General features: G+C 65.0%; 49 protein-coding genes and 1 pseudogene. 30 read left to right on the forward strand and 20 right to left on the reverse strand.

The features are described from left to right. On the forward strand, nucleotides 1–1,370 hold a 1,370-nt coding region (gene pgi, locus AC2VNO_RS11100; RefSeq protein WP_486934184.1), incomplete at its 5' end, for a glucose-6-phosphate isomerase. 21 nt (nucleotides 1,371–1,391) lie between these two features. On the opposite strand, the gene crcB is transcribed toward pgi, so the two are convergent. Together crcB and AC2VNO_RS11110 are read right to left on the reverse strand one after the other, a co-directional pair. Beyond that, nucleotides 1,392–1,784 (reverse strand): fluoride efflux transporter CrcB, encoded by a 393-nt coding sequence (crcB, locus tag AC2VNO_RS11105; RefSeq protein WP_486934185.1) that lies wholly within the window; start codon nucleotides 1,782–1,784, stop codon nucleotides 1,392–1,394. Next, nucleotides 1,781–2,161 (reverse strand): CrcB family protein, encoded by a 381-nt coding sequence (locus AC2VNO_RS11110; protein ID WP_486934186.1) that lies wholly within the window; start codon nucleotides 2,159–2,161, stop codon nucleotides 1,781–1,783. Before AC2VNO_RS11110 ends, crcB begins: the two co-directional genes overlap by 4 nt. 373 nt (nucleotides 2,162–2,534) lie before the next feature. Between AC2VNO_RS11110 and AC2VNO_RS11115 the strand changes: the two genes are divergently transcribed. Beyond that, nucleotides 2,535–4,778, forward strand: a complete 2,244-nt coding sequence (locus AC2VNO_RS11115; RefSeq protein WP_486934224.1) for a mechanosensitive ion channel domain-containing protein — start codon at nucleotides 2,535–2,537, stop codon at nucleotides 4,776–4,778. A 58-nt stretch (nucleotides 4,779–4,836) separates the two neighbouring features. Here AC2VNO_RS11115 and AC2VNO_RS11120 read toward each other — a convergent pair whose 3' ends face one another. The 5 genes from AC2VNO_RS11120 to hemC all read right to left on the reverse strand — a co-directional run bounded on the left by AC2VNO_RS11120 (nucleotide 4,837) and on the right by hemC (nucleotide 10,618). Beyond that, nucleotides 4,837–5,904 (reverse strand): AI-2E family transporter, encoded by a 1,068-nt coding sequence (locus AC2VNO_RS11120; protein ID WP_486934187.1) that lies wholly within the window; start codon nucleotides 5,902–5,904, stop codon nucleotides 4,837–4,839. A 77-nt stretch (nucleotides 5,905–5,981) separates the two neighbouring features. Continuing rightward, a complete protein-coding gene (locus AC2VNO_RS11125) occupies nucleotides 5,982–7,250 on the reverse strand; it encodes a heme biosynthesis HemY N-terminal domain-containing protein (protein ID WP_486934188.1) in 1,269 nt (422 codons plus the stop codon). Beyond that, nucleotides 7,247–8,875, reverse strand: coding sequence for a uroporphyrinogen-III C-methyltransferase (locus tag AC2VNO_RS11130; protein ID WP_486934189.1), 1,629 nt, complete (start codon nucleotides 8,873–8,875; stop codon nucleotides 7,247–7,249). The genes AC2VNO_RS11125 and AC2VNO_RS11130 overlap by 4 nt, the downstream gene beginning before the upstream one ends. A 6-nt stretch (nucleotides 8,876–8,881) precedes the next feature. Continuing rightward, the gene (locus AC2VNO_RS11135) at nucleotides 8,882–9,679 is read right to left on the reverse strand and encodes a uroporphyrinogen-III synthase (protein ID WP_486934190.1); all 798 of its coding nucleotides are present in this window, start codon (nucleotides 9,677–9,679) and stop codon (nucleotides 8,882–8,884) included. Further along, nucleotides 9,680–10,618 (reverse strand): hydroxymethylbilane synthase, encoded by a 939-nt coding sequence (gene hemC / locus AC2VNO_RS11140; protein ID WP_486934191.1) that lies wholly within the window; start codon nucleotides 10,616–10,618, stop codon nucleotides 9,680–9,682. It lies immediately after the preceding gene. Nucleotides 10,619–10,872: 254 nt separating this feature from the next. Here hemC and argH point away from each other — a divergent pair, with 254 nt between their 5' ends. The 7 genes from argH to AC2VNO_RS11175 are packed head-to-tail and all read left to right on the forward strand — an operon-like array spanning nucleotide 10,873 to nucleotide 17,029. Beyond that, on the forward strand, nucleotides 10,873–12,294 hold the full coding sequence (gene argH / locus AC2VNO_RS11145) for an argininosuccinate lyase (protein ID WP_486934192.1): 1,422 nt from the start codon (nucleotides 10,873–10,875) through the stop codon (nucleotides 12,292–12,294). Next, nucleotides 12,291–12,467 carry an LPS translocon maturation chaperone LptM gene (gene lptM, locus AC2VNO_RS11150; protein WP_486934193.1) on the forward strand — a complete coding sequence of 59 codons (177 nt, stop codon included), beginning with the start codon at nucleotides 12,291–12,293 and terminating at the stop codon, nucleotides 12,465–12,467. Before argH ends, lptM begins: the two co-directional genes overlap by 4 nt. Nucleotides 12,468–12,470: 3 nt before the next feature. Next, the gene (gene lysA / locus AC2VNO_RS11155) at nucleotides 12,471–13,757 is read left to right on the forward strand and encodes a diaminopimelate decarboxylase (RefSeq protein ID WP_486934194.1); all 1,287 of its coding nucleotides are present in this window, start codon (nucleotides 12,471–12,473) and stop codon (nucleotides 13,755–13,757) included. Continuing rightward, nucleotides 13,757–14,590 (forward strand): diaminopimelate epimerase, encoded by an 834-nt coding sequence (gene dapF / locus AC2VNO_RS11160; protein ID WP_486934195.1) that lies wholly within the window; start codon nucleotides 13,757–13,759, stop codon nucleotides 14,588–14,590. The genes lysA and dapF overlap by 1 nt, the downstream gene beginning before the upstream one ends. Nucleotides 14,591–14,623: 33 nt before the next feature. After that, on the forward strand, nucleotides 14,624–15,361 hold the full coding sequence (locus AC2VNO_RS11165) for a DUF484 family protein (protein ID WP_486934196.1): 738 nt from the start codon (nucleotides 14,624–14,626) through the stop codon (nucleotides 15,359–15,361). Next, nucleotides 15,354–16,268: a tyrosine recombinase XerC gene (locus AC2VNO_RS11170; RefSeq protein ID WP_486934197.1), complete on the forward strand. Its 915-nt coding sequence runs from the start codon at nucleotides 15,354–15,356 to the stop codon at nucleotides 16,266–16,268. The genes AC2VNO_RS11165 and AC2VNO_RS11170 overlap by 8 nt, the downstream gene beginning before the upstream one ends. Further along, nucleotides 16,265–17,029 (forward strand): HAD family hydrolase, encoded by a 765-nt coding sequence (locus tag AC2VNO_RS11175; protein ID WP_486934198.1) that lies wholly within the window; start codon nucleotides 16,265–16,267, stop codon nucleotides 17,027–17,029. The genes AC2VNO_RS11170 and AC2VNO_RS11175 overlap by 4 nt, the downstream gene beginning before the upstream one ends. 7 nt (nucleotides 17,030–17,036) lie before the next feature. On the opposite strand, the gene yihA is transcribed toward AC2VNO_RS11175, so the two are convergent. Further along, the gene (gene yihA, locus AC2VNO_RS11180; protein ID WP_228575056.1) at nucleotides 17,037–17,654 is read right to left on the reverse strand and encodes a ribosome biogenesis GTP-binding protein YihA/YsxC; all 618 of its coding nucleotides are present in this window, start codon (nucleotides 17,652–17,654) and stop codon (nucleotides 17,037–17,039) included. A 258-nt stretch (nucleotides 17,655–17,912) separates the two neighbouring features. On the opposite strand from yihA, the gene AC2VNO_RS11185 reads away from it, so the two are divergent. The 5 genes from AC2VNO_RS11185 (at nucleotide 17,913) to AC2VNO_RS11205 (ending at nucleotide 22,275) form a co-directional block, all read left to right on the forward strand. After that, on the forward strand, nucleotides 17,913–18,533 hold the full coding sequence (locus AC2VNO_RS11185; RefSeq protein WP_486934199.1) for a c-type cytochrome: 621 nt from the start codon (nucleotides 17,913–17,915) through the stop codon (nucleotides 18,531–18,533). 188 nt (nucleotides 18,534–18,721) lie between these two features. Further along, nucleotides 18,722–19,369, forward strand: coding sequence for a thiol:disulfide interchange protein DsbA/DsbL (locus AC2VNO_RS11190; RefSeq protein WP_486934200.1), 648 nt, complete (start codon nucleotides 18,722–18,724; stop codon nucleotides 19,367–19,369). A gap of 83 nt (nucleotides 19,370–19,452) precedes the next feature. Then, the gene (locus AC2VNO_RS11195) at nucleotides 19,453–20,208 is read left to right on the forward strand and encodes an endonuclease/exonuclease/phosphatase family protein (protein ID WP_486934225.1); all 756 of its coding nucleotides are present in this window, start codon (nucleotides 19,453–19,455) and stop codon (nucleotides 20,206–20,208) included. A gap of 101 nt (nucleotides 20,209–20,309) precedes the next feature. Beyond that, a complete protein-coding gene (locus tag AC2VNO_RS11200; RefSeq protein WP_228575062.1) occupies nucleotides 20,310–20,858 on the forward strand; it encodes a TRAP transporter small permease subunit in 549 nt (182 codons plus the stop codon). A gap of 10 nt (nucleotides 20,859–20,868) precedes the next feature. Then, nucleotides 20,869–22,275 (forward strand): TRAP transporter large permease, encoded by a 1,407-nt coding sequence (locus tag AC2VNO_RS11205; protein ID WP_486934226.1) that lies wholly within the window; start codon nucleotides 20,869–20,871, stop codon nucleotides 22,273–22,275. 27 nt (nucleotides 22,276–22,302) lie between these two features. Here AC2VNO_RS11205 and AC2VNO_RS11210 read toward each other — a convergent pair whose 3' ends face one another. Then, complete coding sequence (locus AC2VNO_RS11210; protein ID WP_486934201.1) at nucleotides 22,303–22,734, reverse strand: YqaA family protein; 432 nt, start codon at nucleotides 22,732–22,734, stop codon at nucleotides 22,303–22,305. Nucleotides 22,735–22,773: 39 nt separating this feature from the next. Here AC2VNO_RS11210 and thiD point away from each other — a divergent pair, with 39 nt between their 5' ends. The 3 genes from thiD to dtd all read left to right on the forward strand — a co-directional run bounded on the left by thiD (nucleotide 22,774) and on the right by dtd (nucleotide 25,009). Continuing rightward, nucleotides 22,774–23,586 (forward strand): bifunctional hydroxymethylpyrimidine kinase/phosphomethylpyrimidine kinase, encoded by an 813-nt coding sequence (gene thiD, locus AC2VNO_RS11215; RefSeq protein WP_486934202.1) that lies wholly within the window; start codon nucleotides 22,774–22,776, stop codon nucleotides 23,584–23,586. Between the two features lie 79 nt (nucleotides 23,587–23,665). Further along, nucleotides 23,666–24,511, forward strand: a complete 846-nt coding sequence (locus AC2VNO_RS11220; RefSeq protein ID WP_486934203.1) for a universal stress protein — start codon at nucleotides 23,666–23,668, stop codon at nucleotides 24,509–24,511. 60 nt (nucleotides 24,512–24,571) lie between these two features. Continuing rightward, nucleotides 24,572–25,009 carry a D-aminoacyl-tRNA deacylase gene (dtd, locus tag AC2VNO_RS11225; RefSeq protein ID WP_486934204.1) on the forward strand — a complete coding sequence of 146 codons (438 nt, stop codon included), beginning with the start codon at nucleotides 24,572–24,574 and terminating at the stop codon, nucleotides 25,007–25,009. A gap of 50 nt (nucleotides 25,010–25,059) precedes the next feature. Here the strand turns inward: dtd and AC2VNO_RS11230 are convergent, their stop codons facing one another. Beyond that, complete coding sequence (locus AC2VNO_RS11230) at nucleotides 25,060–27,012, reverse strand: ABC-F family ATP-binding cassette domain-containing protein (RefSeq protein WP_486934205.1); 1,953 nt, start codon at nucleotides 27,010–27,012, stop codon at nucleotides 25,060–25,062. Nucleotides 27,013–27,090: 78 nt separating this feature from the next. On the opposite strand from AC2VNO_RS11230, the gene AC2VNO_RS11235 reads away from it, so the two are divergent. The 7 genes from AC2VNO_RS11235 to AC2VNO_RS11265 all read left to right on the forward strand — a co-directional run bounded on the left by AC2VNO_RS11235 (nucleotide 27,091) and on the right by AC2VNO_RS11265 (nucleotide 33,160). Next, on the forward strand, nucleotides 27,091–27,615 hold the full coding sequence (locus AC2VNO_RS11235) for a TIGR02444 family protein (RefSeq protein WP_486934206.1): 525 nt from the start codon (nucleotides 27,091–27,093) through the stop codon (nucleotides 27,613–27,615). Nucleotides 27,616–27,716: 101 nt separating this feature from the next. Continuing rightward, nucleotides 27,717–28,736 carry a TRAP transporter substrate-binding protein gene (locus AC2VNO_RS11240; RefSeq protein WP_228575075.1) on the forward strand — a complete coding sequence of 340 codons (1,020 nt, stop codon included), beginning with the start codon at nucleotides 27,717–27,719 and terminating at the stop codon, nucleotides 28,734–28,736. 200 nt (nucleotides 28,737–28,936) lie between these two features. Beyond that, nucleotides 28,937–29,524: a TRAP transporter small permease gene (locus tag AC2VNO_RS11245; protein WP_228575077.1), complete on the forward strand. Its 588-nt coding sequence runs from the start codon at nucleotides 28,937–28,939 to the stop codon at nucleotides 29,522–29,524. Between the two features lie 23 nt (nucleotides 29,525–29,547). Further along, on the forward strand, nucleotides 29,548–30,831 hold the full coding sequence (locus AC2VNO_RS11250) for a TRAP transporter large permease (protein WP_486934207.1): 1,284 nt from the start codon (nucleotides 29,548–29,550) through the stop codon (nucleotides 30,829–30,831). 31 nt (nucleotides 30,832–30,862) lie between these two features. Continuing rightward, a complete protein-coding gene (locus AC2VNO_RS11255; protein WP_228575081.1) occupies nucleotides 30,863–31,306 on the forward strand; it encodes a universal stress protein in 444 nt (147 codons plus the stop codon). Nucleotides 31,307–31,431: 125 nt separating this feature from the next. Beyond that, nucleotides 31,432–32,115 (forward strand): BamJ family beta-barrel-assembly machinery protein, encoded by a 684-nt coding sequence (gene bamJ / locus AC2VNO_RS11260; RefSeq protein ID WP_228575083.1) that lies wholly within the window; start codon nucleotides 31,432–31,434, stop codon nucleotides 32,113–32,115. Next, entirely contained in the window at nucleotides 32,102–33,160 is a 1,059-nt protein-coding gene (locus AC2VNO_RS11265; RefSeq protein ID WP_486934208.1) for an alpha/beta fold hydrolase, read from the forward strand. The genes bamJ and AC2VNO_RS11265 overlap by 14 nt, the downstream gene beginning before the upstream one ends. A gap of 49 nt (nucleotides 33,161–33,209) precedes the next feature. On the opposite strand, the gene AC2VNO_RS11270 is transcribed toward AC2VNO_RS11265, so the two are convergent. Together AC2VNO_RS11270 and AC2VNO_RS11275 are read right to left on the reverse strand one after the other, a co-directional pair. After that, a complete protein-coding gene (locus AC2VNO_RS11270) occupies nucleotides 33,210–33,803 on the reverse strand; it encodes an SCO family protein (RefSeq protein WP_486934209.1) in 594 nt (197 codons plus the stop codon). Continuing rightward, entirely contained in the window at nucleotides 33,800–34,312 is a 513-nt protein-coding gene (locus tag AC2VNO_RS11275) for a hypothetical protein (RefSeq protein WP_486934210.1), read from the reverse strand. The genes AC2VNO_RS11270 and AC2VNO_RS11275 overlap by 4 nt, the downstream gene beginning before the upstream one ends. 134 nt (nucleotides 34,313–34,446) lie before the next feature. On the opposite strand from AC2VNO_RS11275, the gene AC2VNO_RS11280 reads away from it, so the two are divergent. After that, entirely contained in the window at nucleotides 34,447–35,364 is a 918-nt protein-coding gene (locus AC2VNO_RS11280; protein WP_486934211.1) for an AEC family transporter, read from the forward strand. A gap of 321 nt (nucleotides 35,365–35,685) precedes the next feature. Here AC2VNO_RS11280 and AC2VNO_RS11285 read toward each other — a convergent pair whose 3' ends face one another. Beyond that, nucleotides 35,686–36,594: a LysR family transcriptional regulator gene (locus AC2VNO_RS11285; protein ID WP_486934212.1), complete on the reverse strand. Its 909-nt coding sequence runs from the start codon at nucleotides 36,592–36,594 to the stop codon at nucleotides 35,686–35,688. An 85-nt stretch (nucleotides 36,595–36,679) separates the two neighbouring features. Here AC2VNO_RS11285 and AC2VNO_RS11290 point away from each other — a divergent pair. Further along, nucleotides 36,680–37,534 (forward strand): annotated as a pseudogene (locus AC2VNO_RS11290) (DMT family transporter); the annotation flags it as partial. Nucleotides 37,535–37,544: 10 nt separating this feature from the next. Here AC2VNO_RS11290 and trmB read toward each other — a convergent pair. The 3 genes from trmB to thiS are packed head-to-tail and all read right to left on the reverse strand — an operon-like array spanning nucleotide 37,545 to nucleotide 39,369. Further along, nucleotides 37,545–38,288, reverse strand: coding sequence for a tRNA (guanosine(46)-N7)-methyltransferase TrmB (gene trmB / locus AC2VNO_RS11295; protein WP_486934213.1), 744 nt, complete (start codon nucleotides 38,286–38,288; stop codon nucleotides 37,545–37,547). Nucleotides 38,289–38,312: 24 nt separating this feature from the next. Further along, nucleotides 38,313–39,110: a thiazole synthase gene (locus tag AC2VNO_RS11300; protein WP_486934214.1), complete on the reverse strand. Its 798-nt coding sequence runs from the start codon at nucleotides 39,108–39,110 to the stop codon at nucleotides 38,313–38,315. A 58-nt stretch (nucleotides 39,111–39,168) separates the two neighbouring features. Beyond that, nucleotides 39,169–39,369, reverse strand: a complete 201-nt coding sequence (gene thiS, locus AC2VNO_RS11305) for a sulfur carrier protein ThiS (RefSeq protein WP_486934215.1) — start codon at nucleotides 39,367–39,369, stop codon at nucleotides 39,169–39,171. Nucleotides 39,370–39,471: 102 nt separating this feature from the next. Here thiS and AC2VNO_RS11310 point away from each other — a divergent pair, with 102 nt between their 5' ends. Further along, nucleotides 39,472–39,876, forward strand: a complete 405-nt coding sequence (locus AC2VNO_RS11310; protein WP_486934216.1) for a DUF423 domain-containing protein — start codon at nucleotides 39,472–39,474, stop codon at nucleotides 39,874–39,876. Here AC2VNO_RS11310 and AC2VNO_RS11315 read toward each other — a convergent pair. Together AC2VNO_RS11315 and AC2VNO_RS11320 are read right to left on the reverse strand one after the other, a co-directional pair. Next, nucleotides 39,852–40,265, reverse strand: a complete 414-nt coding sequence (locus AC2VNO_RS11315; protein WP_486934217.1) for a PaaI family thioesterase — start codon at nucleotides 40,263–40,265, stop codon at nucleotides 39,852–39,854. The two genes, AC2VNO_RS11310 and AC2VNO_RS11315, sit on opposite strands and share 25 nt — an antisense overlap. A 123-nt stretch (nucleotides 40,266–40,388) precedes the next feature. Continuing rightward, nucleotides 40,389–42,563 (reverse strand): malate synthase G, encoded by a 2,175-nt coding sequence (locus AC2VNO_RS11320; RefSeq protein WP_486934218.1) that lies wholly within the window; start codon nucleotides 42,561–42,563, stop codon nucleotides 40,389–40,391. Nucleotides 42,564–42,863: 300 nt separating this feature from the next. Between AC2VNO_RS11320 and AC2VNO_RS11325 the strand changes: the two genes are divergently transcribed. Both AC2VNO_RS11325 and AC2VNO_RS11330 read left to right on the forward strand, forming a co-directional pair. Continuing rightward, complete coding sequence (locus AC2VNO_RS11325; protein ID WP_486934219.1) at nucleotides 42,864–43,844, forward strand: alpha/beta hydrolase; 981 nt, start codon at nucleotides 42,864–42,866, stop codon at nucleotides 43,842–43,844. Further along, complete coding sequence (locus tag AC2VNO_RS11330) at nucleotides 43,838–44,317, forward strand: hypothetical protein (protein WP_486934220.1); 480 nt, start codon at nucleotides 43,838–43,840, stop codon at nucleotides 44,315–44,317. Before AC2VNO_RS11325 ends, AC2VNO_RS11330 begins: the two co-directional genes overlap by 7 nt. Nucleotides 44,318–44,322: 5 nt before the next feature. On the opposite strand, the gene AC2VNO_RS11335 is transcribed toward AC2VNO_RS11330, so the two are convergent. Both AC2VNO_RS11335 and AC2VNO_RS11340 read right to left on the reverse strand, forming a co-directional pair. Further along, the gene (locus AC2VNO_RS11335; protein WP_486934221.1) at nucleotides 44,323–45,828 is read right to left on the reverse strand and encodes a YifB family Mg chelatase-like AAA ATPase; all 1,506 of its coding nucleotides are present in this window, start codon (nucleotides 45,826–45,828) and stop codon (nucleotides 44,323–44,325) included. A 75-nt stretch (nucleotides 45,829–45,903) separates the two neighbouring features. Continuing rightward, nucleotides 45,904–46,233, reverse strand: coding sequence for an accessory factor UbiK family protein (locus AC2VNO_RS11340; protein WP_486934222.1), 330 nt, complete (start codon nucleotides 46,231–46,233; stop codon nucleotides 45,904–45,906). A gap of 289 nt (nucleotides 46,234–46,522) precedes the next feature. Between AC2VNO_RS11340 and AC2VNO_RS11345 the strand changes: the two genes are divergently transcribed. Beyond that, nucleotides 46,523–46,707 (forward strand): P-II family nitrogen regulator (locus AC2VNO_RS11345; protein ID WP_486934223.1); only part of this gene is annotated, 185 nt, incomplete at its 3' end.

Here is a 46,707-nt window from a genome sequence, read left to right on the forward strand (position 1 = left end):
CGCTGCGCAACATGGGCGACGCCCCGGTAATGGTCGACGGCAAGGACGTGATGCCCGAAATCCGCCGCTCCCGTGAGCAGCTGCGCCAGTTCGCCGAGGCCGTACGCAGCGGCGAGTGGAAGGGCTACAGCGGCAAACGCATCCGCGATGTGGTCAATATCGGTATCGGCGGCTCCGACCTCGGCCCCAACATGGCCTGCCGGGCGCTGCTCAAGCACCGCCATCCCGAACTCAACTTCCACTTCGTCTCCAACGTCGACGGCGCCCATATCCAGAAGGTGCTGGCCCGCCTCGACCCGGCCGCCACGCTGTTCATCGTCTCGACCAAGACCTTCTCCACCCAGGAGACCCTGCTCAACGCCAAGACGGCTCGACGCTGGTTTCTCGACAATGCCGGCGAAGAGGCCGACATCGGCGCCCACTTCGTCGCCGCCTCCACCAACAAGAAGGCCGCCATGGCCTTCGGCGTGCGCGAGGAGAACGTGTTCGAGTTCTGGGCCTGGGTAGGCGGGCGCTATTCGATGTGGTCCTCCATCGGCCTGCCCATCGCCCTGGCGGTGGGCTTCGACGGTTTCATGGAGATGCTCCAGGGCGCCTACGAGATGGACCAGCACTTCCTCGCCGCGCCCTTCCGCGAGAACATGCCGGTGCTGATGGCCCTGATCGGCATCTGGCACATCAACTTCATGGGCGCCGAAACCCAGGCCATCGTGCCCTACGACCAGGCGCTGCATCAGCTGCCCTCGTTCCTGCAGCAGCTCGACATGGAGTCCAACGGCAAGTCGGTGGATATCTTCGGCCATCCGGTGGACTACAAGACCGGCCCCATCGTCTGGGGCCAGACCGGCTCCAACGGCCAGCACGCCTTCTTCCAGTTGCTGCACCAGGGCACCCGCTTCGTGCCGATCGACTTCATCGCCTCGCTCGAGCCGGAGCCGGGCATGGAGGAGCACCACTTCGCCCTGCTCACCAACATGCTGGCTCAGGCCAACGCCTTCATGGAAGGCAGCCAGCGCGGCAGCCGTCTCGACCCCTACAGCTGCCCCGGCAACCGCCCTTCCAGCGTACTGCTGCTCGACGAGCTTACGCCGAAGAACCTCGGCGCGCTTATCGCGCTCTACGAGCACAAGGTGTTCGTCCAGGGGGTGGTCTGGAACATCAACTCCTTCGACCAGTGGGGCGTGGAGCTGGGCAAGCGCATCGCCGGAGAGATCAGCGAACGTATCGACGAGCATAGCCAGGACTTCGACGCCTCGACCCAGGGGCTGCTGGCACTCGTGCGCGAACGGTTTCGCGGCGAGGCCAATACTCCGGGGCCGGCCAAGACGGGCAAGCCCGCCAGGAAAAGACCCGAGAAGACCAAGCGCTGAGTACGGCCTGGCAGCGGGCCGTCAGCCGTGGCGAGCCCGCACGAATCGATCGCCCAACCAGGCGGCGGCCAGCCACAGCGGCACGCTCAGCAAGACGTAGAGGAGCGCCAGGCCGGGCCGGCCGTTTTCGAGCAGATGCAGCGTTTCCAGGCTGAACAGCGAGAAGGTGGTAAAGCCGCCGCAGAAGCCGGCCGCCAGGAAGGGCTGCCAGCGAGCGGCCCTTCCCCCACTGCGTAAGGATGCTCGCGCGGCAAAGGCAGCGATAAGCCATGAACCCAGCAGGTTGACGATCAGCGTGCCCCAGGGAAAGGCGGGGCCAAGTACGGCCAGGGAGCCCACCGATACCAGGTAGCGCAGCGACGTACCCAAGGCGCTGCCCAACCCCACCGCCGCATAGCTGCGCCAGCCGCTCATGCCAGCCGCCCCACCAGCCACCAGCCGAGGGCAGCCAGGGCCAGCCCGGCGACCAGGGTGCAGGACAAGTTGACGAGTGCGGCGGGCCGACGGCCACTCTGCCAAAGCGCCAGGCTCTGCAGGCTCAACGAGGAGACGGTGGTATAGCCGCCCAGCACCCCTACCACCAGTAGCAACCACCCGCGCGGCAGGCCCATCTCTTGGGACAAGCCAAACCAACCGGCCAGTCCGCCCGCGAGCAGGGCGCCGCTGAGATTGACCGCGAGCGTTCCCCAGGGAAACGTCGATCCCATCCGCCTGGCGAACAGGTCGGCAACTGCCAGGCGCGCCATGCCCCCGAGCGCCCCCCCCGCTGCCATCATCAGCAGTAACCCCATGCTCACACGTGTCCCACCCTTTCGCTGCACCGAAGGACGATGCTAGCCGAGTCGAAGCATGGGAACAAAAAAAGAAGCCATCCGGGGCGGATGGCAATAAAGGGGGATGTCGAACTTGTTGCAGGGAATCGCGCCAAGGGATGACGCAAAGTAAATATTACACAAGTGGAATTATTTGTACACCATCTGCACAATAAGCTGCGTAATGTCCCTAATCATTCGTTCCCGGCCACATGAACACGTATGATTACCGTTACGCAGCACGATTTCCCTGCCGACACGCCCGAGATGGAGGTCACGCGTGATAGCACAACGGATCCTTGCCTTGCTGGTTGCCTGGCTCTCGATCACCTTACTGGTCGCAGCACCGGCAATGGCCCAACCCGCCGACAATGACGCCGCCCCCGCACCCGAGGTACTCGCCGAACTGCTCGAAAACGAGCAGACCCGACAGCAACTGATCGAGCACCTGCGCCGTCAAGCCGCTACCGACCCGACGCTTGCCGCCGATACCGCCCGGGCGGATGACCCGATATCGCTGCCCAGGCAGCTGGCCGAAATCACCAGCCGCGTCGTCAGCGATATCGGCGGCGAGGTACGCAATGTGGTCGAGGTGGTGGTGGGCCTGTTCACCGCCGATGCCGACGCCGTCTTCGACTGGGGGGAGTTCGTCACCGCAGCGATCAACCTGGGCCTGGTCATCGCCGCCACCTTCGCGCTGTTCCTGCTATTTCGGCGCTTGTCACGACCGCTGTTCTCCCGGCTGAGCCTATGGTCGCAGCGGGAGAGCGCGCTCAATCCCATTATCCGTCTGGTACTGTGCGTTGCCGTCGCCGCGCTGATCGATGCGCTGGTAGTGGCGCTCGCCTACGTGGGCGGCAACCTGATCGCCACTTTCGCCATTGGCGAGGCCGGCGAGCTCTCGACCCGCGCTTCGCTGTTCCTCAACGCCTTCTTGATCATCGAGCTCATCAAGGCGGCCATTCGCATGTTGTTCGCATCGCGCTACGAGGGACTGCGGCTGCTGCCCATATCGGCCACCGAGGCATCTTACTGGAATCGCTGGCTCGCCCGGCTTATCGGACTGGTGGGCTATGGCCTGCTAGTGGTGGCGCCGCTGATCAGCGTTTACACGACGCCGACGATGGGGCAGGCCGTGGGCGCCCTGATCATGTTCGGCGCCTTCTTCTACGCCGTGGCGGTAGTGCTCAGGAACCGTCTGCGCATTCGCCAAGAGCTCGATGCCATGGCGGCCCGATCCGATTTTACGGCCAGCCGGATCTCGCTGCGGCTGTTCGCGCGCACCTGGCACCTGTTCGCCCTCGCCTACTTCCTGATGGTTCTGGTACTGACCCTGACGCGCCCGGCGGACGCGCTACCCTTCGTGCTGATAGCAACGGTCAAGACCGTGGTCGTAGTGGTGGTGGGCATGCTGCTGTCGAGCCTGTTGACTCACATCATTGGGCGTCGCATCCGTCTTTCCGATGACATGCGGCGCAAGCTGCCACTGCTTGAGCCGCGGCTGAACAGCTATGTACCCAACGCCCTGCGGTTCATCCGCACGATCATTCTCATTGCCGTGGTGCTAATGGTGCTGGACGCCTGGGGTGCCTTCGACCTGGCCGGCTGGTACGCCTCCGAGCGCGGTCGTGGACTGGTCGGTACGCTGGTCAGCGTGGCGGTGATCCTGCTGCTCGCCATTGCCGTATGGCTGGGGCTGGCCAGCCTGATCGAACACAAGCTCAACCCCGAGACCGGCACCGGTGAGCCCGATGCCCGCGCCAAGACACTGCTGTCCCTGTTTCGTAATGCCTTGGCCATCGCCCTGATCACCATGACCGGGATGATCATCCTGGCCGAAATCGGTATCAATATCGGCCCGCTGATCGCCGGTGCCGGTGTGCTCGGCCTGGCCATCGGCTTCGGCGCGCAGAAGCTGGTACAGGACATCATCACCGGCATCTTCATTCAGGTGGAAAACGCCATGAATACCGGCGATGTGGTCTCGGTAGGCGGCATCACCGGCACCGCCGAGCGGCTCAGCATACGCTCGGTAGGTATCCGCGACCTCTTCGGCACCTACCACATCGTGCCCTTCTCCAGCGTCGACACGGTGTCCAACTTCATGCGCGAGTTCGGCTATCACGTCGGCGAGTACGGCATCGCCTATCGCGAGAGCATCGACGAGGCGATCGTCGTCCTGCGTGAAGCCTTCGACGAGCTGGCCGCCGACGAGACTCACAAGATGAGCATCGTCGCGCCGCTGGAGGTAGCTGGCGTCACGGGGCTCGGCGATAGCTCGATCAATATTCGCGTGCGCATCAAAACGACCCCGGGCACCCAGTGGGGCGTGGGGCGCGCCTACAACCGCCTGGTCAAGTTGCACTTCGACGCCAAGGGTATCGAAATCCCCTTCCCGCACACCACGCTCTACTTCGGCGTGGGCAAGGAGGGCGAAGCACCGCCGGCCAACGTGCGCCTGATGCAGCAGAACTTCGACATCGACGGCCGCCCCGGCGGCCAGCCCCGCTCCGGCGAAAGCAGCCGCGAAAGCGAGGACGACCCGCGCTCGAAGCCGAACCCCGTGTTCAAGGGCGATTACGAGGAGAAAGACTAGACCTTAAAGCTGCACGATCGCGGGGGCTGCCATGGCAGCCCCCTTTTTTTGCGCTTCGCTAGGTGAGCCGACTCTCCTGCCGTGGCCAGGCCAGCAGCAGGGCCTTCACCAGCGTGGCGAGGGGAATCGAAAAGAACAGCCCCCAGAAGCCCCAGATTCCGCCGAAGAAGAGTACCGCCACGATGATCGATACCGGGTGCAGGTTCACCGCTTCGGCGAACAGCAGCGGGGCCAGAACGTTGCCATCCAGGGCCTGGATCACACCGTAGGCAACGACCACGTAGAGGAAGGGCTGAGTAAGACCGAAGTGAAAACCCGCCACTGCGGCAACGGGTAGCGTGATCACCGCCGCCCCGATATAGGGGATCAATGTCGAGAGCCCCACCAGCATGCCCAGCAGCAGCGCATAGGGAAGCCCGAAAAGCGCAAAGGTGGCGTAACTGACGGCGCTGACGATCAGGATCTCGACCACTTTCCCTCTCACGTAATTGCTCAGCTGACTCTCCATTTCCACCCAGATTTCGCTCATCAAAGTGCGCTTCTCAGGCAGCAGAGGGAGGAGAAAGCCGAGCAGCAACACACGATCCTTCAGCAGAAAGAGCACCAGAATGGGTACCAGGATCAGGTAGATGATCAAGGTCATCACATTACCGAGCGAGGCGATGGACAGCGCCAGGAGTCGCTGACCAAGCTGGGTGGCCTCGCGGCCCGCCATCGCAGTCCACGCCTGAATCTGCTCGGGACTCACCAGGTTGGGGAAGCGGGCTTCGAGAAGTTCCAGCAGCTCATGCCCCTGATTGACGATGTAGGGTATCTCCTGCAGCAGACCGGTAAGCTGGGTCCAGGCCAGCGGGATCAGTAGCAGCACCACCGCCAGCAGCAGGCCGATGAAGACGAGGAATACCGCAATGACGGCGACCAGATGAGGGATGCCCCGCCGAGTGAGCCGCGACACCAACCCCTGGAGCAGAAAGGCAATCACCAAGGCCGTCAGAAAGGGCGCCAGCATGCGTCCCAACCACAGCACCGCCGTGAAGCCAACGACGAGCAAGATCAGCAGGATCACTGCCTGCTCATCGGAGAAGTAGCGCGACGTCCAGCGCTGCCAGACCTGCTTCAGTGCCACGTTGTCCTCCTGCGACACGAGAAAGGGGCGCCATTGCGCCCCCTGAATTGCCTTCGACGTTTCGATGCGCTACAGGCTCAACTCGCCTTGGGTTGCTCTTGAGCTGCTGCCTTTGAGTCGACCGGCTCGACCGGCTCGGCCGGTTGCGGCAGAGAGGGCAACGACTTGTCGAGCAGCTCGACGCTCTGGCGATAGTAGAGCTGGCTCTTGTTATGCTCGCCCAGGTTGGCGTAGAGCCGAGCCAGCTCGGCACAGACCAGGCCGCTGGGGCGCTGCCGCTGGCTGGCCTCGAAGTACTCCTGGGCCTTGCCCCAGTATGCATTGCGCAGCGACAGGCGACCGAGAGTCAGCAGCAGGTCGGGGTCGTTGGGCCTCTCCTGCAGCCACTTCTCGGCATGCACCAGCTGCCGCTTGGGATCGACATTGAGCAGGCCGTAGCGCAACACGAGACGGCTGTCCCAATGCTCCTTGAGCGAGTGGCGCAGCAGCCGCTCGGCAATACCCTCTTCGTTGCCGCGCACCAGGGCTTCGGTATAGAGCACCACGAGCTCGACATTGCCACGCAGTGGATCCGGCATGTCGGCCCACAGGCTGCGGATGCGCTCCACGTTGTCCGGATCGCGCGCCTCGTGAACCAGCAGCTCCTTGTAAGCTCGCAGCTCCAGCTGGTTACGCTCCTGGGGCGAGATCAGCTGGCGCGACGCCAGGCGCGGCATAAGACGGCGCAGCCCCTCCCAGTCGTTGACGCTGAGATAGGCCTGCTTGAGCTGCTTCAGCACCTGGGGATGGTTGGGCATCTGGCGATCGAGACGGGTCAGGATGGCCAGCGCCTCCTCGTACTGCTGGCGATCCAGCATCAGTTGGACCTGCATGAGTCCCACCGCACTGTCGGCCCCCTCGGTGGAGAGATGAGCACGCTTGAGCAGCGTGTCGGCCTGTTCGTAGCGCCCCTGGTAGTGTGCCGCCAGGGCGGCGGAGAGATAGTTGACCAGCGGGGTGCTGGAGTCGTCAGCAGCCTTGACCAGCGATTTCTCGGCGCGCTTCCAACGCCCTTCGGCCAGCGCCACCAACCCCCTCACGGTACGCTTCATGGCGTTGCGGTGCCGGGTCCGGCGGTTCCATACCTTGAGCCGGCTGACGGGGTAGCTCATGCGTGTCAGCAGGCGCAGCACGAAGTGCACGACCAGGAACAGCGCCATCAACAATACCAGGCCGAACCAGAACGAGGTCTGATAGGAGGTGTCGCCCACCCGCACCAACCAATAGCCGGGCACCGAGACCATCAGCTGACCAAGCAGTGCCCCCAGCGCGAGGCCGAAGAGAACGATCAGCAGCAGCTTTCTCATGCATCATCTCCCCGGTCGCTACGCGAGCCGAAACGACGTTCGATGAATTCGGCCAGAGCCTGCTGGGAACCGCTGATGTCGGGCAGCGCAGGCTGGATGTTCTCGCCCTGGAGTTCCTGGAGCTGCTCGATGACGGCCTGTACCTCGCTGCGCTCGGTATCGTAGTAGCTTTCTATCAGGGCCAGTGCCTTGTCCAGGCTGGCCTCGTAGAGCTCCTGTTCCTCCTTGAGCAGCGCCAGTTGAGCCTGTTCGAGAACAAGGCGCGCGCTCTGACGCAGGTAGGACTCCTGCTCCGGTGTCACCAAGGTCTCGAATTCTTCATCGTGATGACGAATCACCACCAGATCCCTGAGCTCCTGGCCGAAACGGGAGAGCTGGTCCTGCCAGCCTCCGGCCGGGGCCTCCTGCATGCCTGAGCGAGCCGGAATCTCTTCGAGCTCACGCGACAGCGGCAGCTGTGCCAGACGCTGCTGTTGGGCATCGAGTGCCAGATAGAGCCCGGTGCGATCGACCTGGGGCACGCCATCGAGGATCGACAGCTCCGAGGCGATGGCGCGGCGCACGGAGAGCAGCGCCGGATTGTCGGCCTCGTTCAAGCGAGCATCGGCGGTGCGCAGCAGGGCCGCCGCGCCTTCCACGTCACGCTCGAGCTGCAGCCGCTGATTGGCCAGACGCAGCAAGTAAGCGGCCTCGGCGTGAAGCCACTCGCGCTCGTCGGCATCCTGCTCGCGGGAGAGCTCGGCGAGCACCTGATCCAGCGCATCATCGACTTCGCTGCGGTAGCTGGAGAACTCGCCGCGCATCGCTTCGATCGCCTCGGCCATTTCCGCATCGCGCTGCTCCTCACCCTGCTCCAGCTCAGCGCGCAGCTGGGCGACATCGTCTGCCGAAGCGGCCCCACCGGCACGTTCCTCGAGTTCTGCCAGGCGCTGCTGCTGTTCGTCGAGGCGCTCCCAGGCGTTCCAGGCAAAGAGGCCCGCACCGATGCCCAGGAACAGCACCAGAATCAAGGCCAGAACACCCGCGGCTCGGCCGCCTCCCTTGCCGCCATCTCCGGCAGCAGGTGGAACTGCCGCTCCGCCGCCGGCAGGCGCCGCCCTGGTGCTGCCGGACGCATTGGCGCTCTTCTCGACAGCGGGCTTGTCGGTGCTGAGCTTGTCGGTACCGGGCTTATCGGTAGCGGGCCTATCAGTTGCAGGCTTGTCGATAGCCGCCGGGCTCCCAGCCGTCGCGCTTCCGCCACCGCCGGACTTGGCCGGCTCAGGCTTCGCGCCGCTTGGCTTGTCGCCGCCAGCCTGCGGCTGGGCCGGCTTGGTCGAGCCCGGGGCCGGGGTTCCAGACGGGGCCTGCTTGTCAGGGCCGGCACTGCCCTTGTCGTCAGCGGCTGAAGCGCTCTTGCCAGCGGCCGGCGTGGCAGCGGCCGGTGCCGCCGGCGTCTTTTCGCCAGCCTTGGGGCTGGTGCTCGGCGGGGATGCCGGCGTCGAGCGCTGCGGACCCTTGCCGGTGTCGTTGGTGGGCTTTGGCGTGACTGTCGCCTCGCGACCCTTGCCACCCTGGCCTTTACCGTCCTGGCCCTTACCGGAAGGCGACTTCTGTTCGTCCTGATCGTTGGTCTGCTTGCTCATCTGTCGCTAGCCCTTTTCGAGATCGTCTTGATCGACATCGGCATCCTCCTGGTTGCAGGCCGCGGCCACGGCACTGGCGAGAGCCGCCGGCGTGGCACCCGCCGCCACCACGGGAGTGCGAAAACCCAAGTTGCTGGCCAGTGTAGCCAAACGGCGACTGGACACGATTAGCGGTTGGTTCAAGGTGGCCTTTGAACACCATCTTGCCAGATGTTCGAGCAATTCGCCGCTGCTGACCACCAGCGCTCGGAACTCACCGCCTGCGAGACGCCCCTGCAGCTCGATGGGCGGAGGCTGCAAGCGCCGACGATAGAGCGCCACGCGGGTGACCCTGGCGCCGCGCACCGCCAGGGTGTCGGCCAGCAGCGTGCGGCCCCCTTCCCCGGCCACCAGCAGCACGCGCTGCCCATCGAGCGAGCGCAGCGAGGCGAGCTCGAGCAACGCCTCGCTGGTGTCTTCACCGGCAGCAGCCGGCGGCAGGTGCACCGGCACGCCAAAACGCTGGCCAAGGGCTTCTGCGGTGGCCGCCCCCACCGCATACCACTGGGTCCCCAGCGGCAGCTGAGGCCAATAGCGGTCCAGGGCGTTGTCCAGGCATTCGGCGGCAAAGGGGCTGACCACCACCACCTTGTGGAAGTGGTCGAAATCGAGCCACGCCTGGCGCATCGCCGGATCCTCGGGCAGCGCTTCCAACGCCATTGCCTCGAGGTTTACCACCGGGCAGCCCACTGCCTCGATGGCCGCCGCCAAGGCAGCGGCCCGCTCACCCGGCCGGCAGATGAGAACGGGCAGACCGGCAGCCATTCAGGCGCCGTAGACCTGCGCCAGAATCTCTCCGGCACCCTGTTCCAGCAGATCCTCCGCCACCCTAACTCCCAGGGCTTCCGGCTCATGGATCGAACCGCGGCCCTCGGCGCGCAGCACCTCGGTGCCCTCGGGATTGCCCACCAGCGCCCGCAGCCAGAGCGTCTGACCATCGTTCTCGAAGGTGGCATAGCCGCCGATGGGCACCTGACAGCCCCCTTCGAGGCGAGTGTTCATGGCGCGCTCGGCGCGTACCCGAGTGGCGGTGATGGGGTCGTCCAGCGGCGCCAGCAGTGAAATGAGTTCAGGATCGCTGATACGGCACTCGATGCCCAGCGCCCCTTGTCCGCAAGCGGGCAGGCATACCTCAGGCGTCAGCTCCTGGGCGATACGCTCGCCAAGCCCAAGACGCCTGAGCCCCGAGGTCGCCAGAATGATGGCATCGAACTCACCGGCATCGAGCTTGGCCAGGCGCGTCTGCACGTTGCCGCGCAGCGTCAGGATTTCAAGATCGGGGCGCGCCTCGCGCATCTGCAGACCGCGGCGCAGGCTCGACGTGCCGATACGCGCGCCTTCGGGCAGCTCGTCGAGCGCGCCGTAGTGGTTGGAGACGAAGGCATCGGTTGGCTCGGCTCCGGCGAAGATCACCGACAGCCCCAGGCCCTCCGGGAAGTGCATGGGCACATCCTTCATCGAGTGCACGGCGATATCGGCACGACCGTCCAGAATCGCCTCTTCCAGTTCCTTGACGAACAACCCCTTGCCGCCGATCTTCGCCAGCGGCGTGTCGAGTATCTTGTCGCCACGGGTGGAGAGCGCGACCAGCTCGACCTCGAGCCCTGGGTGCTCGGCCATCAGCAGGTCGCGAACGTGTTCGGCCTGCCACATGGCCAATAGACTCTTGCGGGTGGCAATGCGCAGCGTGTTGATGGATCGCACGTGGTTCTCCCCATGCAGCGGGCCCCGGCGGCCCTGCTCAGCGATAGTTGCCGCAACATTATCGGTCACGGTCGGCAGTCGGTCATTGACACTCATCATAAAGCACCGGGCGAAGCAGGAAAAATCAGCCTTCCCGCGCATTGCCGCCGCCCCTCGCCAGTCTCGCCGACTCTGGTACACTGCTAGACCTGACTGTAGCCGCCGTGCGCGGCTTCCGAACACCACAGCATGCAATACGCAGGATGCCCACGCCGATGAGCCCTAGTTCCCCAACCCCCGGCACCAACCAGTCCTGGGGCGGTCGCTTCAGCGAACCCACCGACGCTTTCGTCGAACGTTTCACCGCTTCGGTCGGCTTCGACCGGCGCCTGGCCCTGCAGGACATCCAGGGCTCCATCGCCCATGCCACCATGCTGGCTCGGGTGGGCGTGCTGACCGATGCCGAGCGCGACGCCATCGTCACAGGGCTCGGCGAAATCCGGGAAGAGATCGAGCGCGGCGAATTCCAGTGGTCGGTGAAACTCGAAGACGTGCACATGAACATCGAGGCACGCCTGACCGACAAGATCGGCATTACCGGCAAGAAACTGCATACCGGTCGCTCGCGCAACGACCAGGTGGCCACCGACATCCGCCTGTTCCTGCGCGACGAGATCGACGTGGTCGAGGCCGAGCTTGCGCGCCTGCGTCAGGGTCTGATCGAGCTCGCCGATCGCGAAGCCGACACCATCATGCCCGGCTTCACCCACCTGCAGACCGCCCAGCCGGTGACCTTCGGCCATCACCTGCTGGCCTGGCAGGAGATGCTCGCTCGCGACCACGAGCGCCTGCTCGACTGCCGCAAGCGCGTCAATGTGATGCCGCTGGGCGCAGCCGCCCTGGCCGGCACGACCTACCCCATCGACCGTCACGTCACCGCCGAGCTGCTGGGCTTCGAGCGCCCGGCCGAGAACTCGCTCGATGCGGTGAGCGATCGCGACTTCGCCATCGAGTTCGCCAGCTTCGCCAGCATCCTGCTGATGCATCTTTCGCGCATGAGCGAGGAGCTGGTGCTGTGGACCAGCGCCCAGTTCGATTTCATCGACCTGCCCGATCGCTTCTGCACCGGCAGCTCGATCATGCCGCAGAAGAAGAATCCCGACGTGCCCGAGCTGGTGCGCGGCAAGACCGGCCGCGTCTATGGCCACCTGATGGGTCTGCTGACGCTGATGAAGTCGCAACCGCTGGCCTACAACAAGGACAATCAGGAGGACAAGGAGCCGCTGTTCGACACCCTCGACACGGTGCGCGACTGCCTCAAGGCGTTCGCCGACATGGTCCCGGCCATCGAGGCGCGCAAGGCGAGCATGTATGAGGCCGCCCGCCGCGGCTTCTCCACCGCCACGGATCTTGCCGACTACCTGGTACGCCGTGGCGTCGCCTTCCGCGACGCTCATGAGATCGTCGGCCAGTCGGTGGCTTTCGGCCTGCGCGAGAAGAAGGATCTCTCGGAGATGAGCCTCGACGAGCTGCGTCAGTTCTCGGAGGTCATCGAGGACGACGTGTTCGAGGTCCTGACACTGGAGGGCTCGGTGGCCGCACGCAACCATATCGGCGGCACCGCTCCCGATCAGGTGCGTGCCGCTGCCCAGCGCGCTCGCGACGCTCTGGCTGCCATGAGCGACGGTCGCCCATGAGTCGATTTGCCCTGGCCACGCTGACGCTATCGGCCAGCCTGCTGCTGGCCGGCTGCGGTCAGACCGGGCCGCTCTATCTGCCCACTGACGAGGCCGCCGCCGAGCGCTACGGCAACGCCGCGGCTTCACAGGGCGAGCGAGCCGAAGACGACGCCCACGAGGATACAGACTGAATCATGGATCACTTCGAATATCGCGACGGCGTTCTCTACGGCGAGGAAGTCCCGTTGTCCCAGGTGGCCGAAGAGATCGGCACGCCCTGCTACGTCTACTCCAAGGCCACGCTGACCCGCCACTTCCGCGCCTATACCGAAGCGCTGGGCAGCCACCCGCACCTGATCTGCTACGCGGTAAAGGCCAACTCCAACCTTGCCGTGCTGGGTCTGCTGGCACGTCTCGGTGCCGGCTTCGACATCGTCTCGGTGGGGGAGCTGGAGCGCGTCATGGCTGCCGGCGGCGACCCGGGCAAGGTGGTGTTCTCCGGTGTGGCCAAGCAGGAAAGCGAGATGGCGCGTGCGCTTGAGCTGGGCATCAAGTGCTTCAACGTCGAGTCGCGCCCCGAGCTCGAGCGGCTCAACGCCGTGGCCGAACGGCTGGGCAAGGTGGCCCCGGTATCGCTGCGGGTCAATCCCGACGTCGATGCCGGCACCCACCCCTATATCTCCACCGGACTCAAGGCCAACAAGTTCGGCATCCCGGTGGATGAGGCCGTCGCCGTCTACGAACTGGCCGCAAGCCTTCCGGCGGTGAAGGTCGTCGGCCTGGACTGCCATATCGGCTCGCAGCTCACCGAGCTTGCGCCCTTCCTCGACACCCTGGACCGCCTGCTGGTACTGCTCGAGCGTCTGCGTGAGCGCGGCATCGCGGTTGAACACCTGGACCTGGGCGGCGGGCTCGGCGTGCCCTACCGCGGCGAGCGCCCGCCCCAGCCCTTCGACTATGCCGCTTCGCTACTGGAGCGCCTCGCCCAGTGGAAGCACGGCGAGAACCTGACCCTGCTGTTCGAGCCGGGTCGCTCGATTGCCGCCAACGCCGGTGTGCTGCTGACCCGGGTGGAGTTCCTCAAGCCCGGCGAGACCAAGAACTTCGCCATCGTCGATGCCGGCATGAACGACCTGATCCGTCCGGCGCTGTATCAGGCGTGGCAGGCGATCATCCCGGTGGATACCCGCCACTACCGCGACAGCGCTACCTACGACGTAGTCGGCCCGGTATGCGAGACCGGCGACTTCCTGGGCAAGGAGCGCGACCTGGCCATCGGTGCGGGCGACCTGCTGGCGGTGCGCTCCGCCGGCGCCTACGGCTTCGTCATGGCCTCGAACTACAACAGCCGACCACGCCCCGCCGAAGTCATGGTCGACGGTGACGCCTACTACGTGGTGCGTCGCCGCGAAACCGTCGAGTCGCTATGGGCCGGCGAATCGCTGCTGCCCGACACGGCAGGTGAGGGAGAGAAGCGCTGATGCTGCTGCACTTCACCAAGATGCATGGTCTGGGTAACGACTTCATGGTGATCGACCTGGTCACCCAGCGGGCACGGCTGCGCGACGATCAGATCCGCCGTCTGGCCGATCGCCGCTTCGGTGTCGGCTTCGACCAGCTGCTGCTGGTCGAACCGCCGCGCAGCCCCGACATGGATTTTCGCTATCGCATCTACAATGCCGACGGCAGTGAAGTGGAGAACTGCGGCAACGGTGCGCGCTGCTTCGCTCGCTTCGTGCACGACCAGCGCCTGACCCACAAGGAAGAAATTCATGTGGAAACTGCCGGCGGGCCGCTGATGCTCAAGATGAACGGCGACGGCCAGGTAACGGTCGACATGGGGATACCGCGCTTCGAGCCGGCCTCGCTGCCCTTCGACGCCGACGAGGATCGACCGCTGCACCGGCTCGACGTGCAGGGCGAAACCCTCGAGATCGGCGCCGTCTCCATGGGCAACCCCCACGCCGTGCTTCGCGTCGACGATGTCGATACCGCTCCGGTAGCACGCCTCGGCCCGCTGATCGAGCACCATCCGCGCTTCCCTCAGCGGGTCAACGTGGGCTTCATGCAGGTGGTCACGCCTCACGAGATCCGCCTGCGCGTTTTCGAACGCGGCAGCGGCGAAACCCTGGCCTGTGGCACAGGCGCTTGCGCCGCAGTGGCCAGCGGCATTCGCCAAGGCTTTCTGGAAAGTCCCGTGACGGTCCGCCTGCGTGGCGGTGACCTGCAGATCGAATGGCCGCATGCCGAGGCACCGCTGCTGATGACCGGCCCCGCCGAACGCGTCTTCGAGGGACGCATTGCCCTGGCCTGACAGCCCGGGAACACCGAACCGAAGGAGTCATGCATGACCCGAGCCGTCCCCGAACCGCGCAAGACCCTCGATCCGGACCGGGTGGCCGAGTGGCTGGCCCGTCACCCCGATTTCTTCGTCGGCCGTGAAGGCCTGCTCCAGCAGCTCAAGGTGCCGCACCCCGAAGCCCAGGGCACCACCTCGCTACTGGAGCGCCTGGTCCACGACCTGCGTCGCCGTGCGGAGCAGGCCGAGTGGCGGCTGGAGCAGCTGCTGGAGTCGGCGCGCCACAACGAAGTGCAGTATCGCCGCACTCGCGAGCTGGTGCTGGCGCTGCTGGAAGCCGAGGATGCCGATGCCCTGGGCGAAGCACTGGCGACGCAGATGACCGAGCACTTCCAGATCCCGGCCGTGGCGCTGTGGTGCCCCGCTCAGCTCACCAATCACGAGCCACTGCCGCCCCAGCCACCTCGCCATGTGCTCGACGAGCACGCCGGCGTTCGCCTGGCCGCGCTGCTCGACGGCCGCGCCAGCCGCTGCACTCGGCTCACGTCCACCGACTGGGGCCGCCTGCTGCCTCACGTGCGGCCGCCACGTCAGGCCGGCTCCTGCGCCTTGACTCGGCTGACGCTGGGCGAGCCGATGGGCTACCTGGTACTGGCCAGTCCCGATCCGGACCATTTCCGCGCCAGCATGGATACCCTGTTCACCGAGTACCTGGGTGACGTACTGGCCCGGCTGCTGCTGCGCCATGCGCCGCCCACCCACGAGACGCCGCCGAAGCATGGCTGACAACCTCCTGCGAGGTCAGCTGGAAGCCTGCCTGGCGGCGCTTTCGAGCACCGCCAGCCCCGCCACGCTGCGGGCGTACCGTCTCGACCTCGAGGCGCTCGCGGCATTTCTGGAAGGGCGTGACGTCTGCGATGCGTCCCGCCTCGACGTAGGCCTGGTACGCCGCTTCCTCGGCGCCGAGCGCAGCCGCGGTCTGGCGCCACGCAGCCTGGCACGACAACGGGCCGCCGTGTCCCACTTCGCCGCCTTCCTGGTCAAGGCGGGCCTGCTCGAGCACAACCCCGCCGAGCTGGTGCCGACACCTCGCCAAGGCGCCCACCTGCCCAAGCCGCTGGACGTGGACCAGCTCGCCCGGCTGCTCGACACGCCCCACGACGGTTCACCGCTGTCGCTGCGCGACCAGGCCATGCTGGAGCTGTTCTATTCCAGCGGCCTGCGTCTGGCCGAGCTGGCCGGGCTCGATCTGGGCGACCTCGACAGCCGCCGCGTACGGGTGCTCGGCAAGGGCGGCAAGCCGCGCCAGGTGCCGGTAGGAGCTAGCGCCCGCAGCGCACTCGAGGCCTGGCTGCAGGCGCGCCCGACGCTGGCCGCCGACGGTGAACCGGCGCTCTTCGTCGGTGCCCGCGGCGCCCGCCTCGGCCATCGCGCCATTCAAAAAAGGCTCACCGAAGTGGCTCGCCGCCGCGGCCTACCCGAACACCTGCACCCCCACCGGCTACGTCACTCCTTTGCCAGCCACCTGCTGGAGTCGAGCCAGGACCTGCGCGCGGTGCAGGAGCTGCTGGGACACGCCAATCTCTCCACTACCCAGATCTACACCAAGCTCGACTGGCAGCACCTGGCCGCAAGTTACGATGCCGCCCACCCCCGTGCACGTCGGCGGCGTGCCGATTCGACCGACCCATGACCATGACGGATTCCACCCCGCTCCAAGCCATCACCTTCGACCTCGACGACACCCTGTGGGACAACCACGGCGTGATGGTCGCCACCGAGACCGGCCACTACGCCTGGCTCGACGAGGCCCTGCACGACTGGATGACACGAGAAGGGCGCAGCGCCACGCAGCGTTTTGCCGAACGCTTCCCACTGGAAAGCTTCGAACAGCATCGCCGCGCCCTGGCTCGCGCTCATCCGCTGCGCCGAGGCGACTTCACCTGGCTGCGCGAGCGTGCGCTGCGTGAAATGCTGGGGGAGTACGGGATTGACCCCGCGGCTGCCGAGCAATGGGCCGGGGCGGCCATGGAACGCTTCATGGCGCTGCGCCACCGGGTCGAGCCACATCCGGAAGTTGAGGCGCTGCTGACGGCACTGGGCCGCCACTACCGCCTGGCCAGCATCACCAATGGCAACGTCGAGATAGCCCGCCTGCCACTGGGGCGCCACTTCCCGGTAGCCATTGCCGCCGGCGAGATGTTCGCCCCCAAGCCGGACCCTCGGCCCTTCCTGGCTGCCCTGGCCAGGCTGGGCGTCGCTCCGAACCGTGCCCTGCACGTGGGCGACTCCTGGCGTGAAGACGTCGAACCGGCGCGGCGGCTGGGCATGCAGGTGGCCTGGATCTCGCCTCATATCGACGACACGCCTCTTCCCGCCGGCATTCATCGCCTCGATCACGTACGCGAAATACCTGCGCTACTGCGCAGGCTGGGTCAGAAAGCGCCGCAATGACCTCGGGCTAAGGAGAAAGCGGATCGCTCAGCCACTGATCCAGGCGGGCGCTCGCCTCGTCCACTCCTTCACGCTTGAGTGAAGAGAACAGCTGCAGCGTCACCAGGTCTTCCCATTCGCGCAGGCGGCTGCGCACCTGCTGCAGGGCGCTCTTGGCGGCACCCGATTTCAGCTTGTCGGCCTTGGTCAGCAGGATATGCACCGGCATGTTCTGATCGTCGGCCCAGCCCAGCATGGTCTGGTCGAATTCGGTAAGCGGGTGGCGTACATCCATGACCAGCACCACCCCGCGCAGCGAGCGGCGGCCGCGCAGGTAGTCGGCGAGATGGCGCTGCCACTCGAGCTTGACCGCTTCCGGAACCTTGGCATAACCATAGCCGGGCAGGTCGACCAGGCGTCGGGTGGTGTCATCGCCCAGGGTGAAGAAGTTGATCAGCTGGGTGCGCCCCGGCGTGCGCGAGGTGCGCGCCAGAGCCTTCTGCCGGGTCAGCGTGTTGATTGCACTCGACTTGCCGGCGTTGGAGCGGCCGGCGAAGGCCACTTCGGCACCGTCGTCGGACGGGCACTGGGCAAGGGTGGGCGCGCTGGTCAGGAAGCGCGCGGTCTGGTAATTCAATTGGGTCATGGCCTCAACTTCCTGCCGATTGCATCGCGGAGAACAGCGTCGGGTTCTTGACCTGCATTCCCGATGCCGGCTTGTTTCGTTATAATGCGGTGTCTTTTGTCTGCGACCTGGGCGCGCTAGTGTACCACCGTGCTCTTGCTGGCAGCGACCGAAGCAATGGCGCTTCACGGCAGGGCGAGGCCGGCCTGGTTTACGAGAGGCTCGGGCTGCTCCCAGGATGCGTACCGGTACAACCCATAACGGCATAGTGAAACTGCGATGAGAAAGTTACTGGCAAGCCTGGCATTTACCATCGGCGCCGTTGGCGTCGCCCACGCCGACCTGGAAGCAGACGCCGACGCTGCAGCGGGACGCGAGCTGGCACAGCCCTGTGCCGCCTGTCACGGTCAGAACGGCATCAGCTCCTCTCCCTCATTCCCGCATCTCGCCGGACAGCAGATGTCCTACACGGCCAAGCAGATCATCGACATCCGCGACGGCAACCGTCTGGTACCGGAAATGGTCGGTCAGGTCGACGACTTCTCCGACGAGGACGCCTGGGACGTTGCCGCCTTCTACGCCCAGCAGGATGCCAACGTCGGCCAGGCCGATGCCGAGGAAGAGGCGCTGATGCGCGGTCAGGAGCTCTACCGTGCCGGCGACATGGCCAAGGGCATCCCCGCCTGTGCCGCCTGTCACGGTCCCACCGGCGTCGGCATCAATACCGCCGTCTATCCGGCGCTTTCCGGACAGTTCCCGCAGTACACCGTCGCGACGCTTCAGGACTTTGCCAGCGGCGAGCGCGCCAATGACCCCAGCAACATGATGTCGGACATTGCCGCCAAGATGAGCGATACCGACATGCAGGCCGTGGCCAGCTATATCTACGGTCTGCACTGAGCACTGCGTTATCCGTTCGCCGGTTCGCTCCGGCAGCATGAGGCGGCTCCTTGCCGCCTCATGCTTATGCAGTGGAAACGAATTTTTCGGGAACCGTGGTCGACTCCAGGGCTCAAAGTGAGCGATAACCACACTATTACGATGTAGCCGCCCCATCTCTCTGCGGTCTCTCAAGGAGCAAAAGATTCATGTTCAAGCCCTTCCGCTTTCTTCAGTCCGCCGTGATTGCCGTGGCCGGCCTCGGCCTGGCAACGCTCTCTTCGGCCAACCTGGTCGAGGGTCAGCACTACGAACGGCTGCCCGAGCCTGTCGAGACTCGCGTCGAAGAGGGGCAGATCGAGGTGACGGAGGCGTTCTGGTACGGCTGTCCTCACTGCTACAACCTGCAGAAAAGCGTGAAAGCGTGGTATGACACCCTCGGCGATGACGTCAGCGTGGTGCACCTCCCGGCCACCATGGGCGGCGACTGGAATACCCACGCCGTGATGTTCTACGCCGCCGAGTCGCTGGGCATCCTCGAAGAAGCGCATGCCGATATTTTCACCGCCATTCATGAGGAAGGGCGTCGGCTCAACGACACCGGCAGCATCGCCGCCTTCTTCAGCGACTATGGTGTCAGCGAGGAAGAGGCCCGCCAGGCCCTGGATGCCTTTGCGGTCAAAGCCCAGGTCAACCAGGCCCACGCACGTATGCGCAGCATGCGCCTGATGGGCGTACCGGCCCTGATCGTCGACGGCCGCTATCTGGTGACGCCAAGCACCGCCGGCAGCCTCGAGAACATGCCGCAGATCGCCGATGCGCTGATCGGACGTGTGCGCCAGGAACGCGAAGACTGACCGTGTCTGCCGATCTATCGCATCTGGCCAACGCTCGAACGCCGACTCTGGAAGGTGGGCACCTGAAGCTGCTCACCTTCAATATGCAGGTCGGTATCCAGACCTCGGCCTACCATCACTACCTGACCCGCAGCTGGCAGCATCTGCTGCCGCACCCGCAACGGGCGCGGCGGCTCGACATGGTCAGCAGCGTGTTGAGTCGCTTCGACATCGTCGGCCTGCAGGAGGTGGATGGCGGCAGCTTTCGCTCCAGCCACGTCAATCAGGTCGAATACCTGGCCACACGCGGCGGCTTCCCTCATCACTTCCAACAGCTCAACCGCAACCTGGGCCGCTTTGCCCAGCACAGTAACGGGCTGCTGTCGCGCCTTGCCCCGACCCTCGTCGAGGAGCATCGCTTGCCCGGCACGCTGCCGGGTCGCGGAGCCATTCATGCCCGCTACGGCGACGGCCCGGATGCCCTGCACCTGTTCGTAGCGCACCTGGCCTTGAGCCATCGCGCCCGAATGCGCCAGTTCGACTATCTCAGCGAAATCATTCAGCCACTGCGTCATGTGGTGGTGATGGGCGATCTCAACTGCACACCGGAACAGCTGCACGTGCATTCTCGTTTCTGCGCCTCGCTGCCGCTGCACCCGGTGCGCCCGCTGCCCAGCTACCCCTCCTGGCAGCCGCGACGAGCGCTGGATCACATCCTGCTTTCCGACTCTCTCGAGGCTCGTGACGTCCGCGTACTCGACCACCTCTTCTCCGACCATCTTCCCATCGCCGTGGACGTGGCGCTGCCGGCGCCCTGCCTCGCCCTGCTCGAGGCGCTGCACAAGCGACAGAACCTCTAGCGTACGCAGACAGAGGACCAGGCGTTGAGGCGCAGGGATGACGCCCGCCGCGTAATCGGCGATGATGCGGTCCCTGATTCGCTTCACACGAGATTTCCACCATGCACACCGCGAACCGTGATCCGGTCCTGCTCGCATGGCTTGACGGCTTTACCGAGGTCGTGGGCCGCTCCATCGCCTGGCTGGTAATCATCATGATGGCGGTACAGTTCGCCATCGTGGTGATGCGCTACGTCTTCAGCATCCACAGCGTGGTGATGCAGGAGTCGGTGATGTACATGCACGCCATGGTCTTCATGCTGGGGGCCGCCTGGACCCTGCGTCACGATGGCCATGTTCGCGTCGACATCTTCTACCGCAAGCTCAGCGCCCGCGGCCGAGCCTGGGTCGACCTCTGTGGAACGCTGTTCTTGCTCTTTCCGGTGGTGCTGTTCATCGCCTGGTCGAGCTTCGGTTACGTGCGCAGCAGCTGGGCGATCCTCGAACGTTCGCCCGACGGCGGCATACCCGGCGTCTATCTGCTCAAGACGCTGATCCTGCTGATGATGGCGCTACTGCTGCTGCAGGGCGTGGCGCAAGTGATTCGACAGATACTGATTCTGCGCGGCAAGGCGCCGGGCAATACACCAGAACACGACGAGGTGGTGTGACGTGGAAGCCCTGCTCGAGTTCATGCCGCTGTTCCTCTTTTTCACCGTCTGTGCGGTGCTGATGCTGGGCTACCCGGTAGCCCTGGCGCTGGCCGGAACCGCCCTGATCTTTGCCGGCCTCGGCCACCTGCTGCTGCAGATGGGCGTGCCGGTGCCCTTCGAGGCGCGCATGATGGGCGCCATGCCCAACCGTCTCTACGGCATCATGACCAATCAGACGCTGCTGGCCGTTCCGCTGTTCGTGCTGATGGGTGTGCTGCTGGAAAAGTCACGCGTGGCCGAAACCCTGCTAGACGCCATGGCGCTGCTGTTCGGTACCCTGCGCGGTGGCCTGGGGATTTCCGTGATCCTGGTGGGCATGCTGCTGGCCGCCTCCACCGGCATCGTCGGTGCCACCGTGGTGACCATGGGCCTGCTGTCGCTGCCGACCATGCTCAAACGCGGTTACTCGCCGTCGCTGGCGACGGGCAGCATCTGCGCCACCGGCACGCTGGGCCAGATCATACCGCCTTCGATCGCCCTGGTACTGCTGGGCGACGTCCTTTCGAACGCCTATCAGCGCGCTCAGCTGGCCATGGGCGTATGGAGCCCCAAGACCGTCTCGGTGGGCGACCTGTTCGTCGGCGCCCTGATTCCCGGTCTGCTGCTGGTGGTGGCTTACATCCTCTACATGATGATCGTCGCGTGGCTGAAGCCGGAAAGCGCCCCGGCCGCAGACCGGGACGTGCTGAAACAGGAGCTTGGCCACACCGGCAGCATTCTGCCGTTGTTGATCAAGGGGCTGATTCCGCCGGTGCTGCTGATCGTCGCCGTGCTGGGCTCGATCCTGGGCGGCTTCGCCACCCCCACCGAGGCCTCGGCGGTGGGCGCTACCGGCGCTTTCCTGCTGGCGCTGGCCAATCGCCGGCTCAACATACCGATGCTGCGGGAGGTGGTGTTCACCACTACCAAGGTCACCAGCATGGTGTTCCTGATCCTGATTGGCGCCGCGCTGTTCTCGCTGGTGTTCCGCGCGTATGGGGGCGAGGAGCTGGTGAAGGAGATGTTCGAAGCGCTGCCCGGCGGTGTGGTCGGTGCAACGCTGGTGGTGATGCTGGTGATCTTCCTGCTCGGCTTCATTCTCGATTTCATCGAGATCACCTTCGTGGTGGTGCCCATCGTCGGTCCGGTGCTGCTGATGATGGGTCTCGACCCGATCTGGCTCGGCATCATGATTGCGGTGAACCTGCAGACCTCGTTCTTGACGCCGCCGTTCGGCTTCGCGCTGTTCTACTTGCGCGGGGTAACGCCGCAATCGGTACCCACTTCGGCCATCTATCGTGGGGTGATCCCCTTCATCCTGATGCAGCTGGGTATGCTGGTGGCACTGGCGCTATTTCCGGGGCTGGCCACCTGGTTACCATCGATCCTGAGATAAGGCACAGGCTCGATGGCAGAGGCGCCTTTACTGGCAGAGCGGGGCTAGCCACGCCTGGGCCAGATAGAGCACCACGGCGTAGCGGGTCCCCTTGGCCAGAGTGATCAGCAGGATGGCCCGCCACCAGGGCAGGCGAAAGACGCCGGCCAGTACGGTGAGTGGATCGCCGATCACCGGGGCCCAGGAGAGTAGCAGGCTCCATTCGCCGAAGCGGTGATACCAGCGCTCGGCACGCACCAGCCCCTGGGGCGAGGCGGGAAACCAGCGCCGGTGCTGGAAACGGCGGGCGTAGCGCCCCATCCAGACATTGACCAGGCTGCCCAAGGTATTGCCCGTGGTCGCCACCAGCCACAGCGCCAACAGCGGCTGACCCACGCACCACTGTCGTGCCAGCCACACCTCGGAGCCACCCGGAAGCAAGGTGGCACTGACGAAAGCCACCACGAACAGACTCAGCATTCCGCCCCCTACACCGTTATCTTGCCCTGAGACGACGCCATGACCCAGCATCGCCCCATTCCCAATGCGCTGACCATCGCCGGCTCCGACCCCAGCGGCGGTGCCGGTATCCAGGCCGATCTGAAGACCTTCTCGGCGCTGGGCGCCTATGGTACCAGCGTCATCACTGCGCTGACCGCCCAAAACACACGCGGCGTGCGCGGCGTGCATCCGATACCGGTCGACTTCATTCGCCTGCAGCTCGATACCCTGCTCGACGACGTGAAGATCGATGCGGTGAAGATCGGTATGGTCGCGAGCCGGGAGGTCGCCGAAACCATTCGCGATGCCCTGCTGGCGAAACGACCTCGCTGGATCGTGCTCGATCCGGTGATGGTGGCCAAGAGCGGCGACATCCTGGTCGATGACGCTGGCATCGCCGCGGTACGCGAGGTGCTCGTCCCACTCGCCGATATCATTACCCCCAATCTGCCCGAAGCCGCGGTGTTGCTGGCACGCCAGGCACCGGCCAGCCGCGACGAGATGATGGAGATGGTGCCGGCACTGGCCGCTCTGGGCGCTGGCAGCGTGCTGCTCAAGGGGGGCCACCTGCGCGACGACAGCTGCCCCGACCTGCTGATCGGGAACGATGCCACACGCTGGGTCGAGGGCACGCGGATCGCCACTTCGAACCTGCACGGCACCGGCTGTTCGCTCTCGTCGGCCATTGCCGCCCGCCTGGCATTGGGCGACTCGCTGCAGCAGGCGGTTAGCTCCGCCAAACAGTGGCTCGAAGTAGCACTCACCGAGAGCCGGCGGCTCGATGTGGGCCAAGGGCATGGACCGGTCCACCACTTCCACCGCTGGTGGTAACGAAACGGCCTTGCGTCCTCGCCGGCTGCCGCCCATGCTGAAGTCTGCCTCGCCAGGCCCATCGCACCGGAGAGACGCCATGACCCAAACCCTGCTGTTCGCCTGCGACCTTTCAGCCGAGAATCGTGCCGCTTTCGCTCGTGCCATTCGCCTGGCCACGGAGAGCGGGGCGCGCCTGGACGTGCTCCATGTACTCGACCCTTATCTGCCGCGTCGGGTACTGCATGATCTCGAGGCCGCCATCGTCGACGACATGCAAGCCATCATGAGGGACATTCGCGAGGATTATGCTCTGCCGGAACCGAGCGTGATGCTGCAGACGGTGGCGGGCACCACCTATGCCGAGATCGTTCGCGAGGCGCATGACCGCGAGGTGGACATGATCGTGCTGGGGGCCCACCGCAAGCGCGGCCTGAGCGATCTGGTCGCCGGGACCACCCTGGCACGGGTGCTGAGAAGCGCGCCCTGCCCGGTGCTGACGGTGATCCAGCCGGCCAATCGGGACTGGCAGGAGATCCTGGTGCCCGTGGACTTCTCTCTGGCCAGCCGCCATACCCTGCGCGAGGCCCTCAAGCGCTTCCCCGAGGCCCGCCTGACCCTGCTCCATGCCTGGAACATACCCGGCGAACGCGAGCTGGGCTCCGATAGCGACTACGCCCGCTGGCGCGACCGAGAAGTGGAGCGCTTGCGCTGCCAGCTCGAACGCGAAACCGACCAGCTGATGGCCGAGCTGGACAGCGTTCCGGAAGTCGAGCTGGTTCTGGAGCAGGGCGAACCGCTGGAGGTGCTGCTCACCCGGCTACGGCGTCAGCCCCCCGATCTCTTGGCACTCAGTAGCCGCGGCCAGCTGGGGCGCCACAGTCCCATCACCGATGCGCTGCTCTCCGAGCCGCACTGCGATATCATGCTGTGCCGCGCCTGGTAACACCCGTCACGCCACGTGGTACCCTTCCAGCGAGCTCATCGCCAGGAGGAAACTCGTCGTATGAAGGCCCTGATACAGCGCGTGCGACGCGCCAGTGTGACGGTGGATGAACGGATCGTAGGCGCCATCGACCACGGCCTGCTGGCCCTTGTGGGCGTGGAGAAGGGAGATGACCAGGCCGCCGCCGAGCGCCTGCTGCACAAGCTGCTGCGTTACCGGGTCTTCAGCGACGAGGCGGGCAAGATGAACCTCGACCTGCAGCAGGTCGAAGGCGGATTGCTGCTGGTATCGCAGTTCACCCTGGCCGCCGACACCCGCAAGGGGCTGCGCCCGAGCTTCTCCAGCGCCGCACCGCCGGCGGAGGGCGAGCGGCTGTACCACTACCTGCTCGAGCGTGCCCGGGCAGCCTGGCCCCGGGTCGAGAGCGGGGAGTTCGCCGCCGACATGCAGGTCGAGCTGATCAACGACGGGCCGGTGACCTTTCTGCTGGAGAGTTGAAGGCACTACGCAGGCAGCATCCCGCGGCTGACCCGGGGACAGGCCATGTTTCATGCCCCGCTTTCGAGAAGCTCCGCTTCCATCGCCTCGAGCGCCTCCTCGGCAGCCAGCCACTCGGCTTCAAGTGTCTCCAGCTGCGCCTTCAGCTCGCCTTGGCGGGCCAGCCGCTCGGTGAGTTCGGCCTTGCGCGCCGGGTCGGTGTAGAGCTCGGCCTCGGCCAGCGCCTCCTCCACCGCGGCAAGTTCGCCCTGGGCCTTCTCCATTGCTTGTTCAGCGCGGTCGCGCACCTTCTTCAGCGGACGCAGCTTCTCGCGCAGCTCGGCGGCGGCGCGGCGGCTCGCTTTGCGGTCCTCCTTGGGCGCGGCACCCTCCGCCTGTCGCTCGACCTTGTCGGCGCGCGCTTCACGGCGTTCGCCCTCCAGTCGCGCCTTGAGCCAGGCGCGATAGTCCTCCAGATCGCCATCGAAAGGCTCGACGCGATGATCGGCCACGCACCAGAACTCGTCGACGCTGGCACGCAGCAGGTGACGGTCGTGGGACACCAGGATCACCGTGCCGTCGAATGCGGCGAGAGCCTCGGTAAGCGCCTCGCGCATCTCCAGGTCGAGGTGGTTGGTAGGCTCGTCGAGCAGCAGCAGGTTGGGCTTGCGCCAGGCCACCAGGGCCAGGGCCAGGCGCGCCTTCTCGCCGCCGGAGAAGCGCCCAACCTCACCGAAGACGTCATCGCCGGGAAACCCGAAGCCGCCGAGGAAGTTGCGGATCGCCTGATCGCTGGCGGTGGGAGAAAGGCGCTGCACGTGCATGAACGGCGTCGCCGTCAGATCGAGGCTCTCGAGCTGGTGCTGGGCAAAGTAGCCGATGGCGAGGTGTTCACCCGGGATGCGCTTACCTTCGAGCAGTGGCAGCTCGCCGGTAAGCGATTTGATCAGGGTCGACTTGCCGGCCCCGTTGGGACCCAGCAGGCCGATACGCTGCCCCGGCAGGATGGTCAGCTTGACCTCGTCGAGCTGCACCTTCTCACGGCCCTCATCGTCGCGATAGCCGAGCCTGGCCTGATCGAGCACCAGCAGCGGATGCGAGGTCTTGTCGGCAGCAGGCAGGGTGAAATGGAACGGCGAGTCGGCGTGCGCCACGGCGATGTCGCCCATGCGCTCGAGCATTTTCATACGGCTCTGGGCCTGGCGCGCCTTGGTCGCCTTGGCCTTGAAGCGCGCCACGAAGCGCTCGATCTCCTCGCGGCGAGCCTGCTGCTTGGCCGCTTCGGCCTGCTGCAGGGCCAGTTTCTCGGCGCGGGTACGCTCGAACGTGGAGTAGTTGCCGCGGTAGAGCACCAGGCGGCGCCGGTCGAAATGGACGATGTGGTCGCACACCGCGTCGAGGAAGTCGCGGTCGTGAGAGATCAACAGCAGGGTGCCGGGGTAGCGTATGAGCCACTGCTCGAGCCACAGCAGGGCATCGAGGTCGAGGTGGTTGGTAGGCTCGTCGAGCAGGAGCAGGTCCGAGGGCATGAACAGGGTGCGCGCCAGATTGGCCCGCATGCGCCAGCCGCCGGAAAAGTCCGACAGCGGTCGGTCCAGGTCGGCCTGAGTAAAACCCAGGCCGATCAGCAGTTGGGCTGCCCGCGACGGCGCACTGTAACCATCCAGCGCCTCGATGACACCATGCAGTTCGGCCTCCCGGTTCGCGTCTCCCTGCTGGCGAGCCGTCACGAGGGCGGCTTCGGTCCTACGCAGCTCGCGATCGCCGTCGAGCACGTAGTCGACGATGGGCCGGTCGAGTGCATCGACCTCCTGGGCCATATGGGCGATGCGCTGCCCCCCGCTCATTTCCACATCGCCACGGTCGGGGGCCAGGGAGCCCAACAGCAGCCCGAACAGGCTGGACTTGCCGGCACCGTTGGGACCGACGATACCGGCCTTGTGGCCGGCATGCAGGGTAAGCTCGGCTTCCTCGAGCAGGGTCTGGGTGCCGCGTTGCAGGGCAACCTGGCGCAATGCAATCATGCAAGCTCCAACTGACAGAACGGGGGGAGGACCGCCGCGCCAGCTTGCCTTGGCGAGCCGACCGGCGTCATCCGGATCATGAGCGACGATTCTACCGCAACGCTGGCCTCCATGCGGGCCGGGCTTGCCACCGACCCGCTATGGGACTTCGCTCTGGCCTTCTATGCCCGGCCCGGGGTGGAAGCGGCATGCCTGTTGCTGCAGGACGAAGCCGATGTGGACGTGTGCGAGCTGCTCTGGCACTGCTGGCTGCACCGTCATGGCCTGGCGCTTGTCGCCGAGCCATCGCAGCTCGTGGCGATACGCCGCTGGCAGCGCGAGGTGACGGTGCCGCTGCGAGCGCTGCGCCGCCGGTTGAAGCCTGACGCCGCGCACCACGCCGGCACCGCCAATGTGCGCCGAATCATTCAACGAGCCGAGCTTGCCGCCGAACGCGAGACGCTGCTGCGATTGCAGCATTTAGCTGAGCACGACGACCTTGGGGGAGCGCTATCGGCAGCCACTTCCAATCTCGAAAACTCCCTTGCAAGCCGCTGGAAATTACAGAAAAAAGCGCAACTTTTGGCGGCTCAAACCCTTGAAAGCCAGCTTGACCCTCTGTAAGCGGCACGCTAGCCTGAAAAAAGCTGTGTAGCTTTTTGTGGCTACCTACGCCTGTCGATACCGCTTATTTCACGGGCAAAACCTGCAAGGAGAACATAATAATGAAGGCAACCAAGCTGTTGACCACTGCCAGTATCGGCGCACTGCTGTTCGGCATGTCGGCTGCCGCCCATTCCGCCAACTGGCGCTATGCGCATGAGGAATTCGAGGGTGATGTACAGGATGTATTTGCCGTCGCCTTCAAGGAATACATCGAGGAAAACTCCGATAATACCGTCCAGATCTACCGCTTCGGCGAGCTGGGTGAGTCCGACGATATCATGGAGCAGACCCAGGCCGGCATCCTGCAATTCGTCAACCAGTCTCCGGGCTTCACCGGCGCCCTGATTCCCGAAGCTCAGATATTCTTCATTCCTTACCTGCTGCCCACCGACGAAGAGACAGTACTCACGTTCTTCGAGGAGAGCAGGGCCATCAACGAGATGTTCCCGGAGCTCTACGCCGAACAGGGCCTGGAGCTGCTCAAGATGTATCCGGAAGGTGAGATGGTCATCACCGTGGACGAGCCGATCCGCACCCCGGCAGATCTGCGTGGCAAGAACATCCGCACCATGACCAACCCGCTGCTCTCCGAGACCTACCGCGCCTTCGGTGCCACACCGACGCCGCTGCCCTGGGGCGAGGTCTACGGTGGTCTGCAGACCGGCATCATCCAAGGTCAGGAGAACCCGATCTTCTGGATCGAGTCCGGCGGTCTCTACGAAGTGTCTCCGCACCTGGTGTTCACCGGTCACGGCTGGTTCACCACTGCGATGATGGCAAATCAGGACTTCTTCGACGGTCTCTCCGAGGAGGAGCAGCAGCTGGTGCGTGACGCGGCCGAAGCGGCCTACGATCACACCATGGAGCACATCTCCGGGCTCGCCGACGAGTCTTTGGCGAAGATTCAGGAAGCCTCCTCCGAGGTTACCGTGACCCGCCTGGACGAAGACGAGATCGAGGCCTTCCGCGAGCGCGCCCCGCAGGTCGAGGAGCGCTTCATCGAGATGACCGGCGACAGCGGCCGTGAGCTCCTCGAGCAGTTCAAGGCCGACCTGGAAGCCGTATCCGGCGACGAGTAAGCCACGTGCGGCTGTACGTGTGAACGTGCAAGGGGGCAGCCGGCCGGCTGCCCCCTTGTCGTTGCAGCGGCTTTACCGCTGCCTGCGGCCAATCAACGTTGAAGCGTGTAGAGCAGCACCTGACGCGAGCACGTACCCTTGATGCAACTCAACCCGACACTGTGCTTCACACTACGCAGCGGAGCCCGGAGCCTGCCAATATGGACATGAGTGAAGATGACGTCGCCGAGAAGAACTACCGTTCCACACTCCCCGGCCCTCTCGGCGTAATCGATACCTGGATCAGCCGCGCCGAGTCGCTCATTCTGGCCCTGGGCGTGATCCTGATGGCAATCAACACCGTTGCCAACGTGATCAGCCGTTTCGCCTTCGGCGAGAGTCTGCACTTCGCCGAAGAGGTCAATCGTATCCTGATCGTCATGATCACCTTTGCCGGCATCGGCTATGCGGCCCGACACGGCCGGCACATCCGCATGTCCGCTTTTTACGACGTGCTACCCACTGGCGGTCGGCGTGCGCTGATGATCTTCATTTGCCTGTTTACCGCACTGGTAATGTTCGTTCTCTGCTACTTCTCCATCGGCTACATCCAGACCCTTTACGGACGCGGCCGAGTGCTCCCCTCACTGAGTATTCCGGTATGGATGATCTATGTGTGGGTGCCCGTGGGCTTCACCGTCACCGGCATTCAGTACCTGCTCACTGCCTTCAAGAACCTCACTTCACGCGACGTCTATCTGTCGACGCATGTGGTCGATGGTTACAAGGATACCGAGACGGAAGTCTGACGCAGGATTAAGGGACAATAACCATGACAACCATCATCCTCTCCATCATGATCGTGCTGCTGTTGCTGGGTTTTCCGATGATGATTCCCTTGGCAACGGCGGCTTTCGTCGGCTTCTACATGACCTTCGGTGGAATGGGTCAGATGGAAACCCTCATCCAGCAGATGATGGGCGGCATTCGGCCTACGGCGCTGATTGCCGTGCCGATGTTCATCCTCGCCGCCGACATCATGACCCGTGGCCATTCGGCACATCGCCTGATCGACATGGTCATGAGCTTTGTCGGCCACATCAAAGGCGGACTAGCCGTGAGTACCGCCGCTTCCTGCACCCTGTTCGGTGCGGTGTCGGGCTCCACCCAGGCCACCGTGGTGGCGGTGGGTTCGCCGCTGCGTCCTCGCATGCTCAAGGCGGGCTACAAGGACCCCTTCACCCTGGCGCTGATCATCAACTCCAGCGACATCGCCTTTTTGATACCGCCGAGCATCGGCATGATCATCTATGGCGTCATTTCAGGCACCTCCATCGGTGAGCTGTTCATTGCCGGCATCGGCCCTGGGCTGTTGATCTTGCTGATGTTTTCGGCCTATTGCGTGGCCTACGCCATCATCAAGGACGTTCCCACCGAACCCAAGTCGAGCTGGCGCGAACGCCTCACCGCGGTGCAGAAGGCGCTTTGGCCGCTGGGCTTCCCGGTGCTGATCGTGGGCGGTATCTACGGCGGTATCTTCAGCCCCACCGAGGCCGCCGCCGCCTGCGTGCTCTATGCCGTGCTGCTCGAGTTCGTGATCTTCCGCTCGCTCAAGCTGCCCGACATGTACGTCATCGCCAAGTCCACCGGCCTGATCACCGCCGTGGTGTTCATCCTGGTAGCGGTGGGCAACGGCTTCTCGTGGATCATCTCGTTTGCCCAGATTCCGCAAACCCTGCTCGAGGCGTTCGGCATCAACGAAGCCGGACCGGTCGGCGTGCTGATCGCGATCTGTGTGGCGTTCTTCATTGCCTGCATGTTCGTCGACCCGATCGTGGTGATCCTGGTACTGACGCCGATCTTCGCCCCGGCCATCGCCGCTTCGGGGCTCGACCCGGTGCTGGTGGGGGTACTGATTACCTTGCAGGTGGCGATAGGCTCGGCGACGCCGCCCTTCGGCTGTGACATCTTCACCGCCATCGCCATCTTCAAGCGACCCTACTGGGAGGTAATTCGCGGCACGCCGCCCTTCGTCTTCATGCTGATCCTGTCGGCAGCGCTGATCATCATGTTCCCGCAAATCGCCCTGTTCCTGCGCGACATGGCCTTCCGCTAGCACGCCGAGCCGATGCTGAGGAGACGTTGAAATGTTCAATCGCATACTGGTACCGGTGGACGGCTCGAAGGGTGCCCTGAAGGCGCTTCAGAAGGCCGTCGGCCTGCATATGCTGACCGGTGCCGAACTTTACGTCCTGTGCGTGTTCAAGCACCACAGCCTGCTGGAGGCCTCGCTTTCCATGGTGCGTCCCGCGCAGCTCGATATTCCCGACGATGCACTCAAGGAGTACGCCACCGAAGTCGCCGTACATGCCAAGGGCGAGGCGGTGGAGCTGGGCGCCGACCCAGCCCGCCTGCGCGCCTTCGTCAAGGGCGGCCGACCTTCACGAACCATCGTACGCTTCGCCCATAAGCGTGAGTGCGACCTGATCGTGATCGGCGCCCAGGGCACCAACGGCGAGAAGAGCCTACTGCTGGGAAGCGTGGCGCAGAGAGTGGCCGGCTCCGCTCACTGTCCTACTCTGGTAGTGTGATTCACCGCGCCGGTAACGCCATGCACCATGCATGTGCGGAACCGGCACCGCCCTGATAGAGTCCGAGTACTGTTAACGAGCCTACCGCTCCCCAAACGCCCAAAGACCAATCGACAGGACTCTGCATGAAGACACTGCTGACTTCCGCCTCCTTGGCCACGCTTGTGGCCGTGGCGCCATTCGCTCTGGCTGCGCCGGAAACCGAGGATGAGCGTCTCAGCTACAGCCTTGGCATCGCCTATGGCCAGAGCATTGCCCAGGAATATCCCGAGCTCGACGTCGACGCCTTCACCGATGCCATTCGCGACATCATCGAGGGCAACGATCCGGCGATGGGTGCCGATGAGATGGCCGAGACCCTGAGCCAGTTTCAGCAGAATGCGCTGGCCAACCGCCAGGCCGAAGCCGAAGAGCTGGCCGAACACAATCTTGCCGAGGGCCAGGCCTTCCTCGCGGAGAACGCCGAACGTGAGGAGGTCACCACCACCGATTCTGGCCTGCAGTACGAGGTACTTGAGAGTGGCGACGGTGAGAGCCCGGGGCCGAGCTCCCATGTCGAGGTGCATTACGAGGGCACCCTGGTAGACGGCTCGGTATTCGACAGCTCCCTGGAGCGCGGCCAACCGCTCAGCTTCCGTGTCGATCAGGTGATCGAGGGCTGGCAGGAAGCGCTGCAATTGATGAGCGTGGGCGATAGCTGGATGTTGTACATTCCGCCCGAACTGGGTTACGGCGCCCAAGGCCAAGGTCCCATCGGACCCAATGAGACGCTGATCTTCCGCGTAGAGCTGCTCGATGTCACGGAGTGAGGGGAAGCGAAGCAAAACCTCATCACTCCTTGTCGCCGGTCTCCTGCTCACGGTCGGTGCCCAGGCCGACGAGCGATTGCCGGAGCTGCCTCGGCTGGGGATCGCCACCGATGACGTCAGTGTCATCGGTCTATCGTCGGGCGGCTACATGGCCACTCAGCTGGCCGTTGCCTGGCCGGAACGGTTCACCGGTGTGGCGGTGCTGGCGGCCGGCCCCTGGAGCTGTGCCCAGGGGGGGCTCGGTCAGGCGCTTGGTCAGTGCATGGCCACTCGCCGCGGACCACCCGACCTTGACAGCCTGGACGTTCGTCTGCGGGATTACCAGGCTCGCGGGCTTGTCGGCGAAGCGGATGCACTAGCGGAGCTGCGCGCCTTCGTCTGGCATGGGGAAGAGGACAGCGTGGTGGCTCCGGCGCTGGGTACGGCGCTTGCGGATCAGATAGCTGGCTGGCTGGCCAACCCCGACGAGCAGCTAAGGGTCGTTCACTCACCCGGTGTCGGGCACGGCTGGCCGGTTCAAGCCGACGAGCAGGTTCCACCGAGCCAGCTGGCTCAATGCCGCCTCGGGGGCGGAACCCATCTGCTTGCCTGTGACATGGACATCGCCGGCGAGGCGCTGAGCTGGCTGCACGGCTCTCAGTCGCCGCAGCCGCAAAGCAACGCCAGCGAGCTGCTGCGCTTCGACCAGGGGCCCTTTGCAGCCCGCGGCCTGGGCAAGGCAGGTTATGTGCTGATTCCCGATGGATGCGAGTCCGGTGACTGCGGGCTGACGGTGGCACTGCACGGCTGCGGCATGACCGAGGATCAGATAGATCGCGCCTTCGTGCAGTACAGCGGGCTCAACGAGTGGGCCGAAGCCCATCAGCGTGTCGTGCTCTATCCTCAGGCCACCACCAGTATGGCCAACCCCCAGGGCTGCTGGGACTGGTGGGGCTTTACCGAGAGCACCTGGCAACTCGACCCGCTCCATGACACGCGGGAAGGCGTGCAGGTCAAGGCGCTGATGGCGATGATCGAGCGGCTCGAACAGAGACCCCAAGACTAGACGCTAGCGACTGCGACGAAACTGCCAGGAGACGAGCGTGGCGATCAGCCTACCCGCCAAGCTCGTTCTGTAAAGCCGAGCGCAGCGCATGTGGTACCGGCGAATAGAGGACGCGCTGGCGAATCGTTCCCTCACGATCGACAACATAAAGCGAGGAGCTGTGGTCGATGGTGTACGCCATCGCCGACTCGGGGGTTTCCACCCTACGCCAGATCACACCGTAACGACCGGCCAACTCCTCGAGCTGCGCCTCGCTGCCGGTGGCGCCGATGAAATCGTCACCGAAATAGCCCACATATTCGGCAAGACGCTCGATGGTATCGCGCTCGGGGTCCACCGAGATCAGTACCGGCACCACTCGGCGCCGCTGTTCGTCGTCCAATCCCTCCATCACCTGGCGCATCACCGCCATGCTCATCGGACACACGTCCGGGCAGTAGGTGTAACCGAAGAACAACACGGCCAGCTGATCGTCTTCCAACTGAGTCAGCGAGAAGTCGCCCTGGGTCGAGGGCAGCTCTACCGGGCCGCCCCGCGGGCTGCCATCATCCTCGTTCTGGAACTGCTGATAGCCAACGAGCCCCCCAAGAGCCACCACGATGACCAGCGCCCCCAGCGCCATCCACATGCGTTGCCGCTTCATGGCCTACTCCGCTCTACCGTAAAATCGAACCGGCTCCCCAACCTGCCCTCGGGTGTCTCGACGACGACCTGGGCCTGCCAGCGCATGACCGATTCGGTACAGATCGGTACTTGGCCGACCCCCTCGAAACGCCCTTTATCCTGCTTGCTCAGGGGGAAGCGATGCAAGCCCATATCCATGTCGTGGCCAACGAAATCGACTCTGACCGTTTGCGCTTCGACGCCGTCCACCCGCACCTCGAGCGGCAGGAGTTCCAGCGCGCGGATACCATTACCGGCATCGATATCCAGGGTCAACGTGCGCCCTTCGCCCAGGGCGGCGCTGCATTCGACTCTTTGAAGCTCACAGGGGAACGTGGCGGGATACCAGTCGACGTCATTGCCACCGCGCAGCAGGTGCGAAGTCAGATACCACAGCGCCACGCAAAGCGTGAGCAAGGTGGCAAGGATCAGCAGACGAAGTCCCGGAAAGCGGGACTCGCCGACGTCAGGCAGAGTAGGCGCGGGCATGGCGGCGAAAGCAGCCCTTCGTAAAAGGGTGGTAAAAGGTAAGCTTAACAGCATTTATTTGCCGTCCTGGCGTGTACCGTTGTCGCAGGGTTAACGCTAGGACAGAGAAGTGGCCACGATAAGGAATAGTGAAAATGGATGGCGTCGCCGGTGCCCTGGGGCCCCTCTTTCTGTTGATACTGCTTGGTGCCGCGATGGGGCGGCTGCGCCAGCCGAACGGCGACTTCTGGGCGCAGCTCGAAAAACTGATCTATTTTCTGCTCTTTCCCGCCATGCTGGTCGCCACGCTGGCTACCGCCAATGTAGGCGAGGTCCCGGTGGTTCGTCTGGCCATTGCCCTGCTCGGCGGGATGCTGATATTCGCTGGCCTACTGTGGGCCGCACAACGCCGCCTTGGTCTGGCGCCTGCCGCCTTCACCTCGGTGTTCCAGGGCGCACTGCGATTCAACACCTACGTTGGGGTGGCCGGTGCCGCTGCGCTGCATGGCTCGGCCGGTGCCACGGTGGCGGCGGTTGCCGTGGCGCTGATGGTGCCGGTGGTCAACGTGCTGTGCGTGGCCAGCTTCATCGCGGCCGGCACGCTCGGGGCTTCGAGCCTGGGGAAAAGTCTCGCGGCGCTGGTGCGCAACCCGCTGATTCTGGCCTGTCTGGCCGGGATCGGCCTGAACCTCTCCGGCATCGGGCTGCCCGGCTGGAGCGGCGCGGCCGTGGAGCTACTGGGTCGCGCCGCCCTTCCACTCGGCCTGGTAGCCGTTGGCGTCGCTCTGCGCCCCCAAGCCCTGCTGCGCCTGGATCGCGGGGTGTGGACCGCCAATCTGGTCAAGCTGTTGTTGATGCCCGCGCTGGTATTCGGCTTGGCGCTGCTGCTGGGTCTGGACGCCGTTAGCCGCGATGTGGCGCTGCTGTTTGCCGCCCTGCCCACGGCCACCTCGGCCTATATCCTGGCCCGCCAGTTAGGGGGCGATGCCGAGCTGATGGCCGCCCTGATCACCGGTCAGACGCTGCTCGCCATGGCCACGCTGCCACTGTGGTTGCACCTGGCGGGAAGCTGAAATAAAAAACATTCGCATTCGTGTTGACGGAGAGAATGAGAATGACTTACATTGAAGGCGTGGTGTTGATGAGGCACCACGGCCATTAGGGGAACCGCCAGTTTCCCGCTATGGTTTCTCCCCCTCATTGCTAGTCACGGTCTTGCCTGCGCCTCCCCTGGAGGCGCTTTTTTTGTGCAAAAACACATCCCCCTCATTGCTGCATTTCACCAAGTCAGGGTCTTGCCTGCGCCTCCTCTGGAGGCGCTTTTTTTGTGCAAAAACACATCCCCCTCATTGCTGCGCTTCACCCGGTCACGGTCTTGCCTGCGCCTCCCCAATTCATCCTGCCGTGGCACCGCGCCAGGGCCCTCGCCCCCGCAGGCGTTCGCACAGAAGTTCGGCCAAGGCCTCGGCAGCGGGCCGCGAGCCCGGCGCGATCGTACGGGCGAAGTGCAGCTGTGCCTCGCAGCGTCCGAGCGTAGGCAAGCCCTCGGCCTCGCCCAGCTCACGCATGGCGGGGGTCAGGCGTTCGCGGTCGAGCACGCTGACTGCAAGCCCCATCTCTACCGCCCGTTCGATGGCGTGAATACTGGTACTGGTAAATACCGGGTACCAAGGCCTGCCCAGCCGCTCAAGGGCTTCGGTTGCCAGCGCCCGGTAGGGGCAGTCGACCTCATGCAGGGCCAGCGGCAGGCTGCCACGCTCGGTCAGGTTGGCGGCCCTGGGAGCAGCCCATACCGGCGTGGTGCGCCATAGCGTCTCGCCGCCGGGAAGTGCGATGGGACGATCCAGTATCACGGCCAGGTCCAGTCGCGAGCGCTCCAGCTGGCGCACCAGTTCGCCACTGGTGGCAGTGACCGCCTGAAGCAGCACCTCGGGATGGCGCGAGGTGAATTCGGGCAGCACATCGCCGAGCAGCTCCCGGGCATAATCCTCGGGTAGGCCGAAGCGCACCTTCCCGCGCAGGCCGCGCCCGGCGTAACGGGCGAGGATGGCATCGTGCATGCGCAACAGTTCACGCGCTTCCTGCAACAGTGCCTCACCCGTGGCGGTGGGAACGACCCCCTTTGGGCCACGTTCCAACAGCCGAACATCGAGCTGTGACTCCAAACGTTTGATCTGCATGCTCACGGCGCTGACGGTACGGTGGCGCTGCTCGGCTGCCGCTGCCAACGAACCGAGCTGTACCGCCGCCTGGAAACTGCGCAGCAGCTCGAGGTCCAGCGTCGCCACAGAGACTTCAGACATATTGAACCCTGGATGAAGAAATTATCACTTCATTGAAACCTTAAAGACCTTCAAGCTCAAGGCATCAAGAACCGAGGAGTGAATGATGCCGCCTCAGGCCCTATCGCTATTGATCGCCGTCGGCTTCGTGGTTTGCTGGAGTTCGGGGTTCGTCGGTGGTCGGCTTACCAGCGAGCTCGAGACGCCGGTACTCAGCCTGTTCGTCTGGCGCTTCCTGCTCGCCAGTCTGCTGGTGGCGCTATGGTGCCGGTTGAGGCTGGGCGCCGTGCCGACGCTTCATGTCATGCGCCGCGAAATGGCCGTCGGCAGCCTGACCATGGGCGGCTATCTGCTGGGAGTGATTCTGGCGATCGACCTGGGTGTCAGTGCCAGCGTCACAGCACTCATTGCAGCCTTGCAGCCGCTGCTGGCGGCAGCCTTGGCTGGCCGCTGGCTGGGTGAGCGCCTGGGCGCATGGGGCTGGATGGGAATGGCGCTGGCCACTCTCGGCGTGGCGCTGTGCGTGGGTGACGACATGCGACAGCCGCAGGGGGCTCCAGCCTGGGCCTACCTGCTACCGCTGCTGTCGGTCGTGTCGGTAACGCTCGGCAGCCTGCTGGCGGTACGTAAGGGACCGGTATTGCCGCTGTCGGCCGCGCTGCTGGCTCAGCTTCTCGCGGCCAGCGGTATCTTCCTGGTGGCGACCTTGGCGATGAGCGCTGGCAAGCTTGAACTGCCTGGCATGGAGCCCCCCATGCTGATGGCGATGGGCTGGCTGGTGGTGCTGTCGAGCCTGGGAGGCTACGGCTTCTTCGTCGCCAGCCTGCGCCGGCTTGGCGTCACCCTGACGTCGACCCTGGTGCATCTCACCCCGGCGGTGACGCTGCTGTGGGCCGCGGCAATGTTCGGCGAGCGCCTCGGCCCGTTCGGGCTGATGGGAATGACGCTCGCCGGAGCGGGTGCCGGCCTGGCTATTCGCAGCGCTCGAAGATCAAATCCCACACCCCGTGACCCAGCCGCTCGCCGCGCGCCTCGAACTTGGTCAGCGGGCGAAACTCGGGGCGCGGCACATAGGGTGCCGTCTCCGGTGTCGCCGTATTGACGAAGCCCGGCGCTGACGACATCACCTCCGCCATCCACTCGGCGTAGGCCTGCCAATCGGTGGCCATGTGCAGCTTGCCGCCCAACTTGAGACGGCTACGGATGAGCTCTACAAAGGCGGGCTGAACGATGCGGCGCTTATGGTGCTTCTTCTTCGGCCAGGGGTCGGGGAAGAACAGCTGCAGGGTGTCGAGGCTCGCTTCCGGCAGGCACTGCTCGAGCACCGCCAGAGCATCCTCGCGGTAGACACGGATATTATCGAGGCCGCGCTTGTCGGCCTCGTCGAGCAGCTTGCCCACGCCCGGCGCATGCACCTCGATGCCGATGAAATCGGTATCGGGATGGGTTTCGGCCTGCTCGATCAGCGAAGCGCCCATACCGAAGCCGATCTCCACCACCCGCGGCGCCTGGCGCCCGAACAGCACATCGAGCTCCTGGCGCCCCTCGGCCAGGGTCAGGCCCAGTCGCGGCCAGACATCTTCCAGACCGCGGGTCTGCGCCTGGGTCATCCGCCCGGCACGCAGTACGTAACTCTTGATGCCACGCCGATGCAGCGGGGCATCCGGCCCTTCAGGGCCGGTGGTTGAGGCGGTGTCGCGTTGCTGATCGCTCATGAAGTTCGCTGTGGCTCCGGTGGTTCAGCCGTTGATGCGGCCGGCAAAGGGAGAGGAGGGGTCGGCGCTCTGGCGACGCGGCATACGCCCGGCGAGGAACGCTTCGCGGCCGGCTTCGACGGCTTTCTTCATGGCGCTGGCCATCAGGATCGGCTGGCGGGCATGGGCGATGGCCGAGTTCATCAGTACGCCGTCGCAGCCCAGCTCCATGGCCATGGCGGCATCGGAAGCGGTACCGATACCGGCATCCACCAGTACCGGCACGCCGGCCTGTTCGATGATCAGGCGAATGTTGTACGGGTTCTGGATACCGTGGCCGGAACCGATCAGCGAGCCCAACGGCATGATCGCGCAGCAGCCCAGACGCTCGAGCTCCTTGGCCACGATGGGGTCGTCGCTGGTATAGACCATCACGTCGAAGCCATCGTTGAGCAGCTCCTCGGCCGCCTTGAGGGTTTCGGTCACGTTGGGGTAGAGCGTCGCGTCATCGCCCAGCACCTCGAGTTTGACCAGCTTGTGCCCGTCGAGTAGCTCACGGGCCAGCTTGCAGGTACGCACGGCGTCCTTGGCGGTGTAGCAGCCGGCGGTATTGGGCAGCAGCGTAAAGCGCTCCGGCGGCACCACGTCGAGCAGGTTGGGCTGGCCGGCCTCCTGGCCCAGGTTGGTGCGGCGCACGGCAAAGGTGACCACTTCGGCGCCCGAGGCAGCAATGGCATCGGCCGTCTCGTCGAAATCCTTGTACTTGCCGGTACCGACCAGCAGGCGAGAGGAAAAGGCGTGGCCGGCAATTCGCAGCGGCTGGTCCTGGAAAAAATCTGTCATCGCATGGGCCTATGTCTGTACGGGGTCTAGGGCGGGAGATGGTCGACGAAACGGCGTGCTAGCCGCCGCCGATGGCGTGGACGATCTCGATGCGGTCGCCGTCGGCAAGACGCGTGGAGTCGTGCTCGCTCTTGGGCACGATCTCCTCGTTGCGTTCGACGGCGATGCGCCGCCCGGCAAGGCCAAGTGTGTCGACCAACTGCGCCACCGTGAGGCCGGGGTCAAGGTCACGGGACTCACCGTTGAGCTGGATCTGCATGGCGTCCTCTCCAGTTGACGAGTGTCGCGGGCCCATATTGTAGCCCCTCCGCGCCTCCCGCGGTACGGTAGGCGTCCAACCTCATGGGCAGGAGGCAATGCGATGCACGACCGCGGGTGGTGGTGCCTGGTGGCGCTATCGGGTGCGCTGACGGTAATGGCGGGCGCTTTTGCCGCCCATGGCCTGCAGGGCCAGTTGCCGGAGCGGCTGGTGGCCGCCTTCGAAACCGGCGTGCGCTATCAGATGTGGCATACCCTGGCGATGCTCGGCGTGCTGGCCTGGCGCGCCTCCCGACCCCGCCGCGGCCAATTTGCCGTGCTGGGCCTCTGGACCGCTGGCGTATTGTTGTTCTCCGGCTCTCTGTATGTCATGGCGCTGACCGGCATGCGCGGCCTGGGCATGGTCACGCCCTTCGGTGGTGTACTGCTGATCGCCGGCTGGCTGACGCTCGCTTTCTGTGCGCTGCGCGACGGAGCCGGGAGTCAGTCCGAATCCGGCAGGACGTAGGTGGCGGTGACCAGCGCCACCGGGGCCTCGTCACCGGCAGAGAAGAGCTGCACCTCACCCACCGCCAGGCGGCGACCCAGCTTGAGCAGGCGAGCCGTGGCGATGATATCTCGATCGCCCCGCGGCCGACGCAGGAAGCGGCAGTGCAGGTCGCTGGTGACGGCCATCGGCTCCGGGCCGATCTGGCCGAGGATGGCCACATAGAGGCACACGTCGGCCAACCCCATGAGGGTGGGGCCGGAGACGCTGGAGCCAGGTCGCAGGTGCTCGTCCTCGATGGCCAGACTCATGGTGGCCCGCATGTCATCGACGGCCTCGATGGTACCGATACGCTGAGGGAACACCTCGTCGAGAAAGTCTTCGATGGCGGCGGCAGTCATCACGGTCATCGGCAGGCTCCTGGTGAAGTTGTCGGTCTGGTGGGCCGAAACGTAAACGCAGTCAACATAACCCAAAGCGCCCCGGGGGGGTACCCGGGGCGCTAGGGCCTGGCTCAGCCTTGCATCAAGGCATCAGTGTGCCTTGTGCACCGCACGCCAGTGGTGCAGCAGCGGCTCGGTGTAGCCCGAGGGCTGCTCGCGGCCCTTGAAGACCAGGTCGCTGGCGGCCTTGAACGCGGTCGAGGCCGCAAAGTCGGCGCTCATGGCCTTGTAGGCCGGGTCGCCGGCGTTCTGTTCGTCGACCACCTTGGCCATGCGCTCCAGCGTCTTCTGCACGCGCTCGCCATCGACCACGCCATGGTGGAGCCAGTTGGCGATGTGCTGGCTGGAGATACGCAGGGTAGCGCGATCCTCCATCAGACCCACGTCGTGGATATCGGGCACCTTGGAGCAGCCCACGCCGTGTTCGACCCAGCGCACCACGTAACCGAGGATGCCCTGGCAGTTGTTGTCGAGCTCCTGTTGCAGCTCGGCGTCGGACCACTCGGCCTTCTCCGCCACCGGCACGGTGAGCAGGTCGTCCAGCAGATCGGGCTCGCCCTGGGCTTCCAGCTCACGCTGGAGTTCGCTGACATCGACCTGATGGTAGTGCAGCGCGTGCAGCACAGCAGCGGTGGGCGACGGCACCCAGGCGGTATTGGCACCGGCCTTGGGGTGGCCGATTTTCTGCTCGAGCATGGCCGCCATGAGGTCCGGCATGGCCCACATGCCCTTGCCGATCTGAGCGCGGCCGCGCAGGCCACAGGCCAGGCCGACCTGGACGTTGTTGCGCTCGTAGGCGCCGATCCAGGCGGAGTTCTTCATGTCGCCCTTGCGGATCATCGGGCCCGCTTCCATGGCGGTGTGCATTTCGTCGCCGGTGCGATCGAGGAAGCCGGTGTTGATGAAAACTACCCGTGACGCAGCCTCGGCGATGCACGCCTTGAGATTGACCGAGGTGCGGCGCTCCTCGTCCATGATGCCCATCTTGAGGGTGTCGCGGGACAGGCCGAGCAGGTCCTCGATGCGGCCGAACAGCTCGTTGGAGAAGGCGACTTCCTTCGGCCCGTGCATTTTCGGCTTGACGATGTAGACCGAACCGCTGCGCGAATTGCGGGGCTCGTTCTCGCCCTTCTTGAGGTCGTGCATGGCCAGCAGGCTGGTGACGATGCCGTCGAGGATACCCTCGGGCAGCTCGTTGCCGTCGGCGTCGAGCACCGCCGGAGTGGTCATCAGATGGCCGACGTTGCGCACGAACATCAGTGAACGGCCGGGCAGCGTCAGGCTGCCGCCGTCCGGCGTGGCATAGGTGCGATCGGCATGCAGGCGACGGGTGAACGTCTTGCCGCCCTTGGCGATGGCCTCTTCCAGGTCGCCCTTCATCAGGCCCAACCAGTTGGCGTAGACGCCGACCTTGTCCTCGGCATCGACCGCTGCAACGGAGTCCTCGCAGTCCATGATCGCGGTGAGCGCGGCCTCGACCAGCAGATCCTTGACGCCGGCCGGGTCGGTCTTGCCGATGGGGTGGCTGGGATCGATCTGAATCTCGAGATGCAGGCCATGGTGAGCGAGCAGGATCGCCTCGGGGCTCGCCGCGTCGCCGGTGTAGCCCACCAGCTTGCTCGGGTCCTTCAGGCCGCTCTCGCTACCCCCTTCCAGAGACACCACCAATTGGCCGTCGCGCAGCACGTACTTGACGGCATCGCGGTGAGAGCCGGTAGCCAGCGGCGCGGCCTGGTCGAGCACGCCGCGGGCGTAGGCAATGACCTTGTCGCCACGCTTGGGGTTGTAGCTCGTGCCCTTCTCGGCACCGCCCTCCTCGGAGATGGCGTCGGTGCCGTAGAGCGCGTCGTAAAGGCTGCCCCAGCGGGCGTTGGCGGCATTCAGCGCATAGCGTGCGTTGCTCACCGGCACCACCAGCTGCGGGCCGGCCTGGATGGCCACCTCGCGGTCGACATTGGCGGTGGAAACCGTAACCTTGGAAGGCGCCTCCACCAGGTAGCCGATCTCCTCGAGAAAGGCGCGATAAACGCTCATATCGCGCACCGGGCCGGGGTTCTGACGATGCCAGGTGTCCAGCTGAGACTGCAGACGTTCGCGCTCAGCGAGTAATTCACGGTTTTTCGGTGTCAGATCATGAAAGATTGCATCGACCCCGGCCCAGAAGCTTTCGCTATCGATACCGGTACCGGGCAGGGCCTTATCGTTGATGAAGCGGTCCAGTTCAGCGGCCACCTGGAGACGATGGCGAGTGACGCGTTCGGACATGGAAGAGTCTCCTCCTGCGTGGCGGCCGATCAGTGCCTTCGGCCAGCCGCAATTCGTGGGGGTGATACCACTGCGAAGGGGCCAATTTTGTGGAAAACTGTTCCACATGTAAACCCGAGGAGAGGTCTACCCTACTAGACATAGGGTTAAGACGCGGATTTCTGACCAAATGGTCAATAAAGTTGGCTGTCACAGCAGTTGCTCACCGACAGCATGGCCGGTAGCGGGCCCGACTGCACGCTCAGTGTTGCTGTAACGAAAGGAATCGAGGGGAAACACGTTGATCCGCTGGAGCATGATATGACCGACTTTACACCCCTGCAGGCCCTGGGACCGGTGGCCCCTTTTCGCTCAAGCGAGCCTTCGCTGGCGAATTATCTGGCACATTACGGCCTAGCGCCGCTGCTCAGCGAGAACATCGGGCTCTACGTGGGCTACACCGATACCCAGCGCTATCAACTCTGGACCCAGGTATGGAGCCCGGAGGAACCCATCGGCACGGTGTTCGTGGTGCATGGCTACTACGATCATCTGGGGCTCTACCGTCATCTGCTGGAGAAGCTGCTGGAACGGCGCTGGCGCGTGGTGCTGTGGGACCTGCCGGGGCACGGCCTGTCGAGCGGAAAGCGCGCCTGTATCGACGATTTCGCCCACTATGGCGAATGCCTGGGTGCGCTACAGGAGCAGCTGGAAGCCAGCGGGCTGGCCCCGCGACCCTGGCTCGGCATCGGTCAGAGCACCGGAGCCGCCATTCTCGCCACCGATGCCTTGAGCCGGCCGGATGAGAACTGCTGGGCGGGCCTGGTGCTGCTCGCTCCCCTGGTGCGCCCCACCGGCTGGCCCCAGGCTGGCTGGCTGCACTCCCTGGTAGGGCCTTTCGTTCAGAGCCTGCCTCGCCGATTCGGCGCCAACTCCACCGATGCCGAGTTCGCCGCCTTCCTGCGCGAACGCGACCCGCTGCAGCCCGAGCACCTATCGCTCAACTGGGTCAGCGCCATGCGCCGCTGGATGCCCCAGCTGCTTGCCCTTCCCCCCAGCGACATTCCCACCCTTATCCTGCAAGGGGAGCAGGACGCCACCGTGGACTGGGAGTGGAACCTGGAGGTGCTGAAACGCAAGTTCCCCAATGCCCGGATCGAACGCCACCCGGAGGCCCGTCACCATCTGGTCAATGAGGCCGAGTGCATACGTGATGCCCTGTTCCGCTCTCTCGACGGCTTTATCGACGAGCTGGAGCAGCACGTCGCGCCGACCGCTCAGGAGCGAATCTCCCGATGCTGAGACACATCGCACTACTCGTGCTGTTCGCTCTACTTACCGGATGTGCCGCCCAGCCCCCCGAACCCGACCCCATTCGCCGTGCGCTGCAGAACCTCAGCGATCGCGCCGTCGCTCGGGTGATGGAGGTGGATGCACTGCAGCCCCCTGCGGATCAGGTACTGCTGCTGGTCGCGCCGCAGGTGGACGAAAGCCTCGAGATCGAAAGCGACCGCTTCCTGGAGAGCCTCACCCGCGCGCTGCTGGGCGCTAGCGACGGCCCCCAGGTAATCGACTGGCGCCCCGCCATGAGCGGCGTAGGCGGCGATCATCAGTGGCGGCTCAAGAGCCATCTGGAGGCCACCGCGCCGCGCCTGCGCCTGACCGACCGTGACCTGTTGCCCTATCGTCTGGTGCTCTCGCTGCATCGCCCCGATGACGACGACGCCCTGTGGCAGACCGAGGTCGAAGGGGCATTCGACGCCACCGCGCTGTAATCTCGTCAGCCTTGGCGCAATTGACGATCGAGCTGGCGATAACCGATCGCCTCCATCAGCTCGCCGCGCTCCGGGTGCGGCTTTTCGGCCAGGTCGGCCAAGGTCAGCGCCACCCGTAGCACCCGGTGGTAGGCCCGCGCCGAGAGCCGCAGGCGCTCGAGCACGCCGGCCAGCCAGGCGCGGTCGGCCGTCGAGAGGGCGCAGGCCGCCTCCAATTCGCGTCCGCCAAGGTGGGCGTTGAGTGCACCTCGGGCATACTGGCGCTCGCGAGCGGCCACGACCCGGGCGCGAACCTCCGCCGAGCTCTCCCCCACCTCGCGGGAGGTCAGCTGTTCCGGCGGCAGCGCCGGCACTTCGATCTGCAGGTCGATACGGTCGAGCAGCGGTCCCGAGAGCCGCGACTGGTAGCGCTGAATCTGCGCCGCGGTGCACTGGCAAGCCTGGCGTGGGTCGCCAAGGTGGCCGCAGGGGCAGGGATTCATCGCCGCCACCAGCTGAAAGCGGGCCGGAAAACGGCGCTCATGGTTGGCCCGGGCGATATGAATGCGCCCCGACTCCATCGGCTCGCGCATCACTTCTAGCACGTGACGGCTGAACTCGGGCAGCTCGTCGAGAAACAGTACGCCGTGGTGAGCCAGCGAAATCTCCCCGGGACGTGGCCAGGAACCGCCCCCCACCAGGGCCACCGCGCTGGCGGTATGGTGGGGAGAGCGAAAAGGCCGGCGCCCCCACTGCTCGGCCAGCGGCAGGCCGCACACCGAGCGGATGGCGGCCACTTCGAGGGCCTCCTCCTCGGTGAGTTCGGGCAGGATGCCGGGCAGGCGGCTCGCCAGCATGGTCTTGCCGGTGCCGGGAGGACCGGCGAAAAGCAGATTGTGCGAGCCGGCGGCGGCGATCTCCAGCGCCCGGCGCGCCTGATGCTGGCCACGCACCTCGGCCAGGTCGCCCTCGCGGGAGTCGAAGACCGGCGGTTTTTCGAGCCGGTGTGCAGCGATGGGCTTCTGGCCCAGCAGGTGGGCCATCACGTCGAGCAGGTGCTCGGCCGGCAGCACCTGCAGATCGCCGGCCAGCGCCGCCTCGTCGGCGTTCTCTCTGGGCACGATCAGCTTGCGTCCGGCCCTGCGAGCGGCAAGCGCCAGCGGCAGCACGCCGCTGATGGGGCGCAGGCGGCCGTCCAACGCCAGCTCGCCGACACTCTCGATGCCCTCCAGCGCCTCCCCTGGCACCTGCCCCGAAGCCACCAGAATGCCCAGCGCAATGGGCAGGTCGACGCGCCCGCCGACCTTGGGCTGGGCGGCGGGCGCCAGATTGAGCACGATTCTTCGCGTATTGGGGAAGTCGAAACCGGCGTTGACCAGGGCACTGCGCACCCGCTCGCGGCTCTCCTTGACGGCGGCCTCGGGCAGGCCGACCAGAGTCATTCCCGGCAGGCCATTGGCCAGGTGTACCTCGACCTGCACCTCGGGCGCTTCCAGCCCCAGGCCGGCCCGTGTGGCAACGATCGCCAGCATCTCGCGGTCCCTCGCATTCCATTTGCGTAAGGGCTAGATACTAGCACTGTGCCAGAACAGGCTCTCCACGCTGGCTCAGCGCTTGGCTTCGCCGGGTTCGCCGTCGCCCTTGGCCGCATCCTCGGGCAGCGTGAGCGTCGCCTTGGTCACCGGGGTCTCCCGTGCGACAAACGCCTTTTCCAGTGCCTCGACCTGCTGTTCGAGCGCTTCGACCCGAATACGCGTGCGCTGCAGCACGTCCATCAGAATGTCGAAATCTTCCCGCGACACCAGCTCGAGGCGATCGAAGGCGCCGCGTACCACCTGCTGAATGCCCTTCTGCAGCTCTTCCGGTGCCTGAGCGGCGCCCTGAAGGCGTTCGCCCAGCTGCTGAGCCAGCCGACTGATGGGGTCCTGATTCGCCATGGTGCGCTTCTCCTTTGCCTGCACATTTGCCCTACAGCATACGCAAGGCCTCGTGACGACGCATGTCTCTTCTAGCGCCCTGTGATAGCGCGCTTGCGTCGAGCGCGAGCACCAAAATGGTGCGCAACGCTTCGCCACCCTGCGCCATCGCGGCGCAAGGCATGCTTGTAATAAATCGCAACCGACTGTTTGTGAGAAATAAAAATCCGCTTTGGCACGATCCGAGCATAAGGAGGCGTACAGCCGGCAGGCGACCCCCGCCGCCACCATTTCAGCAGGGAGAGACGCGATGAAGCTCATTACCGCCATCATCAAGCCGTTCAAGCTCGACGACGTGCGCGAAGCCTTGGCCGACAACGGCGTTCAGGGCATCACCGTGACCGAAGTTAAGGGCTTCGGTCGCCAGAAAGGCCACACGGAGCTCTACCGCGGTGCCGAATACGTCGTCGACTTCCTGCCCAAGGTGAAGGTCGA

It is taken from the genome of Halomonas sp. TH-94 (assembly GCF_057473365.1).

Excerpts from the sequence above, each read along its gene's own strand:
- AC2VNO_RS11340 (WP_486934222.1), bottom strand. The coding sequence starts at position 46,233 with ATGGCGAATCAGGACCCCATCAGTCGGCTGGCTCAGCAGCTGGGCGAA.
- AC2VNO_RS11320 (WP_486934218.1), bottom strand. The coding sequence starts at position 42,563 with ATGTCCGAACGCGTCACTCGCCATCGTCTCCAGGTGGCCGCTGAACTG.
- dapF (WP_486934195.1), top strand. The coding sequence starts at position 13,757 with ATGCTGCTGCACTTCACCAAGATGCATGGTCTGGGTAACGACTTCATG.
- AC2VNO_RS11265 (WP_486934208.1), top strand. The coding sequence starts at position 32,102 with ATGTCACGGAGTGAGGGGAAGCGAAGCAAAACCTCATCACTCCTTGTC.
- AC2VNO_RS11245 (WP_228575077.1), top strand. The coding sequence starts at position 28,937 with ATGGACATGAGTGAAGATGACGTCGCCGAGAAGAACTACCGTTCCACA.
- dtd (WP_486934204.1), top strand. The coding sequence starts at position 24,572 with ATGAAGGCCCTGATACAGCGCGTGCGACGCGCCAGTGTGACGGTGGAT.
- AC2VNO_RS11325 (WP_486934219.1), top strand. The coding sequence starts at position 42,864 with ATGACCGACTTTACACCCCTGCAGGCCCTGGGACCGGTGGCCCCTTTT.
- lysA (WP_486934194.1), top strand. The coding sequence starts at position 12,471 with ATGGATCACTTCGAATATCGCGACGGCGTTCTCTACGGCGAGGAAGTC.
- AC2VNO_RS11270 (WP_486934209.1), bottom strand. The coding sequence starts at position 33,803 with ATGAAGCGGCAACGCATGTGGATGGCGCTGGGGGCGCTGGTCATCGTG.
- AC2VNO_RS11230 (WP_486934205.1), bottom strand. The coding sequence starts at position 27,012 with ATGATTGCATTGCGCCAGGTTGCCCTGCAACGCGGCACCCAGACCCTG.
- thiD (WP_486934202.1), top strand. The coding sequence starts at position 22,774 with ATGACCCAGCATCGCCCCATTCCCAATGCGCTGACCATCGCCGGCTCC.
- AC2VNO_RS11280 (WP_486934211.1), top strand. The coding sequence starts at position 34,447 with ATGGATGGCGTCGCCGGTGCCCTGGGGCCCCTCTTTCTGTTGATACTG.
- lptM (WP_486934193.1), top strand. The coding sequence starts at position 12,291 with ATGAGTCGATTTGCCCTGGCCACGCTGACGCTATCGGCCAGCCTGCTG.
- AC2VNO_RS11200 (WP_228575062.1), top strand. The coding sequence starts at position 20,310 with ATGCACACCGCGAACCGTGATCCGGTCCTGCTCGCATGGCTTGACGGC.
- thiS (WP_486934215.1), bottom strand. The coding sequence starts at position 39,369 with ATGCAGATCCAGCTCAACGGTGAGTCCCGTGACCTTGACCCCGGCCTC.
- AC2VNO_RS11110 (WP_486934186.1), bottom strand. The coding sequence starts at position 2,161 with ATGGGGTTACTGCTGATGATGGCAGCGGGGGGGGCGCTCGGGGGCATG.
- AC2VNO_RS11130 (WP_486934189.1), bottom strand. The coding sequence starts at position 8,875 with ATGAGCAAGCAGACCAACGATCAGGACGAACAGAAGTCGCCTTCCGGT.
- AC2VNO_RS11255 (WP_228575081.1), top strand. The coding sequence starts at position 30,863 with ATGTTCAATCGCATACTGGTACCGGTGGACGGCTCGAAGGGTGCCCTG.
- AC2VNO_RS11285 (WP_486934212.1), bottom strand. The coding sequence starts at position 36,594 with ATGTCTGAAGTCTCTGTGGCGACGCTGGACCTCGAGCTGCTGCGCAGT.
- AC2VNO_RS11220 (WP_486934203.1), top strand. The coding sequence starts at position 23,666 with ATGACCCAAACCCTGCTGTTCGCCTGCGACCTTTCAGCCGAGAATCGT.
- AC2VNO_RS11310 (WP_486934216.1), top strand. The coding sequence starts at position 39,472 with ATGCACGACCGCGGGTGGTGGTGCCTGGTGGCGCTATCGGGTGCGCTG.
- AC2VNO_RS11135 (WP_486934190.1), bottom strand. The coding sequence starts at position 9,679 with ATGGCTGCCGGTCTGCCCGTTCTCATCTGCCGGCCGGGTGAGCGGGCC.
- bamJ (WP_228575083.1), top strand. The coding sequence starts at position 31,432 with ATGAAGACACTGCTGACTTCCGCCTCCTTGGCCACGCTTGTGGCCGTG.
- AC2VNO_RS11175 (WP_486934198.1), top strand. The coding sequence starts at position 16,265 with ATGACCATGACGGATTCCACCCCGCTCCAAGCCATCACCTTCGACCTC.
- AC2VNO_RS11210 (WP_486934201.1), bottom strand. The coding sequence starts at position 22,734 with ATGCTGAGTCTGTTCGTGGTGGCTTTCGTCAGTGCCACCTTGCTTCCG.
- trmB (WP_486934213.1), bottom strand. The coding sequence starts at position 38,288 with ATGAGCGATCAGCAACGCGACACCGCCTCAACCACCGGCCCTGAAGGG.
- AC2VNO_RS11170 (WP_486934197.1), top strand. The coding sequence starts at position 15,354 with ATGGCTGACAACCTCCTGCGAGGTCAGCTGGAAGCCTGCCTGGCGGCG.
- AC2VNO_RS11125 (WP_486934188.1), bottom strand. The coding sequence starts at position 7,250 with ATGAGAAAGCTGCTGCTGATCGTTCTCTTCGGCCTCGCGCTGGGGGCA.
- argH (WP_486934192.1), top strand. The coding sequence starts at position 10,873 with ATGAGCCCTAGTTCCCCAACCCCCGGCACCAACCAGTCCTGGGGCGGT.
- AC2VNO_RS11195 (WP_486934225.1), top strand. The coding sequence starts at position 19,453 with ATGCAGGTCGGTATCCAGACCTCGGCCTACCATCACTACCTGACCCGC.
- AC2VNO_RS11185 (WP_486934199.1), top strand. The coding sequence starts at position 17,913 with ATGAGAAAGTTACTGGCAAGCCTGGCATTTACCATCGGCGCCGTTGGC.
- AC2VNO_RS11315 (WP_486934217.1), bottom strand. The coding sequence starts at position 40,265 with ATGACCGTGATGACTGCCGCCGCCATCGAAGACTTTCTCGACGAGGTG.
- AC2VNO_RS11165 (WP_486934196.1), top strand. The coding sequence starts at position 14,624 with ATGACCCGAGCCGTCCCCGAACCGCGCAAGACCCTCGATCCGGACCGG.
- AC2VNO_RS11240 (WP_228575075.1), top strand. The coding sequence starts at position 27,717 with ATGAAGGCAACCAAGCTGTTGACCACTGCCAGTATCGGCGCACTGCTG.
- crcB (WP_486934185.1), bottom strand. The coding sequence starts at position 1,784 with ATGAGCGGCTGGCGCAGCTATGCGGCGGTGGGGTTGGGCAGCGCCTTG.
- AC2VNO_RS11330 (WP_486934220.1), top strand. The coding sequence starts at position 43,838 with ATGCTGAGACACATCGCACTACTCGTGCTGTTCGCTCTACTTACCGGA.
- AC2VNO_RS11300 (WP_486934214.1), bottom strand. The coding sequence starts at position 39,110 with ATGACAGATTTTTTCCAGGACCAGCCGCTGCGAATTGCCGGCCACGCC.
- AC2VNO_RS11335 (WP_486934221.1), bottom strand. The coding sequence starts at position 45,828 with ATGCTGGCGATCGTTGCCACACGGGCCGGCCTGGGGCTGGAAGCGCCC.
- AC2VNO_RS11275 (WP_486934210.1), bottom strand. The coding sequence starts at position 34,312 with ATGCCCGCGCCTACTCTGCCTGACGTCGGCGAGTCCCGCTTTCCGGGA.
- AC2VNO_RS11190 (WP_486934200.1), top strand. The coding sequence starts at position 18,722 with ATGTTCAAGCCCTTCCGCTTTCTTCAGTCCGCCGTGATTGCCGTGGCC.
- AC2VNO_RS11235 (WP_486934206.1), top strand. The coding sequence starts at position 27,091 with ATGAGCGACGATTCTACCGCAACGCTGGCCTCCATGCGGGCCGGGCTT.
- AC2VNO_RS11115 (WP_486934224.1), top strand. The coding sequence starts at position 2,535 with ATGGCCCAACCCGCCGACAATGACGCCGCCCCCGCACCCGAGGTACTC.
- yihA (WP_228575056.1), bottom strand. The coding sequence starts at position 17,654 with ATGACCCAATTGAATTACCAGACCGCGCGCTTCCTGACCAGCGCGCCC.
- AC2VNO_RS11250 (WP_486934207.1), top strand. The coding sequence starts at position 29,548 with ATGACAACCATCATCCTCTCCATCATGATCGTGCTGCTGTTGCTGGGT.